This is a genomic window from Campylobacter jejuni (assembly GCF_049221745.1).
GTDB classification, from domain to species: Bacteria; Campylobacterota; Campylobacteria; order Campylobacterales; family Campylobacteraceae; genus Campylobacter_D; species Campylobacter_D jejuni_E.
In genome coordinates this window covers 1-55,311 of sequence record NZ_JBMJAO010000006.1, presented here as the reverse complement: position 1 = coordinate 55,311, position 55,311 = coordinate 1, and the positions used below count along the sequence as shown (strand labels likewise).

68 protein-coding genes and 7 pseudogenes (1 of these 75 only partly in view) are annotated in these 55,311 nt (G+C 29.3%); 30 read left to right on the top strand and 45 right to left on the bottom strand.

All coding sequences use genetic code 11. The features are described from left to right. The 13 genes from ACOTU8_RS05845 to ACOTU8_RS05785 all read right to left on the bottom strand — a co-directional run. Nucleotides 1-988 carry the 5' portion of a hypothetical protein gene (locus tag ACOTU8_RS05845; protein WP_052797577.1) on the bottom strand. Its footprint begins 20 nt before the window's first position, so 988 of the gene's 1,008 nt are visible here — the first part of the coding sequence; the start codon lies at nt 986-988; its stop codon lies off the left edge, out of view. 100 nt (nt 989-1,088) lie between these two features. Further along, on the bottom strand, nt 1,089-1,460 hold the full coding sequence (locus ACOTU8_RS05840; protein WP_052803387.1) for a DUF1353 domain-containing protein: 372 nt from the start codon (nt 1,458-1,460) through the stop codon (nt 1,089-1,091). Next, entirely contained in the window at nt 1,457-1,963 is a 507-nt protein-coding gene (locus ACOTU8_RS05835) for a DUF4376 domain-containing protein (RefSeq protein WP_002924980.1), read from the bottom strand. The genes ACOTU8_RS05840 and ACOTU8_RS05835 overlap by 4 nt, the downstream gene beginning before the upstream one ends. A 24-nt stretch (nt 1,964-1,987) precedes the next feature. Further along, the gene (locus tag ACOTU8_RS05830; protein WP_032593245.1) at nt 1,988-3,019 is read right to left on the bottom strand and encodes a phage tail protein; all 1,032 of its coding nucleotides are present in this window, start codon (nt 3,017-3,019) and stop codon (nt 1,988-1,990) included. 323 nt (nt 3,020-3,342) lie between these two features. Next, a complete protein-coding gene (locus tag ACOTU8_RS05825; protein WP_422342134.1) occupies nt 3,343-3,639 on the bottom strand; it encodes a phage tail protein in 297 nt (98 codons plus the stop codon). Beyond that, entirely contained in the window at nt 3,636-4,802 is a 1,167-nt protein-coding gene (locus ACOTU8_RS05820; protein WP_019108983.1) for a baseplate J/gp47 family protein, read from the bottom strand. Before ACOTU8_RS05820 ends, ACOTU8_RS05825 begins: the two co-directional genes overlap by 4 nt. Continuing rightward, nucleotides 4,799-5,089 (bottom strand): GPW/gp25 family protein, encoded by a 291-nt coding sequence (locus ACOTU8_RS05815; RefSeq protein ID WP_002784483.1) that lies wholly within the window; start codon nt 5,087-5,089, stop codon nt 4,799-4,801. The genes ACOTU8_RS05820 and ACOTU8_RS05815 overlap by 4 nt, the downstream gene beginning before the upstream one ends. Next, entirely contained in the window at nt 5,086-5,277 is a 192-nt protein-coding gene (locus ACOTU8_RS05810) for a hypothetical protein (RefSeq protein ID WP_002795238.1), read from the bottom strand. Before ACOTU8_RS05810 ends, ACOTU8_RS05815 begins: the two co-directional genes overlap by 4 nt. An 8-nt stretch (nt 5,278-5,285) precedes the next feature. Then, nucleotides 5,286-5,918, bottom strand: coding sequence for a phage baseplate assembly protein V (locus ACOTU8_RS05805; RefSeq protein WP_032589430.1), 633 nt, complete (start codon nt 5,916-5,918; stop codon nt 5,286-5,288). Then, a complete protein-coding gene (locus ACOTU8_RS05800) occupies nt 5,918-6,232 on the bottom strand; it encodes a phage holin family protein (protein ID WP_002784492.1) in 315 nt (104 codons plus the stop codon). The genes ACOTU8_RS05805 and ACOTU8_RS05800 overlap by 1 nt, the downstream gene beginning before the upstream one ends. A gap of 111 nt (nt 6,233-6,343) precedes the next feature. Continuing rightward, complete coding sequence (locus tag ACOTU8_RS05795; protein ID WP_002784496.1) at nt 6,344-6,592, bottom strand: hypothetical protein; 249 nt, start codon at nt 6,590-6,592, stop codon at nt 6,344-6,346. Then, on the bottom strand, nt 6,589-6,930 hold the full coding sequence (locus tag ACOTU8_RS05790) for a hypothetical protein (RefSeq protein ID WP_002854893.1): 342 nt from the start codon (nt 6,928-6,930) through the stop codon (nt 6,589-6,591). The genes ACOTU8_RS05795 and ACOTU8_RS05790 overlap by 4 nt, the downstream gene beginning before the upstream one ends. A gap of 10 nt (nt 6,931-6,940) precedes the next feature. Then, nucleotides 6,941-7,330 (bottom strand): YcbK family protein, encoded by a 390-nt coding sequence (locus tag ACOTU8_RS05785; RefSeq protein ID WP_002922136.1) that lies wholly within the window; start codon nt 7,328-7,330, stop codon nt 6,941-6,943. A 147-nt stretch (nt 7,331-7,477) separates the two neighbouring features. Here ACOTU8_RS05785 and ACOTU8_RS05780 point away from each other — a divergent pair, with 147 nt between their 5' ends. The 12 genes from ACOTU8_RS05780 (at nt 7,478) to ACOTU8_RS05725 (ending at nt 17,348) form a co-directional block, all read left to right on the top strand. Further along, nucleotides 7,478-7,912, top strand: a complete 435-nt coding sequence (locus ACOTU8_RS05780) for a hypothetical protein (RefSeq protein ID WP_002784501.1) — start codon at nt 7,478-7,480, stop codon at nt 7,910-7,912. A gap of 1 nt (nt 7,913) precedes the next feature. Then, nucleotides 7,914-8,729, top strand: a complete 816-nt coding sequence (locus tag ACOTU8_RS05775; protein ID WP_002901531.1) for a phage protease — start codon at nt 7,914-7,916, stop codon at nt 8,727-8,729. Between the two features lie 2 nt (nt 8,730-8,731). Then, a complete protein-coding gene (locus tag ACOTU8_RS05770; protein WP_052803391.1) occupies nt 8,732-9,259 on the top strand; it encodes a hypothetical protein in 528 nt (175 codons plus the stop codon). 2 nt (nt 9,260-9,261) lie between these two features. Next, nucleotides 9,262-10,239, top strand: coding sequence for a major capsid protein (locus ACOTU8_RS05765; RefSeq protein WP_002872711.1), 978 nt, complete (start codon nt 9,262-9,264; stop codon nt 10,237-10,239). Nucleotides 10,240-10,352: 113 nt separating this feature from the next. Next, a complete protein-coding gene (locus ACOTU8_RS05760) occupies nt 10,353-10,811 on the top strand; it encodes a phage protein Gp36 family protein (RefSeq protein WP_002855185.1) in 459 nt (152 codons plus the stop codon). Beyond that, nucleotides 10,804-11,403: a DUF1804 family protein gene (locus ACOTU8_RS05755; RefSeq protein WP_002875115.1), complete on the top strand. Its 600-nt coding sequence runs from the start codon at nt 10,804-10,806 to the stop codon at nt 11,401-11,403. Before ACOTU8_RS05760 ends, ACOTU8_RS05755 begins: the two co-directional genes overlap by 8 nt. Continuing rightward, the gene (terL, locus tag ACOTU8_RS05750) at nt 11,403-13,073 is read left to right on the top strand and encodes a phage terminase large subunit (RefSeq protein ID WP_052803392.1); all 1,671 of its coding nucleotides are present in this window, start codon (nt 11,403-11,405) and stop codon (nt 13,071-13,073) included. The genes ACOTU8_RS05755 and terL overlap by 1 nt, the downstream gene beginning before the upstream one ends. Nucleotides 13,074-13,082: 9 nt before the next feature. After that, nucleotides 13,083-14,453, top strand: coding sequence for a phage portal protein family protein (locus ACOTU8_RS05745; RefSeq protein WP_002872709.1), 1,371 nt, complete (start codon nt 13,083-13,085; stop codon nt 14,451-14,453). Between the two features lies 1 nt (nt 14,454). Continuing rightward, complete coding sequence (locus tag ACOTU8_RS05740; protein WP_052803393.1) at nt 14,455-15,693, top strand: phage minor head protein; 1,239 nt, start codon at nt 14,455-14,457, stop codon at nt 15,691-15,693. 125 nt (nt 15,694-15,818) lie between these two features. After that, entirely contained in the window at nt 15,819-16,193 is a 375-nt protein-coding gene (locus ACOTU8_RS05735) for a phage tail protein (protein WP_002784519.1), read from the top strand. Then, a complete protein-coding gene (locus ACOTU8_RS05730) occupies nt 16,186-16,377 on the top strand; it encodes a tail protein X (protein ID WP_002791401.1) in 192 nt (63 codons plus the stop codon). Before ACOTU8_RS05735 ends, ACOTU8_RS05730 begins: the two co-directional genes overlap by 8 nt. Beyond that, complete coding sequence (locus tag ACOTU8_RS05725) at nt 16,371-17,348, top strand: phage late control D family protein (RefSeq protein ID WP_002852060.1); 978 nt, start codon at nt 16,371-16,373, stop codon at nt 17,346-17,348. Before ACOTU8_RS05730 ends, ACOTU8_RS05725 begins: the two co-directional genes overlap by 7 nt. Here ACOTU8_RS05725 and ACOTU8_RS05720 read toward each other — a convergent pair. Continuing rightward, nucleotides 17,345-17,629 carry a Mor transcription activator family protein gene (locus ACOTU8_RS05720; protein WP_002784523.1) on the bottom strand — a complete coding sequence of 95 codons (285 nt, stop codon included), beginning with the start codon at nt 17,627-17,629 and terminating at the stop codon, nt 17,345-17,347. The two genes, ACOTU8_RS05725 and ACOTU8_RS05720, sit on opposite strands and share 4 nt — an antisense overlap. Nucleotides 17,630-17,722: 93 nt before the next feature. Between ACOTU8_RS05720 and ACOTU8_RS05715 the strand changes: the two genes are divergently transcribed. Continuing rightward, nucleotides 17,723-18,394, top strand: a complete 672-nt coding sequence (locus tag ACOTU8_RS05715; protein WP_002876312.1) for an endonuclease — start codon at nt 17,723-17,725, stop codon at nt 18,392-18,394. Here the strand turns inward: ACOTU8_RS05715 and ACOTU8_RS05710 are convergent. The 15 genes from ACOTU8_RS05710 to ACOTU8_RS05640 form a co-directional block, all read right to left on the bottom strand. After that, nucleotides 18,386-18,661 (bottom strand): hypothetical protein, encoded by a 276-nt coding sequence (locus ACOTU8_RS05710; protein WP_002784526.1) that lies wholly within the window; start codon nt 18,659-18,661, stop codon nt 18,386-18,388. The genes ACOTU8_RS05715 and ACOTU8_RS05710 overlap by 9 nt on opposite strands. Nucleotides 18,662-18,707: 46 nt before the next feature. Further along, nucleotides 18,708-19,157, bottom strand: coding sequence for a regulatory protein GemA (locus tag ACOTU8_RS05705; protein WP_002876315.1), 450 nt, complete (start codon nt 19,155-19,157; stop codon nt 18,708-18,710). Then, nucleotides 19,154-19,846, bottom strand: a complete 693-nt coding sequence (locus tag ACOTU8_RS05700; protein WP_002793908.1) for a hypothetical protein — start codon at nt 19,844-19,846, stop codon at nt 19,154-19,156. Before ACOTU8_RS05700 ends, ACOTU8_RS05705 begins: the two co-directional genes overlap by 4 nt. Then, nucleotides 19,846-20,115, bottom strand: coding sequence for a hypothetical protein (locus ACOTU8_RS05695; protein WP_002784531.1), 270 nt, complete (start codon nt 20,113-20,115; stop codon nt 19,846-19,848). The genes ACOTU8_RS05700 and ACOTU8_RS05695 overlap by 1 nt, the downstream gene beginning before the upstream one ends. Continuing rightward, nucleotides 20,112-21,074 (bottom strand): hypothetical protein, encoded by a 963-nt coding sequence (locus ACOTU8_RS05690; protein ID WP_002793909.1) that lies wholly within the window; start codon nt 21,072-21,074, stop codon nt 20,112-20,114. Before ACOTU8_RS05690 ends, ACOTU8_RS05695 begins: the two co-directional genes overlap by 4 nt. Nucleotides 21,075-21,182: 108 nt before the next feature. After that, complete coding sequence (locus tag ACOTU8_RS05685) at nt 21,183-21,569, bottom strand: YopX family protein (RefSeq protein WP_002791413.1); 387 nt, start codon at nt 21,567-21,569, stop codon at nt 21,183-21,185. Beyond that, on the bottom strand, nt 21,566-21,838 hold the full coding sequence (locus ACOTU8_RS05680; RefSeq protein WP_002791414.1) for a hypothetical protein: 273 nt from the start codon (nt 21,836-21,838) through the stop codon (nt 21,566-21,568). The genes ACOTU8_RS05685 and ACOTU8_RS05680 overlap by 4 nt, the downstream gene beginning before the upstream one ends. Nucleotides 21,839-21,901: 63 nt before the next feature. Further along, nucleotides 21,902-22,081 (bottom strand): hypothetical protein, encoded by a 180-nt coding sequence (locus ACOTU8_RS05675; protein ID WP_002791416.1) that lies wholly within the window; start codon nt 22,079-22,081, stop codon nt 21,902-21,904. Continuing rightward, nucleotides 22,078-22,563 carry a host-nuclease inhibitor Gam family protein gene (locus ACOTU8_RS05670; protein ID WP_002806832.1) on the bottom strand — a complete coding sequence of 162 codons (486 nt, stop codon included), beginning with the start codon at nt 22,561-22,563 and terminating at the stop codon, nt 22,078-22,080. The genes ACOTU8_RS05675 and ACOTU8_RS05670 overlap by 4 nt, the downstream gene beginning before the upstream one ends. A 106-nt stretch (nt 22,564-22,669) precedes the next feature. Beyond that, entirely contained in the window at nt 22,670-23,011 is a 342-nt protein-coding gene (locus tag ACOTU8_RS05665) for a DUF4406 domain-containing protein (RefSeq protein ID WP_002791419.1), read from the bottom strand. Between the two features lie 56 nt (nt 23,012-23,067). Continuing rightward, nucleotides 23,068-23,253 (bottom strand): hypothetical protein, encoded by a 186-nt coding sequence (locus ACOTU8_RS05660; protein ID WP_002824157.1) that lies wholly within the window; start codon nt 23,251-23,253, stop codon nt 23,068-23,070. Beyond that, nucleotides 23,250-23,441 (bottom strand): sigma factor-like helix-turn-helix DNA-binding protein, encoded by a 192-nt coding sequence (locus tag ACOTU8_RS05655; protein WP_002795448.1) that lies wholly within the window; start codon nt 23,439-23,441, stop codon nt 23,250-23,252. Before ACOTU8_RS05655 ends, ACOTU8_RS05660 begins: the two co-directional genes overlap by 4 nt. Before the next feature lie 2 nt (nt 23,442-23,443). Beyond that, nucleotides 23,444-24,367 carry an AAA family ATPase gene (locus ACOTU8_RS05650; protein ID WP_002806833.1) on the bottom strand — a complete coding sequence of 308 codons (924 nt, stop codon included), beginning with the start codon at nt 24,365-24,367 and terminating at the stop codon, nt 23,444-23,446. A 170-nt stretch (nt 24,368-24,537) separates the two neighbouring features. Further along, a complete protein-coding gene (locus tag ACOTU8_RS05645) occupies nt 24,538-26,613 on the bottom strand; it encodes a DDE-type integrase/transposase/recombinase (RefSeq protein ID WP_002917947.1) in 2,076 nt (691 codons plus the stop codon). Next, on the bottom strand, nt 26,610-26,810 hold the full coding sequence (locus ACOTU8_RS05640; RefSeq protein WP_002793921.1) for a hypothetical protein: 201 nt from the start codon (nt 26,808-26,810) through the stop codon (nt 26,610-26,612). The genes ACOTU8_RS05645 and ACOTU8_RS05640 overlap by 4 nt, the downstream gene beginning before the upstream one ends. 149 nt (nt 26,811-26,959) lie before the next feature. On the opposite strand from ACOTU8_RS05640, the gene ACOTU8_RS05635 reads away from it, so the two are divergent. Together ACOTU8_RS05635 and ACOTU8_RS05630 are read left to right on the top strand one after the other, a co-directional pair. Next, entirely contained in the window at nt 26,960-27,634 is a 675-nt protein-coding gene (locus ACOTU8_RS05635) for a LexA family transcriptional regulator (protein ID WP_002804144.1), read from the top strand. Further along, entirely contained in the window at nt 27,634-28,332 is a 699-nt protein-coding gene (locus ACOTU8_RS05630; RefSeq protein ID WP_002917944.1) for a hypothetical protein, read from the top strand. Before ACOTU8_RS05635 ends, ACOTU8_RS05630 begins: the two co-directional genes overlap by 1 nt. Before the next feature lie 93 nt (nt 28,333-28,425). On the opposite strand, the pseudogene ACOTU8_RS05625 reads toward ACOTU8_RS05630, so the two are convergent. The 4 genes and pseudogenes from ACOTU8_RS05625 to tupA all read right to left on the bottom strand — a co-directional run. After that, nucleotides 28,426-28,905 (bottom strand): annotated as a pseudogene (locus ACOTU8_RS05625) (allophanate hydrolase); the annotation flags it as partial. Continuing rightward, a complete protein-coding gene (gene pxpB / locus ACOTU8_RS05620; protein ID WP_422342133.1) occupies nt 28,886-29,626 on the bottom strand; it encodes a 5-oxoprolinase subunit PxpB in 741 nt (246 codons plus the stop codon). The pseudogene ACOTU8_RS05625 and the gene pxpB, both read right to left, overlap by 20 nt. Nucleotides 29,627-29,635: 9 nt before the next feature. Further along, nucleotides 29,636-30,401, bottom strand: a pseudogene (locus tag ACOTU8_RS05615) (LamB/YcsF family protein). Nucleotides 30,402-30,541: 140 nt separating this feature from the next. Next, complete coding sequence (tupA, locus tag ACOTU8_RS05610) at nt 30,542-31,351, bottom strand: tungstate ABC transporter substrate-binding protein TupA (RefSeq protein ID WP_422342132.1); 810 nt, start codon at nt 31,349-31,351, stop codon at nt 30,542-30,544. 77 nt (nt 31,352-31,428) lie between these two features. Here tupA and tupB point away from each other — a divergent pair, with 77 nt between their 5' ends. The 7 genes and pseudogenes from tupB (at nt 31,429) to ACOTU8_RS05575 (ending at nt 37,958) form a co-directional block, all read left to right on the top strand. After that, nucleotides 31,429-32,115, top strand: coding sequence for a tungstate ABC transporter permease TupB (gene tupB / locus ACOTU8_RS05605; protein WP_422342131.1), 687 nt, complete (start codon nt 31,429-31,431; stop codon nt 32,113-32,115). Nucleotide 32,116: 1 nt separating this feature from the next. Then, nucleotides 32,117-33,112: a tungstate ABC transporter ATP-binding protein TupC gene (gene tupC / locus ACOTU8_RS05600; RefSeq protein WP_422342130.1), complete on the top strand. Its 996-nt coding sequence runs from the start codon at nt 32,117-32,119 to the stop codon at nt 33,110-33,112. Between the two features lie 137 nt (nt 33,113-33,249). Further along, nucleotides 33,250-34,160 (top strand): annotated as a pseudogene (locus ACOTU8_RS05595) (acetyl-coenzyme A synthetase N-terminal domain-containing protein). A gap of 81 nt (nt 34,161-34,241) precedes the next feature. Beyond that, nucleotides 34,242-35,066, top strand: a complete 825-nt coding sequence (gene galU, locus ACOTU8_RS05590; protein WP_422342129.1) for a UTP--glucose-1-phosphate uridylyltransferase GalU — start codon at nt 34,242-34,244, stop codon at nt 35,064-35,066. Then, nucleotides 35,060-36,280, top strand: coding sequence for a glucose-6-phosphate isomerase (gene pgi, locus ACOTU8_RS05585; protein ID WP_422342128.1), 1,221 nt, complete (start codon nt 35,060-35,062; stop codon nt 36,278-36,280). The genes galU and pgi overlap by 7 nt, the downstream gene beginning before the upstream one ends. Before the next feature lie 126 nt (nt 36,281-36,406). Continuing rightward, on the top strand, nt 36,407-36,856 hold the full coding sequence (locus ACOTU8_RS05580) for a Dps family protein (protein WP_422342127.1): 450 nt from the start codon (nt 36,407-36,409) through the stop codon (nt 36,854-36,856). Nucleotides 36,857-36,920: 64 nt separating this feature from the next. Continuing rightward, nucleotides 36,921-37,958, top strand: a complete 1,038-nt coding sequence (locus tag ACOTU8_RS05575) for a DUF4143 domain-containing protein (RefSeq protein ID WP_422342126.1) — start codon at nt 36,921-36,923, stop codon at nt 37,956-37,958. Here ACOTU8_RS05575 and ACOTU8_RS05570 read toward each other — a convergent pair. Genes ACOTU8_RS05570 through coaE form a run of 3 tightly spaced genes read right to left on the bottom strand, consistent with a single transcriptional unit; the run spans nt 37,955 to nt 40,012 of the window. Then, the gene (locus ACOTU8_RS05570; protein WP_422342125.1) at nt 37,955-38,686 is read right to left on the bottom strand and encodes a glucosaminidase domain-containing protein; all 732 of its coding nucleotides are present in this window, start codon (nt 38,684-38,686) and stop codon (nt 37,955-37,957) included. The two genes, ACOTU8_RS05575 and ACOTU8_RS05570, sit on opposite strands and share 4 nt — an antisense overlap. Next, a complete protein-coding gene (gene dapF, locus ACOTU8_RS05565) occupies nt 38,661-39,410 on the bottom strand; it encodes a diaminopimelate epimerase (RefSeq protein WP_422342124.1) in 750 nt (249 codons plus the stop codon). The genes ACOTU8_RS05570 and dapF overlap by 26 nt, the downstream gene beginning before the upstream one ends. Continuing rightward, nucleotides 39,407-40,012, bottom strand: coding sequence for a dephospho-CoA kinase (gene coaE, locus ACOTU8_RS05560; protein WP_422342123.1), 606 nt, complete (start codon nt 40,010-40,012; stop codon nt 39,407-39,409). The genes dapF and coaE overlap by 4 nt, the downstream gene beginning before the upstream one ends. A gap of 60 nt (nt 40,013-40,072) precedes the next feature. Here coaE and purM point away from each other — a divergent pair, with 60 nt between their 5' ends. Beyond that, complete coding sequence (purM, locus tag ACOTU8_RS05555) at nt 40,073-41,062, top strand: phosphoribosylformylglycinamidine cyclo-ligase (protein ID WP_422342122.1); 990 nt, start codon at nt 40,073-40,075, stop codon at nt 41,060-41,062. Nucleotides 41,063-41,912: 850 nt separating this feature from the next. Here purM and ACOTU8_RS05550 read toward each other — a convergent pair. The 5 genes and pseudogenes from ACOTU8_RS05550 to ACOTU8_RS05530 all read right to left on the bottom strand — a co-directional run bounded on the left by ACOTU8_RS05550 (nt 41,913) and on the right by ACOTU8_RS05530 (nt 48,125). Beyond that, complete coding sequence (locus ACOTU8_RS05550) at nt 41,913-42,068, bottom strand: hypothetical protein (RefSeq protein ID WP_422342121.1); 156 nt, start codon at nt 42,066-42,068, stop codon at nt 41,913-41,915. A gap of 1,487 nt (nt 42,069-43,555) precedes the next feature. Continuing rightward, nucleotides 43,556-43,720: a hypothetical protein gene (locus tag ACOTU8_RS05545; protein ID WP_422342120.1), complete on the bottom strand. Its 165-nt coding sequence runs from the start codon at nt 43,718-43,720 to the stop codon at nt 43,556-43,558. Nucleotides 43,721-43,742: 22 nt separating this feature from the next. After that, a pseudogene (locus ACOTU8_RS05540) lies at nt 43,743-45,026 on the bottom strand (hypothetical protein). 19 nt (nt 45,027-45,045) lie between these two features. Then, a pseudogene (locus ACOTU8_RS05535) lies at nt 45,046-47,921 on the bottom strand (hypothetical protein); the annotation flags it as partial. Between the two features lie 48 nt (nt 47,922-47,969). Further along, on the bottom strand, nt 47,970-48,125 hold the full coding sequence (locus tag ACOTU8_RS05530) for a highly acidic protein (RefSeq protein ID WP_002851965.1): 156 nt from the start codon (nt 48,123-48,125) through the stop codon (nt 47,970-47,972). Nucleotides 48,126-48,217: 92 nt separating this feature from the next. On the opposite strand from ACOTU8_RS05530, the gene moaC reads away from it, so the two are divergent. The 3 genes from moaC to ACOTU8_RS05515 are packed head-to-tail and all read left to right on the top strand — an operon-like array spanning nt 48,218 to nt 50,082. Next, nucleotides 48,218-48,691, top strand: a complete 474-nt coding sequence (gene moaC, locus ACOTU8_RS05525) for a cyclic pyranopterin monophosphate synthase MoaC (protein WP_422342119.1) — start codon at nt 48,218-48,220, stop codon at nt 48,689-48,691. Next, a complete protein-coding gene (locus tag ACOTU8_RS05520) occupies nt 48,669-48,932 on the top strand; it encodes a DUF493 domain-containing protein (protein ID WP_002857480.1) in 264 nt (87 codons plus the stop codon). Before moaC ends, ACOTU8_RS05520 begins: the two co-directional genes overlap by 23 nt. Beyond that, nucleotides 48,922-50,082, top strand: a complete 1,161-nt coding sequence (locus ACOTU8_RS05515; protein ID WP_422342118.1) for a hypothetical protein — start codon at nt 48,922-48,924, stop codon at nt 50,080-50,082. Before ACOTU8_RS05520 ends, ACOTU8_RS05515 begins: the two co-directional genes overlap by 11 nt. A 19-nt stretch (nt 50,083-50,101) precedes the next feature. On the opposite strand, the gene exoA is transcribed toward ACOTU8_RS05515, so the two are convergent. Next, nucleotides 50,102-50,860, bottom strand: coding sequence for an exodeoxyribonuclease III (gene exoA, locus ACOTU8_RS05510; RefSeq protein WP_422342117.1), 759 nt, complete (start codon nt 50,858-50,860; stop codon nt 50,102-50,104). A gap of 118 nt (nt 50,861-50,978) precedes the next feature. Here exoA and eptC point away from each other — a divergent pair, with 118 nt between their 5' ends. Genes eptC through pyrC form a run of 4 tightly spaced genes read left to right on the top strand, consistent with a single transcriptional unit; the run spans nt 50,979 to nt 54,108 of the window. Further along, complete coding sequence (gene eptC / locus ACOTU8_RS05505; RefSeq protein WP_422342116.1) at nt 50,979-52,517, top strand: lipid A/FlgG phosphoethanolamine transferase EptC; 1,539 nt, start codon at nt 50,979-50,981, stop codon at nt 52,515-52,517. Then, complete coding sequence (gene dgkA, locus ACOTU8_RS05500) at nt 52,514-52,876, top strand: diacylglycerol kinase (RefSeq protein ID WP_422342115.1); 363 nt, start codon at nt 52,514-52,516, stop codon at nt 52,874-52,876. Before eptC ends, dgkA begins: the two co-directional genes overlap by 4 nt. After that, nucleotides 52,866-53,111, top strand: coding sequence for a replication/maintenance protein RepL (locus ACOTU8_RS05495; RefSeq protein WP_422342114.1), 246 nt, complete (start codon nt 52,866-52,868; stop codon nt 53,109-53,111). Before dgkA ends, ACOTU8_RS05495 begins: the two co-directional genes overlap by 11 nt. Beyond that, nucleotides 53,101-54,108 carry a dihydroorotase gene (pyrC, locus tag ACOTU8_RS05490; protein ID WP_422342113.1) on the top strand — a complete coding sequence of 336 codons (1,008 nt, stop codon included), beginning with the start codon at nt 53,101-53,103 and terminating at the stop codon, nt 54,106-54,108. Before ACOTU8_RS05495 ends, pyrC begins: the two co-directional genes overlap by 11 nt. A gap of 31 nt (nt 54,109-54,139) precedes the next feature. Here pyrC and ACOTU8_RS05485 read toward each other — a convergent pair. The 3 genes and pseudogenes from ACOTU8_RS05485 to ACOTU8_RS05475 form a co-directional block, all read right to left on the bottom strand. Continuing rightward, a pseudogene (locus tag ACOTU8_RS05485) lies at nt 54,140-54,354 on the bottom strand (hypothetical protein). A 54-nt stretch (nt 54,355-54,408) separates the two neighbouring features. Next, complete coding sequence (locus ACOTU8_RS05480) at nt 54,409-55,128, bottom strand: class I SAM-dependent methyltransferase (RefSeq protein ID WP_422342112.1); 720 nt, start codon at nt 55,126-55,128, stop codon at nt 54,409-54,411. 81 nt (nt 55,129-55,209) lie between these two features. Then, nucleotides 55,210-55,311 (bottom strand): annotated as a pseudogene (locus ACOTU8_RS05475) (methyl-accepting chemotaxis protein); the annotation flags it as partial.

Here is a 55,311-nt window from a genome sequence, read left to right as displayed (position 1 = left end):
TTGTTTTTTTAGGATTTAAATTAAGCTCTTTTTTCATAACAATTTGATCTTGTTTAGAAATTTCAAATAAAAAAGCATAATCTCCATAAGTATCAGAACTAGCTTCTAACTTTTCAACATTAAAATCTTCACTTTGAATTTCTTGCTCACCTATAAAAATGGATTTTTTTACTCTTACATTGGTAATTTCTGTTTGACCATAATATCCATTACCTCTAGCAAAAAGCTTATTAGGCATTGGTGTATTTTCAAGTTCTATGCTTACCTCTCTACTTCCTGAACTAGACCATAAGCAACACTCATCAGCGCCACCATTATATTTTTTAAACACATGGGCGATTTTGTGATAGGTTTCTTGATAAATACCACTTGTCTTAATCGTTCCTAAAATTTGGTTTTCTCCTGCAATAGGATTAGAATCTATAGTAAAATCGCTTCTATTAAGACCATTACCATCTTTGGTCATAGTAAATTTTGCGTTTTCATACTCATCTTGAACTTTATTTGGAGTAGCAAAACCATTTTCAAAACCAAGTCTTAAATCACTCATACAACCCCCATATTGTCCACCTGTGGTAGTGTTATCAAATGTGATAATGATTTTTTCTTTAGGGATAATATCATTGCTACCATCTCCTAGTAAATCAACCCAGCTTGTAAAATCATTATCATTAGCAGTGCAAATAAATAATTGCTTTTTACTTTCTAAAACCGCCCAAATTTCTCCTACTTTAGCTTGTGTATTGTAGTTAGGTGGAGTTTTTGATATTTTTATGTTTGTATTTTGGAAATTTTGATCTTGTAAAATTTCCTCAATGAGACTTTTAAGCTCCTCTTTATTAACAAGCTCTTCTTTAAAAAGCTTTAGTTTTTTATCTATAAGCTCATTAACTTTTTGAGCATTAAGCTTATCACTAACTATAGGTTCACTTGGCTCTTTTGAGCCTTGATTAATATCTGGAATAAAAGAAATTCCATAATCTTTCATTTTAACTCCTTTTTATGCTTTCACTTTGTGCGAATAAAATCCGCCCAAAGTTGCTTTTGCTAAAGCCCCCGTCCCACTGCGTGGGTAGCTCACCTTTTTTTTATTTTCCTTTTAACAAGCATTTTATTGCGTGATAAAGATTGCAAGAATGATAAAATACAAAGATTTTAAGTCTTGAACATCCAAGCAAAGTCATAGCTTCTTTTAATGCTAAATCAGCTGTCCTATAATCAGTTCTTGAATTTGCTTTTTCGCATAAAAAATCATGCACCACACAAGCGCTAAAATACTCACTTTTAAAAGGTGGAAACAAAGACCAAAAAAGGCGTGGGATACTTGCACCATCAGTTTTAAATCCTTTTGGCACAATGCCTTTAAAACTAAGCAAAGCAAACTCATAATCTTGTATCACTTCAAACCTGTCCTTATCGTATGGCTTTACGCATACTCTTTTTAATTCTGCTTTAGTCATTTTTCACTCTCCCAAACAATTAAATCAAGTTCTTCTTTGCTTTGTGCATTTCTAGCTTTTTCTTTTAAAGCACTTGCTTTAAAAATAGTCTCTTGCACAAAATAAGCCATGCTACTTGCAAAGAGTTTAAACTCATCTACGCTAAATCTTGTAGTTGAATTATCAAGTGCAATCCAATCAATATAAGGAATTAAATTAGGATTAACAAGAGCATTGGTTACTGCTCCATTAATTCTTAACTGATCTTCATTAGAACTTTGATAGATTTTACCTTTAAAAGAAAATCCACCATTTAGAATATTTTCTTTTTTTGTATTAATCTCGTTGATTTTTAACTCTTTTGCCTCGTTTAAAAGCTCTTCTTCGCTTTTAGGAGGATTTATTAAAGAGTTAAATTCTTCTTCGCTAATAGGTGTTAAGCCTGTTTTAATTTGCTCATCGCTCACTTCATCCTCATAAGCATAAATTTGATTATTATCGTTTTTGTCTATAAAATATTTCATTTTTTCTCCTTATTTGCTTGATGCTTATCTAAGCTCCATAAAAGATACAATGCTTTTACTTGGATACCATCCGCTGTGTTGTGGTGTATTTAATCTGTATTGCCCATTTGGTGGAATGATTCCAAAACCAAAATAAGTTCGACTTACTCCACCATTGGATAATGAAGTTTGAAACATAGAAACTGCAAATTGCTCACTACAAGAAAAACTGACATCCCCACTTGCACTAGCATTAACTTGAAATTTGGCTGCTATGGGTTTTCCTGTATTATTTGTATAAGCTACATCAAAGGCTCTTGAAACATTTTGCCAAGCTTGATTTACTCCCAATCCTCCTATTAAGCTAGGAGCTTGTTCTTTTAAGGTAGCTAAATTTACAAATTGATTGTCATTTGTAGCTTTTATAGAGCTTGTAGGTAGTTTGGTAAAGTCTTTAGCTCCTGTAATGGTTTGATTAGTAGCTAAAGTAACATATTTGGCAATTTCTGTATTAAATTTATTTTCTAAAAGATATTTAGCAAACTCATCCCATACTTTTTTAAACTCTGCATCATATTTTTGCGTTAAAGCATCAATTTTAAGATTGAGTTCCACTTTAATAGCATCCACATAATCACGACTTGCCATGATTACACTAGGATCTAGTTTTAAAATAACTTCCTCTGCATTAGAAAGCTCCATGACAATTTTTATCATAAGCTCTTTAGCGCTGCCTTCTTTTAAGATAGGTTTATAAGTGCGTGGGACATTTCCTACTGCAAGCAAATCTCCTGCTTCATCATAAATGCCTACTGCATTAACTTCAAACCCGCCCACATCGCTTGGCACATGACACATTAAATTCACATAGTTTGGATTGCTTTCATCCACGCTTTTGCTACTAATATTAGCTTCATAAACAATCTCTTCTAAGCTTTGCATTTCTTCGCTGGGCAAAATAACTTTTGAACTTAATTTAAAGCTTTTTAAATTGATACCATTTCCACTTGCTCTTGCGGCAATAAATTTAGCAATGCCAATTTTTGTTAGTATGGTATAGTATTCACTTTTTGCCATTAATACACTCCTTTAAAATCAATATTAGTTCTTGTTATTTCACACATAAAAACACCCATTGCATTTAAACTTGGTTTCTGATTGTTTTCAATTTGCGTGGTTTGAAAAGGTAAGATTTCTATAGTTTCTCCACTTATTTCTACACTAGCATTAAAACTATCATTTTTACTTTCAATCTCTATTTCAATTGCTTCTAAAACGCTTCTAACATTTTTAAAATCATAAATTAGTCTTTCTAAAGTATTAAGCGTTCTTTCATCAAAGCTAACATTAGTTGTGCTTACTTTAACTTTAAAAAAATAAGGCTTTCCACCATAATTAAACTACTCTTTAACCACTGCAGTAGGAAATACGGCTCTTAAAGCTTCTTTTATAGCCCAAGTTGTGCCGTTGTATCTATCTAAAAGTAAGGCTTTAGATATAAGCTTTCTTGCTTCTTTTGTTTCTAAACCATCTATGCTTACATCATAAGCATTAGCTAAAATTGGCAATAATCTTTCATCGCAATTTAGAGCTAGATTTGTGATACTAGCTAAATTTAAATCTTCAAATCTTGTTTTAGCACTTAAATCAATGGCTTTGCTTTGTTTTGGATGGTGGTTTAGTATTAGTGTATTCATAGCACCGCCTTTTCATAACTAAGTGAAAAGCTAAGGGTTGCAAACTCATCATCAGCTATTATTATATTTTCTAAGGGCAAGTCTTTTAATTCTTGCTCTTCTTCATTTATGATTTTTTCTTTAATGCTTAAAATTTCGCTTTTATAAACTCCGTCCTGATGAAGACATTTGTAAATAAATCCTAGTGCTAAATCTACACTTAAATCAAAGTCCTTTTGTAAAGCATTGATCTTTTCACTTATTTCATTAGCACGGCTTAATTCTAAAAGTAAAAGTTTGGCATCTACGATAAACTCTCTTTTTTTAGCTAACTCAACGCTGACTTCATCAGTTAAAGGTCTTCGCTCATCTGCACTTAAATACTCTTTAACCACATCAACACTTAATTCATCTTCACTTTTAATGATAACTCTTACTTTTCCTGCTCCATTGTTTAAAGCTTTTATGGAAGCTACTTTTGCACTTGCGCTTAAAGCGTGATAGATATAGCCTTTTTCACTTCCTGCGGTTGAAAAGCGATGTACACTCATTACAGCCCTTTCTCTTAAGGCTTCATCACTTTCTTCACTGGCTCCACCTTTGAAAAATTCTAGTTGTTTAATCTTAGCCACAAAAGGCAGTGGGGTTTGTAAAAACTCGGTTTTACTTTCTTTGCTTTGAATAAATTCATCAAGTTCTAAAATACCTTGTGCTTTGTTTTGTCCTTTTTTGATTATTACTTCTTCTTTTAAGGTGGCAAGGTCTGCTTTTTCATTTGAAAAAATCGCACCTTTTGGGATGATGACATCATAAGTAAGCAAAGTATTTAATTCAAACTCTACTTTGGCTGTGGGCTTAACCCCTTTAAGCCTTTGTATCAAATAGCCATTAGCTACTACATTATCTAAATCACTTCCCTTTGCATAATGAAGATAAGTTGCTTTTATACTCTCATTAATTCTTGCTCTAATTATCATTTCTCTATAAGCTAAAGCTTCTAAAATGGCTTTAAAAGGATCAGATTCTAAAAGCTCTACATTATCTTTTAAAAAGCTTTTAAAAAGTTCTTCATAGGCTTTTAAAAGCTTTTCATAGTCTTGCTCTTCTATGATTTGTGGATAAGGGATATCCTTTAAAAAGCTTTGTTTAAAATAGCTATCATTTGCACTTAAAAGCTCACTCATTTGCCTAGCTCCATGGTTAAATCCCCATAATTTTCAAAAAGCAAGGTAATGCTTAATTTATTGTCTTTACACTCATTAAGTCTCACACCTTTTAGCTTTACTCTTTTTTCCCACTTTGAAATAGCCTCTGCTGTATATCTAGTAAGCTTTATCTTAAAATCATCATCGATTTTTCTATCTATGAGTGTATAAAGTAAAGAACCATACTCTGGTCTCATTACTCTTGAGCCTAAAGAAGTGATTAAAATGTCTTTGATACTTTCTTCGATGCTTACCATGTAATTCATTTTAAACCTTTGTAAAATTCAAAAATGTTTTCTAGCATTTGCGAAAATCCTAAAAACATAAAAGCTATAAAAAAGCCTATAAAAATGCTTTTGATAAAAAAGTTTAGGTTTAAAAAAGCATAAAATGCCCCCATGCAAAAGAGCATAAAAAAGACTAATGAAAATAAAAGCAAAAATAATTCTTTCATAGTTTTTCCTATCTTGGCGAAGCTGTGGCACCACAAGTACAAGAATGGGTATGATTTGTTAAATCACCTTTGCTATCGCTTATATTTCCACTAACTTGTAAATTGCCTATTAAGTTTAAATTTCCTTTTATGCTAAAAGTACCACTTGCCCCACCTTCGCCACTTGTAAAAATTGCTCCTGCAATTTGAGTATTACCATTTAAATTAATACTTGGAGCGTTAAGCGTTATGGTATTAGCGTTTGTAGTATGATTTTTAGTATTTAAGGTGTTGTTTTGGTTATGGGTGGTTTTATCTACACAAGTGATATTTATATCTTTAACCACATCAAGTTTTAAAGTACTACTCTTAGAGTTGTATTCTAAATGCGTTCCATCTTCAAAATCTATATTAAAAGTATTTTCATCTGTGTTTTTTGCTCTATGTTTTTCTTGGTAAAGCCCACGCAAAATAACTCCACTATTTAAATCCCCACGCACAGGTATGACTAATACTTGCTCTCCTATTCTTAAAGGAGAAAAGCTCACTGCATAAGAATTAGCTAGACTTTGAAAAACACTTAAAAAATCCGTTACCATATCTCCAATAGCAACCTTAGCTTTATTGTCTTTAATGTCGCAAATGATGCCAAGTTCGTTCATTATAGTTTTTCCATTTTTTTATTAATTAACTTTTCTACAAGTTGCTCAATTTTAAGCAATGCATCTGTCCCCATATAAGCTGCAAAACCACCCACTGCAACGCTAAGCTTTATGCCAAAATTAAGATAATTTACAATTTCAAAAACTAGATATGCTACAAACATAGAACCTAGCATACCTTTTAAAAAGAGTGTAAATTTACCTTTTAAATTAAGAGCTTTGCTTAATTTATTTTTTGTTACAATTCCTACAAGTCCAGCTATAAAGCTTACTATCATTAAAACCATATATACAAATATATCTTCTAATTTCATTGCTAGTTCCTTGTAAAAATTTCAAATAAATATAATAAAGCTAATGCAAAAGTTGAAAACAAAAGAGCTATAAGAAGATCTTTTGCAATGCTTTTTTGATTTATCATTTTATTATTTTCTTTCATCTTTCTCTCCTGTGCAAAGCTTGGCTATATTTTCAACTTCTAAGTAATATTTAGAGATTTCTTTAGCACTTTCTAAGTCTTTTTTGTCTAAAGGCTTTAAAGGAAGTTTTAAAGGGCATTTAATAGGAACTTTAACTTCTTTGATTTCAGTTTTAATCAAAATATCTTTAGAAGCACAAGCGCTTAAAAAAACAAAAGGTATAATTAATAGGAAAATTCTCATTTTATCATTCACTTTTTTGCTCCTAAAATATTAAATAATTCTTTATAAGCTTTAAGTTCACTCTGGCAGCTTTTATCTTTAATAAAAACCTTATCCACTTTTAAAACTTCTTTTAAAGTCTCTTTGGGCTTTAAATCAAGTTTTAATTTATCAATAGCTTTATTTTGCTGGGCTAATTTATCTTTAAAAACATTGATTTCATTGCTAAAATGCAAAGCTTTAAGTTTTAGATTTTCATTTTCTAAAGCTAAAGCATTGTTTTTTAAATATAAAAAACCACAAAGAGCAATTAGAACAAAAAAAGCTATTTTTGAAGGACTTAAAAACCTTGATAAAATAAAACTAAACACAATCTTTTCCTTATGGATAAGTCCATCTTGCTTTTTTGCCTCTAGTGTCTAAATGTACAAACCCAGCATAAGGATCATTAAAATTATGTTTTATAGCAATCCCTAAACCTCTTTCGCCATAGGTGTTTAAAACATATTGATGAACTTCTTCTGTTTTAACTCCTTTAACCACAAAGTCCGCTGCACTTCCTATAGTGTGTTGGCTTTTAGGGGCTCCACCAATCTCTGCATTATGCTCTTTGCAGCGATATCCACTATTTATAATAATAGGAGCATTGTAATGTTCTCTGATTTCACAAAGAATGTCTATAAGCTCATCACTTGGCACATTTTGAGGCAATTCACATTTGCCGCATTTACATTTAAATTCGCTTTCTTTAAAATAAGGGTTATTTTTCATTTTCACTCCTTTAAATGTCGTAAGTTTAGTTAAAAAGCTGACCCAAAAACTAGAAAAATTTTGTGCTAAAACTCTTTGAAAAAATAATTTGCTTGATTAAAAAAAGAACTCATTTTAAAATTGCCGCTAATTTTTAAAGGATGAAAAATGCTTAAAAGTTTTGAAAATGAGCTTTTAGAACTATTAAAAGATTTTAAAGTAAGAATGTATTTAGGCGAGTTTGAAGACACCCAAAACATAGCAAGTTGTATTAATAATTTAGATGCTTCGCTTTTGCTTGATTTTGAAGGAGAAAGTTATAAAGATTTAGAAAATAAAGTGGGAACTTGGAAACTTTATATTTTAACCCATACAAAATCAAAAGCTCCTAAACACAGAATTGATGCTAAGCATAAATTATTTGATGCAATAGAAGCTGTTGATAAAGTGCTTTTAAATGCAGAACCTAGCAATGGTTTTAGAATAGAGCTTAAAGATCTTAAAAAGGTTTACGAAGGAATAAGCGATCATGGCTATTTAAGCATTTATGCAAGAACTTTGCAAAGTAGCTTTTTACCAAAAGATGATTTTTTAAGGATTTAAAATGCTTTTTATCAATAAAGAAAATTTAGTCGAAGTTAGCAATGATAAGCCCATAAAAGTGGCAATTAAGGGTGAGTGGAAAGGGCATAATAATGGCAGGTTTAAGGTTGATGATAAAGATTTAAACTCAATGATTGATAATTTTAATCAAAAAAAGATTGATTTGGTTATTGACTATGAGCATCAAAGCTTAAAAAATGAAAAAGCACCTGCTGCAGGTTGGATTAAAGAGCTTTATTTGGAAAATGATGCCTTAATGGCTAAGGCTGAGTTTAACGAAGAGGCTAAAAAATATATAGCAAATAAGCAATACCGCTATTTATCCCCTGTGTTTGAATTTAATTCAAAAGACAATAAAAGTGGAGAACTAGTAAGAGCTAAGCTTCACTCAGTCGCACTAACTAATACGCCATTTATTGATGAGCTAGGCGAACTCATTGCTAACAAAAATAATATTCATCAAAACAAAGGAGAGAAAATGGATGAAAAAATCAAAGAGCTAGAATCTCAGATTATAGCTTTAAAAAATGAAAACAGTTCACTCGCTTTACAAAATGAAGCTTTAAAAAAGCAAAACGAAGAAAGCGTTAAAAACTTAGCAAGCTCTTTAGTTGATAATGCTTTAAATAGCGGAAAAATTGCTAATTCCCAAAAAGAATGGGCGCTAATGTATGCTTGTAAGGATTTAGAAGGCTTTAAAAGCTTTTTAGATACCAAGAATGATCAAGTGCAAGTTCCAAAAAATAATGTTTTTGCAAATAAAAACACAGCAAAAACTAATGAGTTTGATGTTGTGAAAATGATGTTAGGGGATTAAAAATGGCTAAAGCTAAAAAAGAAACCCAAAACCTAGAAAATGAAGACTTGGAAACTGGAGACTTACCTAAAGCTTTGTCTTTAGAAGATGAGAACCTAGCTAATGAAGAAGCTGTGAGTGAAAATGAAACCGCTAAGGAATTTATAAATGAAGAAGGAGAAGAAATGCCATCAAAGATCACACCAAAAAGCTTAAGCAATGATCCTTTAATTGCTATGCCAAAAAGCCTTGAAAGTTTTATCAATAAAGATTTGTTTTCAATTAATGCGAAAATAGATCTTGAAACTAATGAAAGCTTAGCTCTTGGAACGCTTTTAATCAGCGAAGATTTTGGAGAAAGCTTTAAAAAATGTCCAAATGAAGATATTAGTGCAAAAGAAAATGTTAAATTAGCAATGCTTAAAGATCACGCTTTAAGATCCGGCGTTTATGGGGTTTTATTAGCAGGAGAAATCAATTTAAAAGGCGTTCATGTAAGTGCGGTTAAAAAGGCTTTTATGCAAAATTTAATTATTAATACTAAGGAGTAAAAATGGATTTAGAGCAACTTTTGGAACTTTTTTCAAGTACAAAAATAACTGAAGTTATTAATCAAACCAAAGCTTCACCTCGCTTTGTAAGTGATACTTTTTTTAAGGATAAAATCCCAAGTTTAGAGAGCACCGTAAGGGTTGAAATTATAAAAGGTGCTGGAATTGTTTTAAATAGCATTTCAGATAATGGGGAACATTCTTTAGAAAATACTAAAGACGCTTATATTTTAAATATACCTTTACCACGCTTTGCATTAGCAAAAAGAATCAGTGCGAGTGAGATTAATTCTTTAAGGTCTTTAGCATTGCAAGAAGCTCAGGCTAAAAGCTTAAGTGGAGCTCTTGGGGTTTTGGTTAAAGAAATGAAAGAAAGCTTTAACACTACGCTTGAATATATGGCAAATGGTGCTTTATTTGGCAAGATTTTAGATGGCAAAGGAAATGTGCTTTTTGATTTTGGAAGTGCAAGTAAGAAAGCTATTAGTGTTAAAAAAGATGGGAGTGTGACTTTAGCCAGCGTTTGTGATGCGATTGATTCAGCAATTATTGATGAATTTGGAACAAGTGCTGATTATGAAGTGCTTTGTGGAAATGAACTTTTTGCGGCTATTTCTAACTTGGCATTAAGTGAAGATCTTTATAAAAATCATCTTGCAAGTAGGGATGAAAAAGATAAGTCCTTAATTTTATATGGCACCAAATATCGCCGTTATAGTGCAAAATATAAAAATACAAATGGAAAAAGCGTTGAATTTTTAAAAGGCACTGAGGGTATGGTTGTGCCAAAGGATAATTCTAATCGCATTTATTATACAAGAGCAAATCATACTGATGCTTTAGGAAAAGCACCAAGTTTAATGTTTGTTTCTAAGCCTGAGATTTTACCTCGTGGGGCTGGAATTGAAATTGTAGGCGAAATGAGAGCCATGCCAGTTTGCACCAGACCAAATGGACTTATTAAGCTTGTTTTAGAGTAAAACGCACAATTTTAGCTTTAAAGGCAAAAAATGCTTTTAAAGCTAAAAGATATTAGAAAAAGATTTTAAACGATTTTAACCATATTTTAACCACATTAAAAAAGGTTTTTTAAATGAATTATCAAGACATTTTAGAAGAAAAGCTTATCACAGAAACTAAAACGCATTTTTTTATGATAGATGAAAAGGATTTAATCAAAGAATTAAGCGTTCATGCCATAGCAGAGCTTAGCGATTTAAATGCTGATGGGGTTTGTGATAAAGAAGTGATTGATGATGCCATTAATGATGCACAAAGTTATATTGCAAGTTTTATAAAGATACCTAAAAACCCAACTCCTCTTTTAAAAGATATCTGTGTAAAGCTTACAATTATGGAATTAAAACGCCGAAATGATTTTCCAAAAGAAAGCTTAGAAGAGATTAGAGAGTGGGCTAATGATTTACTTTTAAAAATGGCAAATAAAAAAATTCCAACTGAAATCAATGAAGATAACTTTATCCCACAAAACAAAGTTAGAGCGTTTAAAATTAAAAGAAAAAGAATGGATTTAAGGAGATTAAATGGCTAAAAATTTAACTTCCACCACAAAGCCTAAGATGGCAAAGGTCGGGTGTGGCCTTCAGGTGGGTGCAGAGAGTGAAACTCCTGCTCGTAAGGATAAATTTACTTCATCCGAGAAGTCTCAAAACAACTTAAAAGATTTAGCAAAAGAACTTTATATTGCAGGTTTTGATATATTTAAAATTGCAAAAATTTTAAACCGCAATGAAAAAACGATTAGAAACTACAAAGCCAAAGATGGCGATTGGGATAAGCAAAAAGCTAATCTTTTAACTTCAAAAATAAAAGATAAAGAAAGTGCCTCATTATATGAAAGTTTTACTGAGCAAATGTTTTGTGCGATTGAAAATATAAATACTGATGAAAAAATGAATGCAGAAAAGAAAACTGAAGCCATTGCAAGGATAGGCGATAGCTTTTCAAAAATGAGAAAGGTTGCAAGATTAGAAGATCCAAGTAGCTATCGTTTAAATGTTGCTAAAAAAGTGGTTGAAATTATCATAAGTCATTTAAAAAATGATAAAGATTGCGTAGCAAAACTTGTATCACTTTTAGAAAGTGGAGTGATAGAAAAAGAAATTTTAGCAATGGATATTTAATGCTTTTTTCCAAAGAAGAACTCGATGAGTTTTTAATCTCAAACGAACAAAAGCACGAAAACACTCCAAATGAACTAAAAGGTGCTATGCAAAGAAAAGACTTTTTAGAATGGATGGATGAGCTAAAAAATGAATTAAAAACTCAATTTTTGCATGAAAGCCATTTAGATCCTACTTTAAAAGAAGAAAGAATTAAAAGAGCGAGTGTGGATTTTGATTATTTTGCAAGAACTTATTTTCCGCATTATTTTACCATTAAAGGAGAATGTGGCTTACATTTGCACTTAAATGAAGTTTTTACAAAAATCGCACTTAAAAAAGAAAGCAAAGGTGAAAAACACGCCATAGCTGCACCAAGAGCTCATGGTAAATCCACCTACACTTCACAACTCTTTCCTTTGTGGTGCTTAGTTTTTAATTATAAAAGCTTTATAGTAGAGATTTCAGATGCGGTCGAACTTATGGAAGGAATGCTTGAAGCTATTAAAGCAGAGCTTGAAGATAATCCGCATTTAAAGCTTGATTTTCCCGAAGTAGTAGGAATTGGCAAGACTTGGCGCGTAGGAGAGTTTGTAAGCAATAATGGCGTAAAGATTAAAGCCTTTGGCAGTGGAAAAAGACTTCGTGGGGTTAGATATGGGGTTAAAAGACCTGATTTAGTTATTTTAGATGATTTAGAAAATGATACTAATGTCAGGAGTAAAGATCAAAGGGATAAATTAGAAGATTGGGTGGATGAAGCGGTTTTAAACTTAGGGAGTGCAGATGGAAGTTTAGATGTGCTTTATATTGGAACCATTTTACATAATGATAGTGTTTTATCTAGAAAATTAAAGCTTGGTTTTTGGAATCCTAAAGTCTTCCGTTCCATCGAAGAGTTTCCACAAAGGCTTGATTTATGGGATGAATACGCCACGCTTTATAGAAATACTGATTTTAATACCGCTCATCAATTTTATTTAAAAAATAAAGCTTTAATGGATAAAGGGGCTAAGGTTCTTTGGGAAGAAGCCAAAAGCTTAGAGGATTTAATGAAGTTAAGGGCTGAAAATCTAAAAGCTTTTAATAAAGAGCAACTCAATAATCCAAGAAGTGAAAATCAAATCTTTAGCCTTGATGGCATTAATTTTTATGATGATTTACCCGCCATTAATCAGTATTATATGTATATTGACCCAGCAGGAGAAAAAGCAAAAAGTGACTTTACTGCGATTACCATTATTGGCAAAGGTGCAAAGGGTTTTTATGTAGCAGAAAGCATCGTAAAAATCTTAAAAGCACAAAGCATTATAAAAACCATTTTTAATCTTCAAAAGATTTATAAATGTCGCTTGATTGAAATTGAAACTAATGGCGGTCAATTTTTCTTAAAAAAATGGTTACAAGAAAAAAGCTTAGAAAGTGGAGTTTTTTTGCCTTTGCGTGGTAAAAATAATAGCGTTAGCAAGTTTGAACGCATTGAGAGTTTAAGCCTTGCTTTTGAAAATGAAGAGCTTTTTTTACATAAAAGCCAAACTATGCTTATAAATCAACTTTTAGAATTTCCAGAAGGGAAAAATGATGATGCACCTGATAGCTTAGCAGGAGCATTTTTATTAGCAAGAACTAAAAGTAGCATTAAAAGAAGAAAGCATCATTTTAACTCTGTTTCAAGAATAAGGCGTTTTTAAAGGAAAAATATGAAAAAAGAAATCAAATCCAAAAGAGAAGTGATATTAAAAAACAATAGTCTTATAAACACTCTTATAAACTCAAGCTATTTAAATGTGCTTAAAATCAGCGAGAACGATCAAAAAATGATTTTTAAAGATCTAAGCTTTACTCAAGCTCATCAATCACGAAGGAGTGTGATTTTAGCAAAAGAGCTTCAAATCGTTTGTGAAAACGAAAAAATAAAAGAAAGCTTTGAGTATCTTTTCAATCCTGATTTATTAAGTCAAATCTTAGAAACCTATCTTTATGGGCTTAATGTATTTGAAGTTAATTACAAGTTAAAAGATGGTTTTTACTATCCAATCTTAAAACAAAGAGATTTTAGAAATTTTGGCTTTAATGAAAATGATGAGTTAGTTTATAATGGCAATGGTTGCGAAGAAATTGTGGAAGATAAAAAAGCAATTTATGGACTTTTTGGCTCTAATTTTTTATTTAAAAATGGCGATGCCTTATTAACAAAGCTTTATTTTCCAGTAAAGCTTAAAAATGCAAGTTTAAAGTTTTGGATGGAGTTTTTAGAAAGATTTGGTTCTCCTTGGGCAGTTGCAAAAACAGATAGCGATCCTGATGCACTAGCTTCTGAAATTCATCAAATGTTAAATGGCGATAGTGCGGTCATTGATAAAGAAGAAGAGCTTGATTTAATCCAGCCAAAGGCTAAGGCAAATTATAATGAAATAATAGATTACTTAGATAATCAAATAAGAAGCGTGGTTTTAGGAGCTAATTTAAGTTCTCAAGTGAGTGGGGGTTCTTTAGCAGCGGCTGAGTCACATAATCAAATAAGAAAAGATTTAGCCGCCCAAGATGGACAAATCGTTCTTTTTATTTTAAATCGTGCCATTAAGTTTTTCAAAGAAATCAATCATTTTAAAGATGAACTCTATGTGCAGTTTTTTAGCGAAGCAGAACCAAAAAGTGAGCTTTGCGAAAGGGATTTAAAACTTTTTAACATGGGCTTTTGCTTTGATGAAGAATACATTAAAAGCACTTATAATGTAGAGGGTGAGCTTATAAGAGAGACTTTAGAAAAAAAAGACTTTAAAGATTTAGAAAATGATAAAAAAGTCTTTGAAAACAAAGTAAAGTTAGAGAGCTTTGAAGAAGATTTTATTGACAAAGGATTAGAACAAAAAGAATACTTAAAAGTCGATGAGAGCATGTCAAAGTTTTTTCAAGAGCAATTTGAAAGCATTGTAAAAGATTGTAAAGATTTTAACGAGGCACTCAATAAACTTAAAGAAAATTTTTCTAGTTTAGAGCAAAGCGAGTTTGAAAAACATCTTTTTATAGCTTTAAATAATTCGAGTATTTTAGGATACTTGGAGGATTAAAATGACAGGTGCAAAAATAGGATTTTTTTCAGAACCTACTAAAGCTGTTGATTTTTTAAAAAATAAAAAGCCAGAGCTTAGTTTTGATTATGATGAACTTTCATATTCAACCCATAAAAAAGTCTTTACTATTGCTAAGCTTATGGATGAAAGCTTGTTAAAAGATATGCAAGATACTTTAGTAAATGCTATTAAAAATGGGGATAAATTTAGCACTTGGAGTAAGATTGCAGAGGAGAAATTAAAAGCTAAGGGTTGGTGGGGTTCAAAGGAAGTCATAAACCCTAAAACAGGAGAAGTTAAAAAAACTCATTTTAATAGTGCAAGATTAAAAAAAATCTTTGAGGAAAACTCAAGAAAAGCTAAAGCTAAAGCTATCTATGAAAATCAAATGAAAAGCACTAAACCTTATTTTAAATACTGCACCCAAAAAGATTCTTTGGTTAGGGACAAACACAGAGCCTTTGATGGCATAGTTTTACATAAAGATGATCCTTTTTGGGATAGTCATTATCCGCATGTAACTATGCATGATTATGGTTGTAGGTGTTATGTTTTAGAAGTAGGTGAAAGTGAAGTTAAAGGCCTAAAAATACCACCATCAAATGCCAAAGAAAGCGAATTTAATGGCTTTAATGATGAAGAGCTTTTAGATGAGCTTTATAAACAAAAAAACACTGAAGTCATTCAAAACTTTATAAAGCTTGATATGTTAAGTGCAGCGGCTAAAAAAACAAAAGAAGTTAAAAGCTTCGCTCATCAAAAAGAACTGTACACTTGGCAAAAAAGCTTAGATGATATGGTGGATGAAGTCATCATTAAAGATAATCAAAAATATCCTATCAATTTCATACAAGTAGGTAAAATGGATAAAAGCACCAAAGAGTTTTTAGAAAAACTTAATAAAAAAGACTTAGAAGACTTATACTTTACACTGAGCAAAAACAATCTTTTACACGCAAGTCCTAAAAGAAAGGCAAGTTATAATCAGGCTTTAAGCGCGGATGAAATCAAGCAAATTGTTAAAGTTTTAGATGAAGCAAAAGAAGTTTATTGGGATAATGCAAATAATTCTTTATTGTATTTCTTTGAAGATAAAAAAGATGCTAGTCGTATCAATAAAATTGTAATTACCCCTGATTATAAGCTAAAGAAGTTTGGTAAAACCAATGCAATAGTTACATTAGGAAAAGTAGAAGCGATTAATAAAGATAATAAGACATATATTAAGATCAGATAAGGCGGTGAGACTTGCACTCACAATACATACCCCAATTAATTTGGACTATCCTACTACTACATTTTAGGTATCAACCTTATCTAATTAAGATAATTTTAGCTTGATGAAACTAAAAAGGAGTTTAAATGGTTTTAGCTTTAGGAGAATTTGAGTTTAAAGCTTTAAATTTTGATAATTTAGAAAGAAGCTTAGAATATAACATACAAAGTCAAAATAGGCTTAATAATCATAATGCTTTATTTGCAAGTTCTAAAGAAAGCGAAAAGATTAAAATACAAGGCAAAACTTTACCTTTAAAAGGGGATAGAAATACTTATTTAGATAAGCTTGAGAATATGGCAAAAGAACAAAGATCTTTTATCTTAACAGGAGCTAATGGAAAGTATTATGGTAAATTTGTGATTTTATCCTTAAATGAAAACAGAAGTGCATTTGTAGATGGAAGTGGCTTTGTAGCACAAAGCTTTAGCATGGATTTAGAAAGGGACTTTGATGAGTAAGATTTACATAGCTAAAAACAACGAGAGGCTTGATAGTATAGTCTATAAGCATTATGGGACACTTTTGTATTTTAATCAAGTTTTATTAGCCAATCCAAGATTAGAGCCTCTTTTAAAAACAGGGGATAAAGTGATTTTACCTAGTATTGAAATCAAAGAAAGCAAGGAAAAGGCTTTATGGTAAGAAAACCTAAGTTTAAACTTATTGCCAAAGGTGAGGATATCACAGAAAAACTTTCTAAAAATCTTATTAGCATTAGTTATGAAGATAAAGAAAAAGCTGAAAGTGATGAGATAAGTTTAAGTGTTTTTGGGCTTTATTCCAAGCCACTTTTTGGGGATAGTTTAGAGCTTTGGCTTGGCTTTGAAAAGCTTTATAAATGTGGAAGCTTTAGTGTGAATGTAGTGAGTAAAAACTATACTTCAAATACCACTGAAGTTAGAGCAAGTGCTATTAATTTTAGTGGAAAAGGCAGCGTTAATATAAAAGAGAAAAAGACAAGAAGCTTTGAAAACACTACTCTTTTTACCATAGCAAGAAAAATCGCAAATGAAAACAATCTAAAAATTAAAACAAGTGGAGAGGATCAAAATATAGTAAGCATTTTACAAAATAATCAAAGTAATTTAGAATTCTTGTATAGTATATGTTTTGATTATGGTTTTATTTGCTGTGTAAAAGAAAATACTTTAATCATTACTCCAAAAGATGGTAAGATTGGCGATAATGCTGCTAATATCACAAGCAAGAATGAAAATTTACCCTTATTTGAAATAGCTTTAAAAGAATGTATTTCATTAGAAATTTCAGAAAGTGCTAGAAATGAATATAGTGCCGTAATAGCAGAATGGCAAGATATAAATGAGGCAAAGATAAAAAGCATAAAAGTAGGAAGTGGGGAGAATATATATAAAATGCAAATCTCACAACCAAAAAATGATAATGAAGCTTTTAAAAAAGCACAAGCAAAACTCAATGAGCTTCAAAAAGGTGGATTAAATGGAAGATGTGAGCTTATTGGGCGTGAAATAAGAGCAGGTGGAAAACTTAAGATTAAAGATATTAATATGGATCATTATGAATTTAGTATTAAAAGCGTGAGTCATAGTTTTAATGACCAAGCTTATATAATTAGCGTGGAGTTTGAGAGCTAAAACAAACTTGGTTCTAAATTTTCTCTCAATTCTTTAGTGATTAAATACACCGCATTTAAACTTAAATCGTATTTTTTAGCACATTCCACACTTGCATTTTTAGTGCTTATTCCCTGTTTTATGAGTGTTTTAAAATCCTGTTTTAATTCTTCATCTCTAAGTAAGGTTTTATAGCTTGGTATGTAAATATTTGCACCGCCAAATTCTTTTAAGATTTCTCGTTTGTCGTTATTTTTCACAAAATCAATAAAATATTCAAAGTATTCGTTATTGCTAAGCAATGCTAGTCCTATTTGAGTGTTTTTGCAAATTATAGCAAAAAAGCTAAATTTTATTTAGTAGGGTATAATTTTAAAAAATAAAAAGGAGAATAAATGAAAAAAATAATAAGCGTTTTAATACTTGCTTTAAGCTTATTAAATGCTAAAAGTTTTGAAGAAAGCAAAAAAGAATTAGTAAAATTTTATAATGATCTAGGGAGCTCTTACTGGTATGATTTTTATTGTCAAGCACCTTTTAAGGTTAATAAAAAAGGAAAATATATTAGTTTTGAAGTGATTAAAAGTGATTTATATGCTCCTAGAAACGAATACACCAAAAAAGGAAAAATTAACCAAAGAATCAAACGCATAGAATGGGAGCATATTATGCCCGCCCAAAACTTTGGAAAGCATTTACCTTGCTGGAAAGAAGGTGGCAGAAAAGCTTGTAAAAATGATCCAACTTTTGCAAAAATGGAAGCCGATAAACAAAACCTAGTCCCAGCCATAGGAGAGATAAATGGGGATAGAAGCAATTTTAGATATGCTGAGGCTCCTACTAATTTAAAATATACTCAATATGGAAATTGTAAGGTTTATACTGATTTTAAAGCAAAAAGATTTTATCCTGCAAATTATTCTAAAGGCTGGATTGCAAGAAGCTATTTATATATGAGCAAAACTTATAATATCAGATTATCCGACCAAGAAAGAAAACTTATGGAGGCTTGGGATAAACAATACCCTATGGATGAGAAAGAAAAAAGAATTAGAGCATTACTCTAATTCTTTGCAAACTTTAGCCACAATTTCATCTATATCAATAACCAAGCTTTTATCTTCTTCCTCAAAACTCTCATCAAGTTTTTCTCTGATATTACAAACCACATTAAGCAAAATCCCAAAATCTTTATCAGTTTTAATCTGATGAGTGATTCCATTATGCATTATTTCAAGGCTTGTTCTTTTTGCAGCAAAGGCAATTTGTGAGTGTTTTTCTATGCCTAAGGTTAAAAAAAACTCTGCATCGTAAGAATGTATTTCTAAAATCATTTTAATCTCCTTTTGTTTTGATGAGACAACATTAGCTTCGTTTGGCTTAATGTGTGCTGTTGTTTTCTAAATTTTTAAGCCCTAGGATAACTTTATTAGCATCTTCTATACTTAAATACCAAAGATGCAAAGGTCGCTTTTTTACAATATTATTAATAAACTCTCTTAAAGCCCACTGAGTAGGATTTTTAGCATTTTTACTCCAAATGGCTTGTATCATATTAAGTTGCTTTTTTGTAGCCCTTCCGCTTTTAGTGTTTTCTTTTTTAAAATACCTTGCTTTTTTGGTATTTTGCTTTTTTAAAAACTTTTCATCATAGCCCAAAGTTATAGCAAAGTCCCTAAGTTCATCTATGCTTAAATCCTTACTTGAAGCTTTGCCATATCTTTGATTTAAAACCCAGCGATAGCTTTCATCATCGCTTAAATTAGCATCTTTTCTTAAAGTATGAATGATTTTAATTAAGTGCTTTTTTAAAGTGTTTTGAGTATTCATTTTTTAGCCTTTAAAATTTGCTCTAGTTTTGAAGTGAATTTATCAATATTTGCATTATAAAGCTTATTTTGATTCTTTTTGTATTCTAAATAGTTTTGCTCGTAATCTTTATTTATTTTAGTTTGGCTAGGAATTTGAGTTTTAATAACAGGGCTTATTTCAATTTTATTATCAAAAATAATTTTATCTTGGTTTTTAAACATATATTCAACTAGCTTATTATAAAACTCTCCTACATTCAGTGGTTTTCTTTGCTCATCACAAAGCTCTTTATTAGCATTAATAAAATAAAGATTATCTCCACAATCAACATGCTTTAAAACAGGCTTTCCTAACTCATCATAAACAATGTTACCATCATAATATCTAAGTACAAAAGAATATGAGAAATCTCCTTTTTTTGTTTGAAAAATAAAACGATTTGAAAATGAAATGAAAAGCCATTCTAAAAAAGACTCTATATTTTTGTACCTTAAGTTTAAATCAAGCTCTGCAAAGGCGCACACAAGAGAAAGTTTTTCATAGCTTGTACCAACAAATTGCTTTTTTAACATGGTTAAATCATAGTATTTTTTAAAGCCTAATATATCTTTTGGTGTTTTGGCTTTAAAATAAAGTTTTTCTATAACCACTGCTTGAACTTCACTAATACCAAAAAGCTCTTTTAGTGCCTCTTTTGCATTATCCATTAAAACTCCTCTTCTAGCCAAGAAGCTAAAGCTTTTTGCTTATCTTTATTTTTGTATTTGTTCGCTAACTTTGGAAGCCAAGTTGAATTAAGCGCTCTTTTCCAGCATTTTAAAGGCTTTTTATTAGCCATGAGCCATCTTCCATCGTCTTGCTTATAGTAATTTATAAAGCTATCTGCTATAAAATAAGGGATAGAGCAAGAGTTTTTAGCATTAAACTCATCAATGGCTTTAATTAAATCTTCTTTGCTTGGAGGGTTAAATTTCATAACTCATCCCCAAATAAGCTTAATTCTTTGTCGTTGCTGTTTTTATTGTCAGCTTTTAAACTTTTCCAAACAAAAGTGCGACCATTCTCTCCGCCAAGCTCACTTTCCCAAAAAACACCTTTAAATTTCTCTAAAGTATTCCTTGAAAAATTATCACTCCTACTTACATCAAGAGCCGATAAAATCTCACTTGTGCTTAGGCTTTTTTCGTTTAAAAGCTTTAAAACTTTATCTATAAAAGCTTCTTCTTTATCGCTGATTTTAGCGTTTTGCAAGTCGGTGTTTTTAATATTTAGAGTTTTTGTATTGATAAAAAAGGCTTGATCTTTAATTCCTGCTCTTTCTTTTTGCACACTAAGCAATACTTCAAAGCCTTGTTCTAAGTTAGCCACTTTTTGTAAAAAATACATGCAATCACTTGAGTTTCTAATATGATTTGAGCCTTTAAAAGCTCTGCCATCTTTTGTAGAATGGTGTAAAGCCATAATGGTTGCCCCACATTCTCTTAAATTCATGAGTAAAGACATTAAAGACATCATTTTAGTATCATTATCAATATCTGCAAAATTGCGTAAAGAATCAAGTACAAATAAAACCCCTTCATAGCTTCCTGCTACGCCTTTGCCTTCAATCATTTCTAAAAGCTCATAAGCTGAAGTTTTTAAGCTTGATCTGTGAATATAAGTGAATTTGCTTTCATTTAAAATAAGTTCACCAAAACCTCTTTCATTTAAAACATTTAAAGGATTATCCATGTCAACATAAACGATGCTTTTAACCCTTGTATCTTTGCAAAGTGTTTTAGAAATGGCGGCACTTAAATAACTTTTTCCACTTCCACCATTTGCATAAATAATAGTTATTGCTTTTTTAACTAAAAAATCAGGGATTAAAAACTCTAATTTCTCGTTTAAATCTTTATTTTTTAACTTAAACTCATTTAAAAAATCCAAATTCATCTTTTTTCCTTGCTAAAACTTAATCAAGCCCATTAAATCAATGGACTTTGTTAAATTTTTTGGCTTTTTTAACATATTTCATTTTTATGTTAAAATTTTTAATATTTTTTAACATTTCAAAAGTTCAGGATTCTCGTGGATATTGCCGATAGTTTCAATAGTATATCCTTCATCTTCAACTAAATAAATTAAAGAGCCTATGTAATCTCCATTTTTTCCTTCAAAATAAAAAGTCCCTTCTTTGTGAATGCTGATTTTTGCTAAAAAGTAATCGTATAGACTTTTAACTTTAACAATATCATTCTCGTATACTTTTTTACCTTTCTTGTCATAAAGCCCTGTAAAAAGCTCTATTTCACAATCCTCTTTAAACTCAGATAACCTTGTTTTGGCTTCTTCACCATAAACATATTTTGTTTGGCATTTGCAATCCTTATTACCACAACCCTTGTGATGCTTATCCCAAACTCTAAAATCAAAATCTTGTAGTTTCATTTGTTACCTCCATTTATACTTTTTATAGTTTTTTGCCATTCCTCATCGCTTTTAAACTCATTATTAAGTTCTTTTAAAAGTTTAAGTGCTTCATCATTAGACAAATTAGAAAGAATAGCTCTTATTCTTTCTAATGGCTTGATATCCTTATGGATAATTCCAAAGAATTCCTCTTGCTCTTTTGTGCTTAAATCTTCAAAAAGTTCAGCCAAATCATGAGCATCTATATCTTCTAAATCACTCGCATCTATGCTTACATTGACATACATTTTTTATCCTTTTGTTTTAAATTAAGTTTTAAAAACTTAATCAAATCCGCCTTAGCGGACTTGTTAAATTCTTTTAAGTCTAATTTTTTGCTTTGAAGTCATTTTCTTTTTTCTTTTAAAGCTTTGCTTTTTTAGCTTAGGCTTATTTTTAAAATCAAGTTCTAAAAAGCCATTAAAATGAGCTGTTTTTGTTTTAAAAACACTATTTAAAAGTTTAAAAGTCGCTAAGGAAAGCTCTCTCATTTTTCAATCTCCAAGCTTTCAATCTTTGGCTCTATTCTAAAATTATCTTTTACAACTCTTTTAAGTCCTAGCTTTACTAAGGTGCTATCTTCAAGCTCTGCAATAGCATCTTTATTAAGTTCTTCTTTATAAGTAATGCAATCATTAAGTCCATAGCTTTTTAAAGCTTTGATTAAGTTTTCTAGTTTTTCTTTCACACGTGGTAAAGATACACTTTTACTTAAGCGATAGCCAATCTTGCCAAAGGTAAATTCTTTGCTTCTTTTTTCTGCAAACTCGTGTTTATTATTTTCACAAAAGGTTGTAATGCACTGCTCTATATATTTAAGTTCATCACTTAAAACCTTAATCTCTCCTGCACGAGCTTCTTTAATCTCATTACAAGCTAAAGTCACCTCGCCATTAATCTTTTCTATTTTTACGCTAAGTTCTGCCACTTTTTTAAGTGCTAAGTTAACATCTTCTAAATTATTTATTTGCATCTATTCTCCTTTTAAATTAAATTTATTAATTTGATAATCCCAAAGAATTACGCCATATCTTAAAAGCACTGCGTGTTTAGTTTTTTTCTTGATTATCCTTAAGCCCTTATTGTAAGGGCAACTCCAAAACTAGCTCTTTAATGCCAAGCTTTTTAGCAAGTGCTAATTCTTCTTGCATACCTTGTGAATATTTTGCATCTTTGTGTTTGCTAAGATAAATATAATCACACGCTTTTAAAAGCTCTAATCCCATTTGTAAAGCTTTGTCTCTGTGCTTGTTTTCATCCAAATAACTAAATTGTAGTATGGGTGAAACAGGCACAAAACCTTCACATTCACGCATAATTTTTAAGCATTCTTGCTGAGCTATGCTAATAGCTTGTGCTTTTCTTTGACTTTCTCTTACTACTAAAGCTTTGTAAGGAGAGGCTACATAAACTAATGCCATTGTTAATCCTTTCTAATAAATTTAAGTTTTAAAAAACTTAATCAAAGTGCTTTAATTTAAGCACTTTTGTTAAGCTTTTTACCCAAATGAAAACGAATGATTTTTTTTGCAATATAATCAGGATAAATTCCTTTTAAAACATCTACAAACACTCCACTTTCTTTATAAATAATGCTTACACCCTTTATCTCAAAAAGCGAAGCACTATAATCAGCTTTCTCACCTTTAATCATTGGTATCATTTTTTCTCTCCTTGTATTAAGTTTTCTTTCTTTGCTTTTTCTTTTTTGATTAAGTCAATCGTTTCAAAGATAGCCATCCACTTGTCTTTATTTTTAGGACTCTTTAACTTTCTAAGAGCTTCAGTATAGATTTGATGAACGCGTGTCACGCTAAGATTAAGTTCTTTAGCTATCTCTTCAAAACTCATTTTTAGCCCAGCATTAAAAATGATGCGGCAGCTTCTATGTGTTTAAGCTCAACCGCTTTTCCATCTGCAAATTCACAAGCTCTTTTTAAAAGCTTCTCACTTTTTCTAAAGTTGCCACGAGCGAGGTTAAAAACTAAATCAATAGCCTTTTTCTCCTCCACATCAAAATGATTACAAAGTGTTTTTAAGTCTTCATCTTTTAAACCTTCTTTGTTTTGGTAGCAAAGTCCTTTTAATTCCCATTTTGCACCAATTCTAGAGCTTAGTTGTCCGTACTCGTTGTAATCATTTCTTCCAATGCCTGTAAGATTGTTTTTAAGTTTTCTAGTACCTACTAAGATTAAAGCAGTATTTGAAAAATCATATATGCGTCTTAAGCACTCCAAAGCACGAAACGGCAAATGCTCACTCTCATCTATAATTAAAACCTTTGAAGTTCTTGCTAACTCGCTAGCAATGCCTCTAATCTTATCATCCAAAGAACCTTTAAAACACACATTGAGTTTATTTTCAAGCCCCACCAAAAGCATTCTTTTGCTTGTCTCAGTTGTTGCTTCAAAAAGCACCACTCTTGTTCCATTTTTAGCGGCATATTCTTTAATGGCTCTGCTTTTTCCAGTCCCCGCTTCGCCAATGATTACTCCCATTTCTCTATTGCTCATGGCACTTTCAATGGTTACATTAATCGCCTTTGCATCTTTAGTGGCAATAAAAGGTGTTTGAAGCTCTTTCACGCTTTTTTCTTCCACAAAGCTTTTAATGTATTTTTCAAGTAAAGGCTCTACTTTTGAAGCGTATTTATAGCTACTTCCTTCTTTCATATAGCCCACCATATAGCTTTTATTAATCCCTAAACGATCGGAGAGATTGTTTTGAGAGATGTTTTGGGTGCTTAAAAACTTTTTAGTAAGTTCTACTAATTGCATTTTTTATCCTTTCTCTTAACTTCACAGCGGAAGTAAATTCCGCTTTGTGAGCAGGAGCTTTGCTCCTTGCATCCACCTAAAGCCCCCGTCCCACTGAAGTGGGGGCATCTTTGTTTTAGAGCTTTATAAAAACTCTTTAAAACTTGAATTAATCAAGCTTTAAACAATTTTTAACCAGCAAAATATTTCTTTTCGACAAAAGCTTCCATGTCAAACTCGCTTTCATCGTTATTTATTTCTTTTTTAGCATTTAAAATAAGCTCATCTGCATTAGCATTATTTTTAATCTCTTCTAATTCTCTTTGAGTTTTTAAAGTTTCTTTTGCAAGGGATTTTTGATGCACCTCTTTAGCTTCTACGAGTGAGTTTTCAAAAGCACTTTGTAAATCTTGTAAGTCTTGTTTAATATTAAGTTTAGTAAAGGCGGCAATCTCATCTTTTTTAAGCACTTCTTTAATCGCTTTAACTTCACTTTCATAACCTTTTTTAAGCATTTTATAGCTTTCTTTACTAAGTTTAGCGATACTTTCATCAAGTGCTAGACAAAGAAAGTTTCCGCTTAAATCATAAATGAAAAGTTCTTTAATATTATCGATATTTTGCACACATTTAACCCTTGTGCCAACACTTGGCATTAAAGCACTTTTATAAACTCTACTTTCAAAGTTAATGCCTTTTTTGCCCACGACCCTAAGTTCTTTATTCCCAGCATTAAACAAAAATTCTTCATAAGATATTTTTACAATAGCTCTATCGCACGAGTTCCAAAGTTCAAGTGGAGTTTTAACGCCTTTTTTGCGGCGAACTTTGCTCATGTTCCACTTGATCACTTCAGCTTCCAAAAGCTCACAAGCTTCGCTGAAGGTGTGAAGGAGTTTTTGATTAGTTTTTTTAGCAAAGCCGTATTCATCTTTAGCTTTTCTTTCTTTCTTAGGAGTTTTTTGCTCTATCATTTCTCTTTTAGCTAAGCTATTTCCAATATGTCCATGCATTTTAGAAATTCCTGCATGTTGAAGTGTCCCAAAGCGTCTTTCAACTAAAGCTTTTTGTTCTCCTGCATAAGCAATAGCTGCATCATAGGTAATATTAAGCCCATCAAGCAAGCTTTGAAAATCTTTAGAAAGATAATCTTTTCCATTATCCCCTTTAATCATATCAGGCTTACCAAACTTATCTATGGCTTTCCATAAAAGTCTAGTTAGGCTTAAAGAGTTTGATTTTCCTACCAAAGTAGCTACTCCCATACCGCTAAAGACATCAACGACACTTAAGATATGAGGGCGGAAAGGCTCCAAGGTTTCATCATCTCTTACTATAACATCAGCTGGGGAACTATCGATTTGCCAACACATGTTTTTCATGTCATATAGCTCTCTTTGATTTCCTTGTGCAGGGAGAAACTTAGATTTTGCACGATCTAAGCCTTGAGTGATAATACAATGTTCTAATGGTTTATCTTTATAGTAGTTTTTAATGAAATTTTGTAAGGTTTTTACACTAAAAAGCGGTTTTACCTCTCCTAAATCAAAACCTATAAAATCATAATTTTCTTTAGTGGCTGCTTCTTTATGGATTTGCCACCAAAGTTCAGTGAAATTAAATCCACCTGCTGCAAAGGTGCGATATTCTCTTAAAGCGTATTCTTGCATCCAAGTGCTAAGTTTAGTTTTATCTTTGCGGTGAAGTCCGCGAGTGTCGATAAGACCTAGAATGCCATTTTCTTTATATGCTTTGCGAATTCTAAAAATTTCTATTTTAGAAATACCACATATCTCTAAAGCTCTTTTTTGTTTTAAACCACCTTCAATATATTTTTCTACTTGCTTTAAAGCCTTAAGCTTTTCTCTAGCATTGTTTTTAATCTCATCGCTTAAATTTTCAAATTTTAAATTTAAAACAGCCAAATCATCATTCATTTTTGACTCTGTTAAATTTAAATTACTGGTTTTTAAACTATTATTTGCAGTTTTTAAATTATCGGTAGTAATAATTTCACTCAATTTAACTTTTTGCATTTTTTCATCATAAATTAAAGTATTTTTACTGATTAATTGCTTATTAAAGGCGGTTAAAAGCTCATCTTTACTGATTTTAAATAGTAGTTTTTTACCACCGCGTCCACCTTTTTCGTTATCCACTTTTAACCACTCATATTTATTTGAGTTTCTACTTACTGCAAGCCTCAAAGCTCCTGTGCTTACATTAAAAGTTTGTGCGGCTTCTTTGGTTTCTAAGAAGTAACTCATGAACAAGCCCTAGGCATTTCATCAATGATTTTAAGCTCAAAAAGCTTCTCATAAACAGCTTTTGTGTTAGTTTTTGCTTTGTATTTTTCAGAATAAAGTCCATTAACTACACGAAATAAACTCATATAGTGAAGATTATGTTTTTGAGCAAATTTTTTAAGATTGATACCATTATCTTCAAAGTATTGTTTTAACAAAATATCTCCTTTAATTTGTAATTTTTATTTCAAATTGATATTTTTTAAGATACAATTTGTAAATAATTTTTCAAATTATAAGACAAAATGCGAATTAAGTCAAGTTATTTTATCGCATTTTGTGAATTTTTTAATAAAAAAGGTTCATAATGTATAAAACAACAGACATTTTGAATAGAGTTTATGCTATTTTAAATATTACCGACGACAAGGAATTTTGTGGAATTTATGAGATAAAACCCAATACATTAAGTACTTGGAGAACTAGAAATACCATCCCTTATGAGTTATTATTGAAAATATCAAAAGAACAAAATATATCGCTTGACAGCATCTTTTTTGGCAAAATGCGAATTAATGATGACAATTTGCAATTAAGATACTATACGGATGTTGCTGCCGCTGCTGGATATGGTGCAATAAATAGCAAATTGGAATATACGGAAATAGTAATAAGCAAAAAATTTGCTTGCGAGGCATTGGGATTGCCGCCTTTAACAAGGCTTGATATTATTAAAGTTATAGGGGATAGTATGGAGCCTTTTATTCATAATGGAGATGTTATAGCTGTTGATGTTAGTAAAAATAAACTCGAGCTTGTAAAAAATGGAGATATCGTGGTTATTAATCTTGATGGTGAAATTTACTGCAAAAAGCTCCTCAAGCAACCTTTTGTAAATGAAATTGTATTGAGCTCTATGAATTCTTTTTATAAGGACATTGTTGTTAATATAGATCAAATTAGCTGTGCTGAAATTATAGGCGTTGTTTGTAAAGCAATTTCAATTAAAACTTTTGAAAATGCTATTATAAAATATGAATGATGCTATATTTTATTATTGCAATATTAATTATAATAATTGCTTTATTTATTTATTCTGGTTTTAAAACGGAATTGAAATTAAAAAAAATAGCAGATGGTGCTCTTACTAAACAAGATTTAAAAGAGATAGAAGTAATATCTAAATATTATGAAATTTCTTTAATAGAAGCAGCAAAAATTCATTATGGTAAAGCTATTATTACAGAAGAAATGATCGAAAGATTAGAAAGACCCTATCGAGAATTATATGAACAATATAAAAAACTTTCTATAAATGAGCAAGGAAAATTTTTGCACAATTTGCTTTTAAATAATCAAGATGAATATGCAGAAGCAATAAGATTTATTCAAATTGCAGAAGAAAGCGTTAATATAGCTTTAAAATCAAAAAATAAAGATATTGCAGAAAGCAGAAGAAAACTTGCATTAGAAATAGAACAAAAAATACAGAAAGGATATCCTAAAGCCTATGGCTTAATTATAGATATAATTCAGCTTTTGGAAGATAATTATGATGTAAATCTTTTTGAAAATCAATGCATTAAGTATTATGAAGAAGCTCAAAAGTTAAAAACCATTAAATCCAAGCAAAAAAGAATTGATTATATAAATGATTTAATAAAAGAAGCTGAAATAAATCCTAAAATCGATGAGAAATTTGTTAATTTTTGGAAAAATAAAGTAAAAGAAATACAATAATTACATTTTAAGTTTAAGGTTTGTAGAAAAATAAAATGCAACCAAAAAGTATCATTTTATTTTTCTATGGTTACATTTTATTTTTCCGCCGACAAAAGGTATAAAAGTATCATGAGTTTCTAAAATATCATCTTTTTGCAAAGCTCTTCCTTCAAAAACTCCAACTCCCATTTTAGCATCACTGGATTTAGAGTTTAAAAAACTTTTTACTTCAAAGCCACCTGCTACGCATAAATATCCACGAAAACCTATTTTTGCTAAACCAAGTTCTAAAATATCACCTTTATTTGCTTTATATACCTTGCAAGTTTTGATTTTTTGATTATTAAGCTTTGCCTCAAATTCAGCCCCACTTAAAACAAAATAATTCTCATCTAAAAATTTATATTTTCCACCTTTTAAACAAAGCTCAATTCCTGCTTCATCTTGTTTATTTCCAAGCAAGATATTTGCTATTCTTAAGGCATCTTCATCCATAGCTCCACTTCTTGCTATGCCAAATTTAGCAAATTTTTTTCTACCAAGGTCTTGCAAACTCGAATTTATAGATGCTTCAATAATTTTTATACTCATAAATTTCCTTTTGATAGACTTTTTTAGCAACTTGTTCTTGGATCTCGAAAAATTCATCTTTTGAAATGGCTTTAAATTTTAAAAACATACCCGCTTTTAAAAGAGTAGGATTTTTTTCATCTTCTTTATCAAAAAATTCCAAAGGTGTTCTAGCAATGATTTGCCAACCCCCTGGGCTTGATATGGGATAAACTCCTGTTTGTTTATCGGCTATGCCTACACTTCCAGCTTCTATTTTTGCTCTAGGGCTTGAAAGGCGTGGGGTAAAAAGCCTTTCGTCCAAACCTCCAAGATAAGGAAAACCTGCCATAAAACCTAGCATAAAAACAAGATAATAAGGCTTAGTGTGAAGAGATATAAGCTCTTTTTTTGAAATTTGATTGTGTTTGCACACAAATTCTAAATCTAGTCCAAATTCTTCATCATAACAAAGTGGAACTTCTATACAAAGACTTGAGTTTTGCTCTGTAAGTTTAATATCTTTTTTAATTTTTTCCAAAAAATCAAGCAAAGAATTTAAAGAAAGTACGCAAGGATTAAAATATATAAGCAAGCTTGCATAAGCACTTACTAATTCATCAATACCATAAATTTCACCTTCTTTTAGGGCTTTTTGTATCCTTTGTTCTGTACTTAAAACATAAGCATTAATTTGAGGTGAAATTTCTTGCTTAAAACGCAAAAGCAAAGCTTTACTTCCACTAAAATGCACACTAAACATTGTTAAAACCTATATAAATTTTTCCAAAGCACAAATTTGAATTTGTTCTTTTTCTAAATTTTCTTTGATTTTTTTAACAAATTCTAAAGCTTTTACATTATCCCCATGAACACAAATACTATCCGCTTTTAAATCAATTTCTTTGCCATTTATGCTTGTAACTTTGCTTTCTTTTATCATTTTTATCACGCGTTTTATCGCTAAATTTTCATCGTGTATTAATGCCCCTTCTAATTTTCTTGAAACCAAAGTGCCATCATCATTATAAGCGCGATCTGCAAAAACTTCATTGGCATATCTTAAGCCTTTTTTCTTAGCTGCTTCATTCATAGCAGAATTACTAAGCCCTAGAAAAATAATATTTTCATCAAAACTCGCCACTGCCTCACAAAGTGCTAAGGCTAAATTTTCATCAATAGCAGCCATATTATAAAGTGCACCATGGGCTTTAAAATGCTGTATTTTCATATCTTTTGCCTTGGCAAAGCCAAATAGCTCCTAGTTGATACAAGGCATAGTTTTTAGCTTCTTCAAAGCTTATTTGCATATTGCGTCTTCCAAAACCTAAAAGATCAGGATAAGATGGGTGTGCTCCTATGCAAACACCATTTTGCTTGGCTAAATTTAAGGTTTTATCCATCACACAAGGATCACCCGCATGAAAGCCACAAGCGACATTTACTGAACTTACAAATTTTAAAATTTCTTCATCCATTCCTATTTTATAGGCGCCAAAACTTTCCCCTAAATCACTATTTAAATCCACTTTGAACATTATTTGACCTTGTATATTTAATTATTGATTTTATTATATCTAAAGAAGAATTTTAAATAAGCTAAAAGTTTTGAAAAATAAATAAAAAAGTTACAATAAGTAAAAATAATATTTTAAGCAGGTTAAAACCTGCTTAATTTTTAGTCTTTTCTCGTTTTTGCATCAATCACAAATAAAGGTTTATTAAGAAGTTTAAAATCAGCGATGAAATTTAAAGTCTTATCACTTGTTATCCATTTGATAAATTTGTTAGCTTCTGTATAATTTACATTTTTACAATGCTTAGGATTTGTCGCTATAACAGAATAGAAATTTTTAAGACTATCATCGCCTTCATTTACAATTACTAAATTTGGCTTACCTTTTTCATTGGCTTCATATTTGATATAAGTACCACGATCAGTTAAAATCACACCTTTTTTTTCTTCAGCGATTTTGATACTTGCTAGCATACCTTGTCCGCTTTGCTGATACCAGCTTTGTTTTTCAGGCACACCTCCAAGATCTTTCCAAAGGCTTTTTTCTTTATTATCAGTGCCTGATTTATCGCCTCTTGAGATGAAAGTGAGTTTTTCATTTTTGATAAGTTCTAAGCTTTCTTTTAAATTTTTACCTTTAAATTTAGAAGCTATTGATTTATCTGCGATGATGATAAAATCATTATACATCACAGGGGTTCTATCTACACCAAAACCTTTTTTCATAAATTCTTTTTCAGCCTTTGGAGAATGCACAAAAAGAACATCAGCGTTGCAATCTTCACCCATTTTTAAAGCTGCACCTGTTCCTACCGCAACCCATTTTAAGGTATTGCCACTTTCTTTTTCATAAAGAGGCTTTAGGGCATCTAAAAGTCCTGTATTGTCAGTGCTTGTTGTGGTTGCCATTTTAAGTTCTGCTGCACTTGCACTTAAAGCTAAAGCAAGAGCCAAAGAAATGATTTTTTTCATTTTTTCTCCCTATAAATTTACATAAAAAAATATTTTAACATAATTATGCTAAAATTACTTATTTTAAAAGGATATTTTTGGATTATATTTTTGATGGTTTTAAACAAGCTTTATTTTTACTTTTCAATGCTGATGAAAGCGTAATTTCAGCTATAAAAACTACACTTTTAAGCTCAAGCATTTCTATAGTTTTAGCCTTGCTCATAGGTTTTCCTTTAGGATTTATCTTAGGTTTTTTTGATTTTAAATTCAAACGCTTTATAAAACTTATCATAGATACTAGCCTTTCTTTTCCAACAGTTGCAGTAGGACTTATACTTTATGCACTGATTTCAAGTCGAGGACCTTTAGGAGAATTTGGGCTACTTTTTACTATAAAGGCTTTAATTTTAGGGCAATTTGTTTTAGCGCTTCCTATAGTGATCGCACTTTTTTCAAATTTGATAGAAAATATGAATAAAAAACATTTTTTACTTATAAAATCTTTTCATCTAAGTCCTTTAAAACTTGTTTTAATGATGATTTATGAATTACGCTTTGCTTTGATTAGTGTTATTGCACTAGCTTATGGACGCATTGTGGCAGAAGTAGGAGTAGCGATGATAGTAGGTGGAAATATCAAATACGATACTAGAACCATAACCACAGCTATTTCACTTGAAACCAACAAAGGTGAATTTGCTAGAGGTATAGCTTTAGCTTTAGTTTTAATTCTTATTGCTTTTTGTTTAAATTTCATCACACACAAACTCAAAAGAACATAAAATGATAGAAATTTCTAATCTTTTTTTCAACTATCAAAACAAAGAAGTTTTAAAAATCAAAAATTTAAAACTTGATACAAGTAAAATTAGCATTTTAATGGGGGCTAATGGAAGTGGAAAATCTACATTTTTAAGAATATTAAAATTTTTAGAAGGAGATTTTTCAAAAAATATTTCTTATTTTGGAAATTTTAAACTTAACAATAAACAAAAGCGTGAAATTTATTTGCTTTTTCCAGAACCTATTTTGTTAAATCGTAGCGTAAGGGCAAATTTTTTATTTACTTTAAAAACTTATGAGATTAAAGAAGATATCGAAGAGCGCATAAAAGAAAGTTTAATGTGTCTAAATTTAGATGAAAGTCTTTTAAGTAAATATCCTAATGAACTTTCATCAGGACAAAGTCAAAAAATAGCTTTTGCTATAGCTTTAAGCGTAAGAGCGAAGTATTATTTACTTGATGAACCAAGTGCTTTTTTAGATAAAAATACTACACTTTTATTTAAAAAAGCTATTCTTAAAATGCACAAAAATTTCAATACAGGTTTTTTAATCGCAAGCCACGATAAATATTTTTTAGATTCTTTAGCGCAAAAAAAACTTTATTTACACAGTGGAGAAATTTTAGAATTTGAAAATACTAATGTTTTTGAACTAGAAAATCAAGGTGTGAAATTTGGTAATTTTATAGATTTTAGTAATTGTAAAAAATATAAAGATTTTAAAAAACCTCCAAGTAAAATTGCTATTGATCCGTATAAAATTTCTTTTTTTAATTCTAAAAATATCCCAAAAAATAATTATGAATTTATTTTAAAAAAATGTTATATTATAGCACTTAGAAGTAGGAAAAGTGATGTTTTTATAAGGGTAAGTTGTATGGATAAAATTTTAGAATTTGCCTTGGAAAAACAAGAATTTTTAAAATTCGATTTAAAATTATACGAAGAACTCAGTCTTTATTTTTATGAAGATGCAATATGTTTCTTAAATTAACATACATTATAAATTTTAAATAAAATATTACAAATATTCCCATTTTTTATAAAATTTATCTTAATTATTTTTTAAATTTGTATTTAATACAAATAAACTCTTATATAATGTTTAAAAATAACCATAAAGGAGTTTTTATGCTTAATCAAAATAATCAAGAGCTTTTTAAGCCGAGTAAAGAATTTTCTCGTAATGCTCGTATAAAAAACTTATGTGAATACTATGATTTATGCGATGAAGCCAAGGAAGATTTTGAAGGTTTTTGGAAAAGACAAGCACTTGAGAAGATCGAGTGGTTTTCGCCTTTTTCAAGAGTGCTAAATGAGGATAAAGCTCCATTTTATAAATGGTTTGAAGATGGAACTTTAAATGTAAGCTATCAATGTCTTGATCGTCATATAAAAACAAGACGCAATAAAGCTGCTTTAATTTTTGAAGGTGAAATGGGAGATTATGAAGTTTATACTTATAGAAGATTATTGCATGAAACTTGCAAGGCAGCTAATTTGCTTAAAAAATTTGGAGTAAAAAAAGGCGATAGGGTTGTAATTTATATGCCTATGATTCCAGAAACAGCTATAGTGATGGTGCTTTTTATGATAAAAATGGTTATATTACCATCACAGGAAGAACTGATGATGTGGTTAATATTGCAGGACATCGTATAGGAACAGCTGAGATAGAAAATGCTATTGCAAAGCATCCAAGTGTAGCAGAATCAGCTGTAGTGAGTATTTTGGATACGATTAAGGGCGAGTCACTGTTTACTTTTGTGGTTTTAAGTCCTGCATCCAGTTGTGATCTTGGCGGAGCTATAGAAACTTTAAAAGAACTTAATGACATTTTAAGAGTAGAAATAGGACCTATAGTTAAAATAGAAAAAATTCTTTATACTCCAGGTTTACCAAAAACTAGAAGTGGTAAAATAATGAGAAGAATTTTAAGAACTATAGCAAGAGGCGAAGAAATTAAACAGGATATTTCAACACTTGAAGATTCTGGAGTAGTAGAAACCATTGTTAAATTAGCTAAGGCAGAGTTTGAATAACAAGGCAAAAAGAACTTTGCCTTATTGCATGAAAATTCATAAAAATAAGCTATAATGATAAAAAAATAAAAGGAAATTTTTATGCTTCAAACTTGTATTTTCCCTGCGGCAGGTTATGGGACAAGATTTTTACCTGCAACAAAAACCTTACCTAAGGAAATGTTACCCATTTTAACTAAGCCCTTAATTCACTATGGTGTTGATGAAGCTTTAGAAGCAGGAATGGAAAATATGGGCTTTGTAACAGGGCGTGGAAAAAGAGCTTTGGAGGATTATTTTGATATTTCTTATGAACTTGAACATCAAATTTCAGGTACAAAGAAAGAATATTTACTCGATGAAATTCGTTCTTTGATCGATCGTTGCACCTTTACTTTTACAAGGCAAAATCAAATGAAAGGCTTAGGCGATGCGGTTTTAAAAGGTAGACCTTTAGTGGGTGATGAAGCTTTTGGTGTAATTTTGGCTGATGATTTGTGTGTTAATGAAGAAGGCTTAAACGTTATGGCACAAATGGTAAAAATTTATGAAAAATATCGCTGTACCATCATAGCTGTGATGGAAGTACCAAAAGAGCAAGTTTCAAACTATGGAGTGATTTCTGGAAATTTTGTAGAAGATAATCTTATTATGGTTAATTCCATGATAGAAAAACCAAGTCCTGATGAAGCTCCAAGTAATCTTGCTATCATAGGAAGATATATTTTAACTCCTGATATTTTTGGAATTTTAGAAAACACCAAGGTAGGAAAAAATAGTGAAATTCAACTTACAGATGCACTTTTAACTCAAGCAACCAATGGTATGGTTTTAGCTTATAAATTTCAAGGAAAACGCTTTGATTGTGGAAGTGTAGAAGGTTTTGTAGAAGCGACAAATTATTTTTATGAGAAAAATAAATGTTAAGCAATACACTTTTTTTTAAACAAAGTGAAATTCACACTATAAGATCCTATGCAAATCGTATCAATGATGAGGTAAAAAGTGGGGATATAGGGTATTATCATCTTATTGATACAAGTTTAGCTTTAATCGATGAAAGTTTGACTTTTATCGAAGATAAAGAATATATAAAAAATATTGTTTTAATAGGAATGGGTGGCTCAAGTTGTGGTGTAAAAGCTTTACGTGATATGCTATTTAATGAAAAAAGCAACCAAAGAGAACTTTTTATACTCGATAACACAAGTTCACATTCTTTTAATAAGACTTTAGAAAAAATCAAGCTTGAAGAAAGTTTGTTTTTAATCATCAGTAAAACAGGTAGCACTATAGAAGTTGTATCACTTTTTAAACTTCTTATTGAACATTTTAAACTTGATATGCAAGAATTAAAAAAATACTTTGTTTTTATTACTGATAAGGATTCAAAACTTCATCAAGAAGGTGAAAATTTAGGTATTAAATGCTTTTTTATCCCTGCAAATGTAGGAGGTCGTTTTAGTATACTTTCAGCCGTGGGTATAGTTCCACTTTGTTTTTGTGGCTATAATGCCAAAGCTCTTTTAGAAGGAGCTAAAGCTTGTTTTGAAGATTTTTTTACTCACAAAAAAGATGAAATTTTACAAAAAGCCTATCATTATTGCACACATAAAAATGCTAATATCAATGTTCTTTTTTCTTATAGTGATACTTTTAAAGGCTTTAATGAATGGTATATCCAGCTTATTGCTGAAAGTTTAGGTAAAAAGCAAGGCTATAAACGCATAGGTTTAACTCCTATTGCACTCATTGGTGCAAGAGATCAGCATAGTTTTTTACAACTCATCATGGATGGACCTAAAAATAAAACTGTAACTTTTTTAAAAATCAAAGATACTCAAAAAGCACCCATTATCCCTGATATTCATTTTAAATTTTTAGATTCTTTAAGTAATAAAGTCAATCTTCACGAACTTTTAAACGCTCAATGTGATGCAACTATGCACGCTTTAATCGCTGAAAATTTGAGTGTTGATGTGATAGAACTTGAAAAACTTGACGCTTGGCATGCGGGATATTTGATGTATTATTATGAACTTTTTACTTCAACTTGCGGTGTTATGCTAGGGATTAACACTTATGATCAACCTGGTGTGGAAGTTGGAAAATTGATTTTAAAAAATATATTAAATTCTTAATCAAAATTCATTAAAAAAGAGTATAATGATTTTAAGTTAAAATTATAATAAAAATTTTTAATTAATAATAATTATTATTTAAGAATTTTATGTTATAATTTTAAAAATTAAAAAAAGGAGTCAATCATGTCAGTTACAAAACAATTATTACAAATGCAAGCAGATGCTCATCATCTATGGGTTAAATTTCATAATTATCACTGGAATGTAAAAGGTTTGCAATTTTTTTCTATACACGAATATACAGAAAAAGCTTATGAAGAAATGGCGGAACTTTTTGATAGTTGTGCTGAAAGAGTTTTACAACTTGGCGAAAAAGCCATCACTTGCCAAAAAGTTTTAATGGAAAATGCAAAAAGTCCAAAAGTTGCAAAAGATTGCTTTACTCCACTTGAAGTCATAGAATTGATCAAACAAGATTATGAATATCTTTTAGCGGAATTTAAAAAACTCAATGAAGCAGCAGAAAAAGAAAGTGATACCACAACAGCTGCTTTTGCGCAAGAAAATATCGCAAAATATGAAAAAAATCTTTGGATGATAGGTGCTACTTTACAAGGTGCTTGCAAAATGTAATTTAAGGGGCTTTATGCCCCAATTATACAAACTAGGTTATAATATCCTTTTTTAAAGGATAAAGTTGAAAGTACTTAATTTTTTTTATGAAAATCACCCTAAATTTGAAGCAAGTTATGAAAGAAAAATTCAAATTTTACAACCAAATATTATCATAAAAGGTCCACGATTTTGTGGTAAAAAAACACTTATTTTTAATTTTTTATCTCAATTTAAAGCAAGTGAAATTTTGTTTTTAGATTTATATGATATACGCTTTGGAAAGCAAAGTTTAGAAAGACTTGCTGATTTTTTGAATGAAAATTTACAAATTAAAATTCTTTGCCTTTACAATTTGGATTTTATCCCTAATTTAGAAAAAATTAAAATTCCCATCATCTTAAGTACAAATATAAAAGATTTAAATATAAATGGGTTTGAAGAACTTGAACTCGATTATTTTGATTTTGAAGAATTTATTAGTGTAAGTAAGAAAAATTTACCTATAAATCATTTAGTAGGTCTTTTTTTACAAAGTGGACGGAGTAAATTTGGAGAAAAAAACATTCTTCTAAGACAAAATTTTACTCTTTTGGAATTAGAAATTTTAAAGTATTTAGCTTTAAATTTGGGTCAGCAAATCAGTATTTCTAAGATATTTATAGAACTTAAGAAAAGATTAAAAACTTCAAAAGATAGTGTCTATCAAGCTATAAAAAAATTAGAAAATACTTATGTGATCTATACTTTAAAACATGATGAAAAAAAACTTCAAAAGATTTATTTTAAAGATTTTGGCCTAAGAAATAATCTTTGTATTTCAAAGGATTTTTCACATTTATTTGAAAATTTAGTTTTAAGCGAGTTGTTTAAATTTAAAGAAGAATTTTTTTATAATAAATACTTTAACTTTTATAGCCAAATATCTAAAATTGCTTATATTTCAAGTCCAACTTTAGATATTGATTTGATCAAGCTACGTGCTAAGAAAATTTTACCAAAGGCTTTAGAACTTGGAATTTTTCATGTGATTTTTATCACTCTTTCAAGCGAGGATAGTTTTTTTGAACAAGGGGTTAAATTTGAAGTTATATCTTTTGATAAATTTTCACTTGGATTTTAGGCGTTGTTTGAGTTTGTATCGTATTTTTCAAGGTTGTATCGTTTGATGATTTTTGTAATAAGATTGATATAATATCCCTTGCGTTCAGAATAAGAATCTAAAGTTTTAATAGCTTCTAGTCCTGTTATCTCTTTGCCTTCGCTTTCAAATTTAGCTCTTGCATCACGAAACTTTTCATAAGCAAAATGACGATTTAAATTTAAAATATAAGAGTCAACACTATCTTGCAGACTATCAAAAATTTTAATTTTGTGTTTTTTATCTGGATGTCTTAAATCAGGAATTAAACCTTTCTCACCCCAAGTCCATTCTCCAAAAAGATTGTTTGCTTCTCTTGCGAAGCGACTTGTACCTGTAGCACTTTCAATTAAAGCTTGGGCTATACCCATGGATTTTGGAATTTTTTGAATACGTTTTTTGTATTCTGTAAAATCATAAAGATTTTCAATGCGATATTTGTTTTTTATCGTGATAAGTTTTTCAAGATTTGTTTGGTTTGAAGTCCTAAATCCTGTTTTATAAGCATCTTTAAAAAAGGCTTCGATAAAAGCTCTTTCTTGTTCAATTTTTTTAAAGCTTTGATCAAACATTTCATTCATTTTTATAAAAAAAATTTGTCTTTTTTGATCTATATCAAGTTTGTAATATTCCTCTCCAAATCCACTCTTTAGATCATCAGCAAAAAGTGGGGTTAGAAAAAGACTAAGAAAAATTATAATTGGCTTCAAAACAATACTTTACCTTTCCTTCAAAAAACAATTCTTCATTTTTATATATAAACCCCACTTCTTCACCACTTTTAGGAGTTATTTTAACTTTATTTTGTACTTTTTTATTTAAAAATGCCAGATAAAAACAAGCCCCCATTCCTGTGCCACAAGCTAAGGTTTCATCTTCAACTCCACGTTCATAGGTACGAACTTTTAAATGATTTTCATCTAAAATTTTTACAAAATTAACATTGGCATTATATTTTTGTCTCATTTTTTGACAAAGCATTGTATCAAGTTCATTTAAATTCTCACAAAAATGTACTAGATGTGGAACTCCAGTATCGCAAAGTTGCCAAGTTTTTCCTAATTCTTCAAAAGTATTTTGCACGCTTTTTATTTTGCCTAAAGATACTTCAACTTTATCTTGATTTACCTTTGCTTTTATTACTCCTGCGCCAGTTAAAAAACTCATGTTAGGATTTATTTTGTTATTATGATGTGCAAAATGTGCCGCAGCCCTTGAGCCATTGCCACACATAGCAGCCCTTGAGCCATCGTTATTATAAAATTCCCATTCAAAGTCGTATTTTTCATGAGGCAATATCACGATAAAGCCATCCGCACCTATGCCCTCATAACGATTACAAAGTTCTTTAGCTAAAGCACTTCTATCTTCTTTTCTATCAGCATTTGTTATGACAAAATCATTCCCGCTTGCACAATATTTATAAAATTTCACATTTTTCCTTTAGAAATTTCTTGTATTACTTTAACACATTCTTGCCTAAAATCGGCATAAGAATTAGTATTTTTAATGATAAAATCTGCTTTTTTAAGTTTTTCTTCAATATCTATTTGAGAATAAAGTCTCGCTTTTGCAGTTTCTAAGCTGAGCTTATCTCTTTGCATGATTCTTTTAAGGCTTAATTTTTTAGGTGTGTAAATTACTATGACTTTGCCTAAATTTTCATAAGCACCGCTTTCAAAAAAAAGAGGAATTTCTACAAAAAAAGCTTTATTTTCTTTGTCTAGAATTTGCATTTGTTCTAAAATTTTAGCTCGAATTTTAGGATGAGTGAAATTTTCTAAGATTTTTTTAGCTTCTTTATTGTTAAAAACAATTTCTCCAAGGATTTTTCTGTTAATTTTTTTTTCTTTTGTAAGTAAATTTTTTAAGCTAAAGGGAGAAAAAATCTTTTCAAGTTCCAAAGCATTTTCATCTAAAATTTCATGAGAGATTTTATCTGCACTAATGCTTTTAAAGCCTAAAGAATTTGCTATTTCTATAAAAGTGCTTTTACCACAAGCAATTGAAGCGGTTACAAAAAAAGCATTTTTCATCTTATGCCTTATTAAAACTTTTTTCGTTAAAATACCTTTTTAATTCTTAAAGGAAAATAAATGAAAATTTCGTATGAAGATGCAGGCGTAAGTATAGATAATGGAAATGCCTTTGTAGAAGCTATAAAACCTTTGGTTAAAGAAACTTTTAATGATAATGTTGTAGGTGAAATTGGTTCTTTTGCTGGTGCTTTTAGAATGCCAAGCGGTTTTAAAAAGCCTGTGATTTTAGGTGCAACAGATGGGGTTGGTACCAAGCTTCGCTTGGCAATTGATGCTAAAAAATACGATACTATAGGGCAAGATTTGGTAGCAATGTGTGTGAATGATTTGATTTGTAATTTTGCTACACCTTTGTTTTTTTTGGATTATTATGCTACAGCCAAGCTTGAAGTAGAAGTAGCAAAAGCTGTTGTATCAGGTATTACCAAGGGATGTAAGATGGCAAATTGTGCATTAATCGGCGGAGAAACTGCTGAAATGCCTGGAATGTATGCAAAAGATGATTTTGATCTTGCGGGTTTTGCTGTGGGTATGGCTGAAGAAGATGAGATTGATAGAAGTAAATTTATTAAAAATGGTGATATTTTGTTAGCACTTCCTAGTTCAGGGCTTCATTCAAATGGCTATTCTTTAGCCAGAAAAGTACTTTTTGAAAGTTTAAAATTAAAATTTGATGATAAGATAGAAGGTAGAAATTTAATCGATATTTTATTAGAGCCTACAAGGGTTTATGTGCGTGATTTTCTTGTTCTAAAGCCTTATATCAATGCTTTAGCTCATATTACAGGGGGTGGTTTAGTAGAAAATTTACCACGCGTTTTACCTCGTGGTATGGGTGCAACTATACGCAAACATCATCTTAAAACTCCTGAAATTTTTTATACTATAGGACAGGTTGTAGAAGAAAGCGAAATGTATAGAAGCTTTAACATGGGAGTGGGTTTAGTCATGGTTGTAGATCCTTCTAATGTAAGTAAGGTTTTAGAAAATTCAGATGCCTTTATTATTGGCGAAGTTTGTATTAATGAAGGTATTATTTTGGAGTGAAAATAAAGCGTTAATACGCTTTATTTTATATTTTAAGTTCTGTAGTATTTTTATTTAATTTGGTTTGTGCTAGATAAAAGGCATTTATGTTAAGTAAGGTGCGATTTTTATAGGTAATACTAAGAGTAATAAGGTAGTACCTAGCTTTGTGATAATAGTTAATTTTCCAAAGGCATTTAAATATAATACCACTTTATAATTACAAAAACCATAAACTAAAAAGCCTAAAACAAAAATACTTACAAAATTACCACATTGGCAAATTCTTCTTTTAGGATGGATACGGCTTTAGCTAGAATTCTTATCTCCTTTAAAAAAGCCTTAATATCTTCAACAAAAACATTCACAGCAATGATAATACTTGCAATGCTAGCAAAAATATGTTATATCGATGGAATTTCCATTCTTTAGGCTATAAGATAATAAAAAGCACGTAAATGGCTATTATTGTAAGAGTAGGAAGAGGATCTTGGGTCCATGTTTATGATGGAAATAAACAACTATATACTTTATCAATCCTATACAAACGATAAACTAGTTAGCTTCACAAGTTTGAATGTAAGAATCAAGCATAGGCCGCTTTAAAATAGAAAATAAGAAAAATTGTCAAAGTAAGAATCAAGCTACACACAAACCAAGTAATCTGTCCACTTGTTATATTGTCTATTCCTTTGCTTTCTAGTTTTGCTTTGAGTTTAGAATAAATAGGAATTTGCAAATTTACTCCTAATATAATAAGTTACTCTATTATAGATAATTTATTTAAAAATTTGATTATTTCAGTAAGAAAAAATTTCTTAAAATCATCATTAAATTTACTAAATTCTTTGACTCCATTTATTTTATCTACTTATTCTAAAAATTCTAAGATAGGGGTTGATTGCCTGCTTGTATTTTCAATCTTTTTTGTTTCAAACTTCTTATCTATTAAGTTAAAATATCCATAAGCTGCCCAAGCTAGTTCTGCAATGTCTCGTAATTTAGTGATTAATCCTTTATTGTCCATTTTACTCCTTTGTATTGAAGCACAAACTGCAATATTCTTCTATCTCCATCCACTCAATATTATAACTAGCCATAGATTCTTGCTCTAAATTGTAACGTCTTGTATTCCAAGTATTAAGAAAATTATTGATGTAATGTTATCTTTAGAGATAAGTTTTTTATTGCTATACAGAATTGCCATCATATCTAGTCTTTTTTATTTCTCCTATATATGCTGCATATTCTCTAGAATTTTGTAAATAAAATTGCTGTTCTTTGCTCATTTTATAAGCTCTTCCATTCAACCCCTCCCAATCTAATGTATACAAACTTAATCTAAAATAACCTAGAATCTTGTTATATTTCTCTTTGTTATTAGGAAGTTCATTTAATTTGTTCTTTATTATTCATTTTATTTCCTTTTTAAAATAAGCACAATTTTCATATTATTTTTTTTATCAATATTAAAAGGTTTAAAGACAAGCTTTAAAAATAAATATACCAATATAATAGAAGTGCAAAAAACAAGTACAAAGGAATAAAAAGTAAAATCTTTTCATGAATTGTTTAAAGAAGTTAAAGAGTTTGTTTAGTATAATCATAAAAGGGTGCAACGCCAAAGGGCTGCAACCCTTTAGCGTTAATTTACCGCCCAGAATGGAGGTGATTAAATTGCTAAACATTGTTCTAATAATTATACTCTTAATGCTTTGCTATGTCAAGGTATATTGAGTATCCCTGCTTTTGCAGGGTTTAGAACAATCCCTTTGGCTTACCAAACAAACTTTTAACTAAGCTTCTCTTTTTGCTATTGAATTTCTATATTTTTTTATATTTTTTATTTGAACTAAATAATAAACTTAATAAGATTTAAATTTACCAAATCTCCTATCTTTTTATTTCAACCTCACATTCATAATTACATTGGATAAAAAGATACCATCTTTATCAAAGTCTTTTGAGTTATATTCATTTTTTGATTGTATATTTTACATAGTTTGTGTTAAAGTTGAAAGGTTATGCAAACTTAAACTTGAGTTCTATCTTGCTTAAAGTATTAAAATCATTTAATAATCTAAGATAATTACTTACAATAAAAGAAGAATTTATATTATGAAATACAATTTTATTTTTTATATCTTTTTTAATAAAAAATTGATTATTTTTTATATAAAAATAATTTCTAAAATGGTTATTATTTATTATTTGATTATAAAAACTTAAAAGACTTTCTTTGCTGTTTAAATCTATAAAATTAAGATAAAAATTCTTTTCTTCTAAGGCTAATTTTAAAGCATTAAGATTTACAAAAGAAATATTAAGATTTTCATTATTCTTTAAAGCATAAACGATATTTTCTTGTTCTTGTTTTTGGGTAATAGAGTATTGTAATAAAGGATTTTTATAATGTGTATCGCTATTGATTAAAACATTGATATAAAAAGCTTCTTTGCTTTTCTTAGTTAATTAAAGCAAAGATAAAAGTGTAGAAGGGATATAAATTTAAATTTAATACTTATCATAAGTATTTATATAAGTTAATTCTTGATTAAAATCCAAAGCTTGTTCTTTTAAATTTAAAAGCATTATTCCACCTAATCCTAATAAAGCTAGATTTTTGAAATTCTCTAAAGCTTTTCTTTTTTCTAAATCGATTTGAAGTATTTTTTGCATTGTTTTTCCTTTCTTTTGTGGTTTAATCTTTGATATTATGCTCTTTAGTATAAGCTCTTATCTTAGCTCTAAGTTCTTCTGGAAAATTATATCTATATATAGCAGGAATTCTTGGATCAAGGAGTTTGTCAAGCTTATGTCTTTTATAAATAATTTAGTCTTTCAGGGCTATAGTATCTTGGTGCATTAGGATAACCTTGTGGAGAAGTTAGGGCTGCTAGTTTGGCCTCTAATACCAAAAAATCCATAAATAATTTAGCTGATTCTTCGCTTCTATAATTATTTATATCTACATGGTAATTGATTGTCATACCATTTTGATATCCATCCATATAATGATCAAATTCTTTTCTGCTTTCATAAGTAGAATCTACATCCCTTGGATCTTTTAATTTACCCTCAAGCACATCACTTCTTAAAGCTTTATATATTTTTCCCATGCATCAAAATTAAATTGATAAACATTTAAATCAATCACCCAATCTACTCCCATAATCTCATCTATAAAAGGAAGCATACCAAATTCATCAGGTTTTAAAATCTTAGCTAAGGTTTAATTTGTTGTTCTCTTAAAGGATTTTTATGCACTCCTACTAAACCACTTCCTACTGCAATATCTGCATAACCATAAATAGCACCTAATAAATTAGGTTTATCTAATATACTACTTCCTCCACTTAATTGTATATAAAGTATAGTAGCTTGGATAAATCTTGCATTAAAACCATTTTGAGACATATCATTAGCTAGGTATTTATAATCACCTAATATTCCTGCTGCCATACCCCATTCATTATGAAATAAACTTGATCTTAGATTATGTTTATTATCATCTATTATATCTATATAATTTTTCATATTTAGGATCTACATTTCCTTTTTCATCTACAGCTCCTATAGCTTCATAAGGTATATCTATAACAACACTTCTTATACCACTTCTAATGACTAAATATTTATATCTTTCTTTTTTGGTTTTTAAAGATTTATAATAAGCCTTTTCTGCTTTAGTCCAAGGAGCTATGCTTCCTTTTATAGGATCTTTTAAATATATGCTTTGCCATTCTTTAAATTCAAGTAAAGTAGATTTCTCTCCTGTATAAAGATTAGAATCTAAATATCTAGGTTGATAATTAATATAAGGAGAAGTTCTTAATATACGATCAGCTTCAAACAAAGCTTTGGAATATTCTTGGGTGTATTTGCCTACCTTAGCTCCCCCATCACTTAATAAAATTTTATTTGTTTTCTTTTCTATATCTAATATAAGTCCATTAGAAGTATAGATCTCGTAAGTTTCACTCATTATTTATCCTTTCTTTAATTTAACCCATATATAAACCATCTTCCATGATTATAATAGCAACTAATCTGCCTATAAATCGATTAGAATAATCTTGTTATTTTACTAATATCATCCTATCTTCCTCATTATCTCTATTTTTTCTTTCATCATTCGTCTTTTCTCCCTCTATCCCCTTATACATCACTTCTAAATTATGTTGTCCTATGGCTTCTAAATTTTCCATTAATCTTCTTGCCTTTTGCCTATCTTCTATGAACTTACCCTTTTCATCTTGTATAGTATTATAAATTCCATTTGCATATTCATATAAAATTTGTATAGTATCATTATAGGCTAAGATAGGGTGTTGTTTTATCATAGGATTTTGTGTTTTATACTCTTCTTTTCTTTGAAAATGTTCTAGCTTATATATATATTACAATTTCTAAGTTCTATATTGTTTTTTTCAAAAAATTCCTTATCATTTAAGATGTATTTGCCCTCATTGATTTTATCTTCCATAAAAGCACTTCTTTTCTCATCTAAAATGATATAAGATAAAAGTCTTTTTAAGGCAAATTCTCTAGCCTCATTTGAAGTTGTAGCACAAGCAATACTAGGATAATAATTAAGCCACCCGTGCATAATAAAGAACCAAAAATAAACTCAGATAAATCAAAACTCATAAATCTAGAATTTATCAATAAAGGATAGGTTATATATTCTTCTTTTTACAGCTAAAGGAAAATCATAATTATAAGTAAATTTTTCATACATTAGTTTTTCATATAAAATTTTTAATCTTTCATAATTTGTAGGCAAAAGTGTATCAATAAAAGATCCTGCTAAATTTTTTAATATATCCACGCTCAAGTCTTTACTCATTTTAATAGAAAAATCAATGGCTAATTGTTTTCTTGCTTTTGGTATTAAATGAATTTGCTTAGCTTTATCTAATCTTGAAAAACTCTTTGACTTTTTTAACTTACTTGCATATTCTAATTGATTAAAATAATAATTTGTTCCTATTTGATATAAAAAAAGCTTATTGAGTGGTTTTTTACTTTTTGGATTGATTTTTATAAAATGCCCCTTAGGATTAAGTACATAAAATATCCCTAGTTCTTTAAAAAAATGTGCTTTAAAACTAGAAAATAATTTATTACCATAATACTTTTTATCTAAGCTTGAATCTATAAAAAATAAAATCATTTTTTTAAAAAAATCAGGCTGACTCATAAAAAATTCTGTAAAAGGAAAAAGTTGCTTAATGATATTAAAAAAGTAATATCTATAGATAATTTTGCAAGTTCATTATCAAGCATAATTTCTTGAATGCTTTTATCTAAATCTTTTTTTGAAGGAAGAGTTTTATCTGTTTGTATATTTTCTTCAAATTCAATCTCCTCATCAAAGCTTTCATTTAAGGTATTTAAAAAATTCGATCTTCTTCTTCAAAATCATTTTCAAACATAGCTTTAGCTAATTCATCTAAATAGATGACTTCATTTATTCTATTTTTTCATCTGCTTGTATATCCAATTCTTTATTTATGAAAATATATCTTTTTTCATTGTCAAGCATAGTATAAGATTTTGAAAAAATGACTTTTAGCTTATTAATGTGATTAAGATTAAGTGCCTGATAATAATATAATCCTCCATCGGCGTATATTTCATATTTATGTTTTTCAAATTCTTTTTGAAAAACATATAAAGCGCAAGTCGCTAAAAACAAATGTAAAACAGAATAAGGAGTCAAACTTTTATTCATCTTATCCAAATAATCATTAAAAAGCTCGACATATTCTTCTGCTTTTTCTTTTTCTTTTTCGCTAATTTTCTCAAGCTCTTTAGGCAATTTAAAAAAGCTATCAATATAAGCAAAATCTTGCTTAACTTTTTCATATTCTAATCGTTCGTTTATATATTCTAATAAATAAAGCTTCATCCAAGAATATGTTTGATTATAAAAATTAAAATACCCTTTATATTTTTGATAAATCTGTTCATCAAGTTTCACAAAAGGACAAAGTTGCAATACAAAATCATCTTCTTTTTTAACATCTCTTTCTATAAAATAAGAACCATAATCTCTTTTACTAGGAAATTGCTCTTTTAACCCAAGTTTTTCATTTTTTGTAAGAGCTTTAGGACGATTTTTTATTATTGCTCCTAATTTTTTTGATACAAGTCCTCACAAAGCCCTACATTATTAAGCTGTGGTGGATTGGTAATAAACAAATAATTTTTGCCCATTTTAGTTGTATTGATTTGACCAGTATTTTTTTATCTAATATCATTTCTACTAGCATAGAAGAATTTAAATCAGGATATTCTGCATAAAAGAAATGATTGAGTTTAGAGATATTTAAATTTATCGCTTTTTTTAATGTTGTATCAAAATTTTTTAAACTAGAATTCACTAAAAGTGTATTATCTAACTTTTCATTTTTAAATTTTAGATTATTTTCTAAAAAATTATCAAAAATGCCTTGGAATTCTTCATCTAAAATAACTTTATAAAAACTATTTTTATAAAGACTAATAGAAGGTATATTAGAATAAGATAAAAAATCTAATAATACTTTATCATCTATAATTAATACATCAGATAAAATCTCTTCATTGCATAAAGCGATATAGGATAAAGTTTACTAGTAATAAGCTCTAAAAGTGGATAAGCAAAATCATAATAATATTTTTGTTCCTTATGCTCTTGATATTCAGAGTAAGAATTATAAGCTTCAAATAATGTATTTACAACAAAAACATAAGGATTTTTTTGACTAAAGAGATAGGTTTTTTAGATTGGTTATAGAATCTAATATATTGATAAAAATTTTGCTATAGCTCTAATAATTTACTTATATTCATCATCATTAGATTGAGTAATATTTTTTAATAGTGTATTAAAAAACCTTTAAAGACATTACCTGTAATTTAAAGATGAAAATTTTGTAGCTTAATCCATCTCATAAAAATCATCATCATTGTTATCATCATCGTATTCATAATCATCATCATCGTAATTATAATTTTTATGGTGATTTTGTGGATATTCTTCATCTTCATTTTCATAATCATCGTAATTTAAATCTTCTTCATCTTCATAAGCCATTGTTTTCTCCTTAAATAAAAATACAAAGCTTATTTTATCTTAAATTTGTTTGGTTTTGCTATAATTTTTATAATTTTTTAAAAGGTGAATTTATGAAATTAAGTCATTTAGATGAAAAAAATCATCCTAAAATGGTAGATGTAAGCGATAAAAATATTACTTCAAGAATAGCCACAGCTAGCGGTATGATATATATGAGTCAAGAAGCTTTTGATGCAATTAAAAACAATACCGCAAAAAAAGGTCCTGTTCTTCAAACAGCTATTATTGCGGCTATAATGGGGGCTAAAAAAACAAGTGAAATTATTCCTATGTGCCATCCTTTGATGCTTTCTAAAGTCGAAGCTGATATTGTGGAATTTGTTAAAGAATGTGCATTTAAGCTTATTATAACAGTTAAGTGTGAAGGTAAAACAGGGGTTGAAATGGAAGCTTTAAGTGGGGTTACTATAGGACTTTTAACCATATATGATATGATCAAGGCTATAGATAAATCAATGAGGATTGCGGATATAGTGCTTGAAAGCAAAGAAGGAGGTAAAAGTGGTAAATTTGTGCGATCTTAAAAAAGAACCTCAGATCAATTATCCTACTTTTTGGGATTATAAGGTGATTTTTGAGGTACATGTTAAGGCAAGTGAAATTTTTCAAGAAATTTTAGGTCAAAGAGAATATAAATTTGAACATTCGAATTCAAGTGCGAGTGGAAAATATCAAAGTTATTTATTAAATGTTTATGTGGATAGCAAAAAAGATCGTTTGGATATATTTGATAAATTAAAAGCTAAAGCAAAATTTGTACTTTAAGAAAGAAGGAAAAATGAAAAATACTTTAATTATTTTTGAAAATTCTTTATCAAATCTCGGTAAAGATGAAGCAAGTGATTTGCTTGAAGACTTGAGTTTTAATCTTGCATATAAGCAAATTTCACATAATCCTCATGAAACAAAAAAAGTTTTAAATTCTCTTTTGGTTGAATTTTTAACTATTTTGAAAAAACTTGATTTTTTTGATGATGAAAATGTTGCAAAGGTTATCAAAGCTTTGGTTAAGGCGAGTATTGTAGATGCTCAAAATTCGCTTTATGAGTATATTAGTGAAGCTGAATTATTAAACAAACAGATTGAAAATCAAAAGAATTTGATTAAAAATCAAATTAGCGATAATTTTTTTGAATTCGAGAGTATTTTACAAGAATGTTCTTTTTGTGATGAATTTAGCGGTGGTTTAAATGATGCTATTTTATTTGATATAGAAATGCTTGGAATTTTAAAAGAAACCGCTGAAAGTGCTTTTTTAACCACATTAGAAAAGGCTGAAGATATAGAACTTACAAGTAGCGAAATAGCTAAAAATCTCGTATATAATGCTATTTGTGAAGCTCATTTTGAAAAAGAAAGAATTTTAAAAATTTCAAGTATTATTTTAAATACCGCTTTTGAAATAGCTAATGAATCTATGGCTTATGCAAAAGATCTTTGTTTAGGTGTGATTAAAGGTGCAAGAGATGGTATTGTTTTGGCTATGGAAAAATTTAAAGCTTCATTAACTTATGCAAATTTTGAAGAAGATGTTAGTTTAAAAAGTAAAGAACTAATAGGTATAGAAGATGATTTTATTGCTCTTTTAAAAAAAGAGATTCAACTACAAAATGATCCTTGTAAGAGTATAGTTGAGAATTTGCTAGAACATGAACTTGATAATCTTTTTGCTAAATTTAGACGTCTTGCAGGTGAAAGTAGAGAGCAACTAATATTAGTTTTAAATGATATTAAGAAAAATCCAAAGATTAATGATTTTAACAAACTTACTCAAAGGAAATTAAATCGTTTTAAACAAGAAATTTTTGAATTAGAAAAAATTGCTAGTGAAAAATACAAAGATTTAAATTCCAAAAAAGCCAAAAAGCTCGGTGTAAGACTTTGGGAAAAAGCAAAAAAATTTGTTAAAAAATAATATCCCATTTTTTGGGATATTAAATATCTATTTCTATACCTACAGGTGCGTGATCAGAGCCAAAAATATCATCTCTTATGAAAGCGTTTTTAAGTTTATCTTTTAAACCCTTTGAAATGAAAAAATAATCAATTCTCCAGCCTACATTTCTTTCTCTTGCTTTCATTCTATAGCTCCACCACGAGTATTTTTCTTTGATTTCACCATTAATTTCTCTAAAGGTATCTATAAAACCAAGTTGCAATAAATCATCAATCCAAGCTCTTTCTATAGGTAAAAAACCTGAAGTATTGGCATTAGCTTTTGGATGAGTTAGATCGATTTCTTTGTGAGCGGTATTAACATCACCACAAATAATAATTTCAAACCCATCCTTTAAAAGCTTATCTAAATACACTAAAAAATCTGCATAAAATTTCATCTTAAAATTTAAACGCTCTTCATCTTTTTGACCATTTGGAAAATAGATATTAAAAAGAGCGATATTTTTGAAGCGGTGTTCTAAAACTCTACCTTCTTCATCATCAAAAAATTCACATTTTTTTACTTCACTATCAAAATTACAAAGACTCATTACTCCAGAATACCCCGCTCTTTTAGCAGAATTAAAATACATGTGTTTAAAAGGATATTCATAAATTTTTTTAGGAAATTTATCTTCATGTGCTTTGATTTCTTGAAAACCTATAAAATCAATTTTTTCTTGTGCTATCCAATCAAGTGCATTTTTATCACAAATAGCTCTTAAGCCATTGACATTCCATGAAAGTAGTTTCATTATTTTCCTTAAAATTTTCATTAAAAGCGTAAATCATAACATAAAAAGATTTAAAACTACAATCCATTTAAAAAAATTCAATAAAATTAAAGCCTTAAATTTGAAGGTGGGGATTTATATGTTTAGATTAACTTGGTTTTGGTTTACTTTTTTAAATTCTTTAATGATTGCAATATTAAATTTTAATTTATTTGAGTTTGTGTATGAAAAAAATAATCAAAATTGGTTTATAACTTTTGTTTTCATTGTAGCTTATTTTGCATTGGTTCATGCAATTTGTTCTTTACTTTTTGTAAAATTTTTTACTAAATTTTTTTCTATATTATTTATAATATCATCTTTTTTAAGTGTTTACTTTATTAGTTTTTATGGTGTGCTTATAGATTCTGATATGATACAAAATGTTGTTCAAACAGATATTAAAGAAATAAAAGATTTGTTAAATTTAAAATTGATCTTATTTGTTGTTTTGGCTTTATTATTGGTTTTTTATATTGTTAAAGTAAAAATTGATTATTATGGTAGTTTTAAATCCCATATAAAAATTAAAATTATCAATATAATATCAGGTTTGATTATTGTTTGTGCAGTTTTAATCCCTTTAAGTAAAACTTTCTTGCCTTTTTTTAGAAACTATAGTGAAATAAGAATATATAATACTCCTTTTTATCAAATTTATGCTGTATATCGTTACTATGTTCGTTTTGTAAAAGCTAAACCAGAATTTAAAACTATAGCTAATGATGCTTATAAAGAAGATAATCATACTAAAAAACTTTTAGTTTTGGTAGTGGGCGAAACCGCTAGAGCAGCAAATTATTCTTTAAGTGGATATACCAAAAATGATACTAATTTTTATACAAAAAAAGATAATGTAGTTTTTTTTGATAATTTCTCATCATGTGGAACGGCTACAGCAGTAAGTTTACCTTGCATGTTTTCACTTTCAAAACGTAAAGATTATTCAAGTAGTGAATTTCAAGAAAATGTTATAGATATACTTCATAAAACAGGTGTAAATACTGCATGGTTTGATAATAATTCTGGAGGTTGTAAAGGGGTTTGTGATAGATTACCCTATAAACAAAAACTTTCTAGCGATTTGGATGAAAATTTACTTATTCCTTTTAAAGAAAAATTAAATCATTTAAGTAATCAAAATATAATAGTTCTCCATTTACAAGGTTCTCATGGGCCAACTTATTATAAACGCTATCCAAGTGAGTTTAAGAAATTTACTCCAACTTGCGATACTAATGAACTTTCAAAATGTGATAATGAAGCTTTAATCAACACTTATGACAATACTTTACTTTATACGGATTATCTTTTAAATGAGATTATAAAATTATTAAAAAAACAAAAAGATTATGAAAGTTCTTTATTTTATCTTTCAGATCATGGAGAAAGTTTAGGTGAAAATGGAATTTATTTACATGGTATGCCTTATGCTATAGCGCCAAGTTATCAAACTCATATTCCTGCTATTTTTTGGAGTAATAATGAAAATTTAATGAATTTAGCTAAAGAGCATAAAGATTTAAAACTTTCGCAAGATAATCTTTTTAGCACACTTTTAGGATATTTTGATATAAAAACTAGTGTTTATGAGCCAGAATATGATTTATTAAATCCTAAACTTAAGGCAAATCCATGAAACCTAAATATCATTTCTTAAATAACGCAAGATATGCTTTAGAAGGGATTTTTGCTTTATTTAAAAATGAAATGGCGTTTAGAATTGAACTTTGCATTATTATCCCTGCGATAGTTTTTAGTTTTTTTTTGAAAGTTAGTTTTTTGGAACATTTGTTATTGGTAAGTGTTTTGATGCTTATCTTAATTACAGAAGCTTTAAATTCAGCCATTGAAGCTTGTGTGGATTTAATCACTAATGAATGGCATGAAAAGGCAAAAATCGCTAAAGATTGTGCAAGTGCAGCAGTTTTTTTTAGCGTAATTTTAGCTCTTTTTGTTTGGGGTTTTGTTTTGTATAATATTGTTTATGAAATTTGAAAATTTAATACGAGAAATTTTAGGAAAAAAGCGTTTTGAATTGTTAAAATTTTTATGTGAAAATGCTGATGAAAATGGTTTTATTATGGTTAAAATCAGTGAGCTTGAAGAAAAGCTAGATCAAAGTAAGCCCACTATTATTGCTACCTTTAAATTTTTAGAAGAAAAAAAGCTTTTTAAGCGTCTTAAAAATGGATTTTATCGGCTAAATATAGGAGATAAAGATGATACTTAAAAATCCTTTGGATATGCATTTACATTTACGCGATGAAAGTATGCTTGAGCTTGTAGCTCCATTTAGTGCAAAAGACTTTAAGGCTGGGATTATCATGCCAAATTTAATCACCCCACTTACTGAAATAGATGCATTAAAAGCTTATAAAGAACGCATTTTAAAAGCATGTAAAAATGAAGATTTTACGCCTTTGATGACTTTATTTTTCAAAGACTATGATGAGCAATTTTTAGAAAAAGTTAAAGATGAGCTTTTTGCTATCAAACTTTATCCTGCAGGTATCACTACCAACTCAGATAATGGAATTTCAAGTTTTGATATAGAAAAGTTAAAACCTACATTAAATACTATGAGTGAATTAAACATACCCTTACTTGTGCATGGAGAAACCAATGATTTTGTCATGGATAGGGAAGCAAATTTTGCTAAAATCTATGAAAAATTAGCAAAAAACTTTCCAAAATTAAAAATTGTAATGGAGCATATTACCACTAAGGTTTTGTGTGATTTGCTAAAAGATTATGAAAATTTATACGCAACTATTACTTTGCATCATTTGATGATAACGCTTGATGATGTAGTAGGGGGTAAGATGGATCCACATTTATTTTGCAAGCCTATTGCAAAACGCTATGAAGATAAAGACGCTTTATGTGAGCTTGCTTTTAGTGGTTATGAAAAAGTTATGTTTGGAAGCGATAGTGCGCCTCATCCATTGCACACTAAAGAATGTTGTGGTTGTGCGGCTGGAGTTTTTAGCGCACCGGTGATTTTACCTGTATTAGTTGAACTTTTTGAAAAACATTCAAATGAAACAAATTTACAAAAATTTATTTCAGATAATGCTTATAAAATCCATAATCTTAAATTTAAAAATAACAAAATCATTACTTTAGAAAAACAAGAATGGCAAGTGCCAAATGTTTATGAAGACAAATATAACCAAGTTGTGCCTTATATGGCCGGAGAAATTTTAAAATTTCAATTAAAACATTGATTTTCCACCTTAAAAGTAGAAAATTTAAGCTTTATTTACAAGAGCATCTCTGATATCTATAACAAGATAAATCACAAAAAAACTTAAAAATAAAGCAATAAAACTAACTATCAGCGACAACAAACCAGCTAAAAATCCAATGCTAAACATCATAAAAAGAGAATAAAGCAAAGCTACAACAAAACTTATCGTTGCAATCGTATCAAGAATCAAGCGTCCAAATTTGATGATTAAATTTTTAACCATTAAAACTCCTTTGAAATAATCGATAAAATTGTAATAAATATAAGCTTAATATTTTTATAAGTTATTTATAATTAAAAGTTTTATTTTGGATTCTATAGTTTCGATAATATCATTTTCAACAAAAGAACTTACAGTTTCTTTAGAAGCTGTGATTTTGTTCATGCTTAAATGCCATAGGGCATTTTCTATAGCTTCTTCTTTTGTTCTTTGGACTTTGCGTGTTTCATCAAAAATAATCTTATGAAAAAATATATTTTTTTCTATTAAATAATTTTCTAAATCTTTTTTATAAAAACCTTTGAATTCGGTATTAAAATATTTAAAAATCGGATCTAAAAAATCACTTTTTCTATAATCAGCCCAACCAAGATAAATTTTTATTTTAGCAAGATTTAAAAAATTTTTATAATCTTTTTCATCTTTTAAAGCAGGAGACATACTTAAAAATGCGAAATCAAATTTAACTTTTGGATTATTTTGAATCCAAGTTTCAAAGCTCAAATTTTCGCATTTTATATTGTTAAGATTTAGTTTTTTAGTATCTTCTTGTAAAATTTCAAGCATAGCATTTGCACTATCTAGGGCTAAAATTTCTTTAGCTTCTTTAGCTAAATGTAAAGTCCAAACTCCAGTTCCACATCCTATATCTATAATGCTTTTATTTTGAAAAGAAATCTTTAAATTTTGTAAATATTCAAAAGTTTGCTTTTGTATGGTGTTTAAAGTGTTTTGATATCTTGTGTAAGTTTTGGCTTTTTTATCCCATAAATTCATATATTTTCCTTGATAAAATATATAAAATCATAGCATAAATTTTTAAAATTCAAGCCCTTTTTTTTGGGCTTGAATGATTAATTAAAACCTCTTCTTCTTAACATCTTCTAAGATATTATTAGCTATATCACTTACTGTACTAGAAATAATAGCTGATTCATTAGCAATTTCAACATTATCTTT

Coding starts and splice junctions, on each gene's coding strand:
- ACOTU8_RS05675 (WP_002791416.1), bottom strand. CDS start 22,081: ATGAGAGAGCTTTCCTTAGCGACTTTTAAACTTTTAAATAGTGTTTTT.
- tupC (WP_422342130.1), top strand. CDS start 32,117: ATGATAGAAATTTCTAATCTTTTTTTCAACTATCAAAACAAAGAAGTT.
- ACOTU8_RS05775 (WP_002901531.1), top strand. CDS start 7,914: ATGCTTTTTATCAATAAAGAAAATTTAGTCGAAGTTAGCAATGATAAG.
- ACOTU8_RS05725 (WP_002852060.1), top strand. CDS start 16,371: ATGGTAAGAAAACCTAAGTTTAAACTTATTGCCAAAGGTGAGGATATC.
- purM (WP_422342122.1), top strand. CDS start 40,073: ATGAAAATTTCGTATGAAGATGCAGGCGTAAGTATAGATAATGGAAAT.
- ACOTU8_RS05745 (WP_002872709.1), top strand. CDS start 13,083: ATGAAAAAAGAAATCAAATCCAAAAGAGAAGTGATATTAAAAAACAAT.
- ACOTU8_RS05830 (WP_032593245.1), bottom strand. CDS start 3,019: ATGGCAAAAAGTGAATACTATACCATACTAACAAAAATTGGCATTGCT.
- tupA (WP_422342132.1), bottom strand. CDS start 31,351: ATGAAAAAAATCATTTCTTTGGCTCTTGCTTTAGCTTTAAGTGCAAGT.
- ACOTU8_RS05755 (WP_002875115.1), top strand. CDS start 10,804: ATGGCTAAAAATTTAACTTCCACCACAAAGCCTAAGATGGCAAAGGTC.
- ACOTU8_RS05680 (WP_002791414.1), bottom strand. CDS start 21,838: ATGTATGTCAATGTAAGCATAGATGCGAGTGATTTAGAAGATATAGAT.
- ACOTU8_RS05710 (WP_002784526.1), bottom strand. CDS start 18,661: ATGATTTTAGAAATACATTCTTACGATGCAGAGTTTTTTTTAACCTTA.
- ACOTU8_RS05645 (WP_002917947.1), bottom strand. CDS start 26,613: ATGAGTTACTTCTTAGAAACCAAAGAAGCCGCACAAACTTTTAATGTA.
- ACOTU8_RS05825 (WP_422342134.1), bottom strand. CDS start 3,639: ATGAATACACTAATACTAAACCACCATCCAAAACAAAGCAAAGCCATT.
- eptC (WP_422342116.1), top strand. CDS start 50,979: ATGTTTAGATTAACTTGGTTTTGGTTTACTTTTTTAAATTCTTTAATG.
- dgkA (WP_422342115.1), top strand. CDS start 52,514: ATGAAACCTAAATATCATTTCTTAAATAACGCAAGATATGCTTTAGAA.
- ACOTU8_RS05655 (WP_002795448.1), bottom strand. CDS start 23,441: ATGAGTTTTGAAGAGATAGCTAAAGAACTTAATCTTAGCGTGACACGC.
- terL (WP_052803392.1), top strand. CDS start 11,403: ATGCTTTTTTCCAAAGAAGAACTCGATGAGTTTTTAATCTCAAACGAA.
- ACOTU8_RS05670 (WP_002806832.1), bottom strand. CDS start 22,563: ATGCAAATAAATAATTTAGAAGATGTTAACTTAGCACTTAAAAAAGTG.
- ACOTU8_RS05580 (WP_422342127.1), top strand. CDS start 36,407: ATGTCAGTTACAAAACAATTATTACAAATGCAAGCAGATGCTCATCAT.
- exoA (WP_422342117.1), bottom strand. CDS start 50,860: ATGAAACTACTTTCATGGAATGTCAATGGCTTAAGAGCTATTTGTGAT.
- ACOTU8_RS05785 (WP_002922136.1), bottom strand. CDS start 7,330: ATGAAAAATAACCCTTATTTTAAAGAAAGCGAATTTAAATGTAAATGC.
- ACOTU8_RS05815 (WP_002784483.1), bottom strand. CDS start 5,089: ATGAATTACATGGTAAGCATCGAAGAAAGTATCAAAGACATTTTAATC.
- ACOTU8_RS05495 (WP_422342114.1), top strand. CDS start 52,866: ATGAAATTTGAAAATTTAATACGAGAAATTTTAGGAAAAAAGCGTTTT.
- ACOTU8_RS05715 (WP_002876312.1), top strand. CDS start 17,723: ATGAAAAAAATAATAAGCGTTTTAATACTTGCTTTAAGCTTATTAAAT.
- ACOTU8_RS05705 (WP_002876315.1), bottom strand. CDS start 19,157: ATGAATACTCAAAACACTTTAAAAAAGCACTTAATTAAAATCATTCAT.
- ACOTU8_RS05630 (WP_002917944.1), top strand. CDS start 27,634: ATGCTATATTTTATTATTGCAATATTAATTATAATAATTGCTTTATTT.
- ACOTU8_RS05800 (WP_002784492.1), bottom strand. CDS start 6,232: ATGAAATTAGAAGATATATTTGTATATATGGTTTTAATGATAGTAAGC.
- ACOTU8_RS05695 (WP_002784531.1), bottom strand. CDS start 20,115: ATGAAATTTAACCCTCCAAGCAAAGAAGATTTAATTAAAGCCATTGAT.
- ACOTU8_RS05770 (WP_052803391.1), top strand. CDS start 8,732: ATGGCTAAAGCTAAAAAAGAAACCCAAAACCTAGAAAATGAAGACTTG.
- ACOTU8_RS05660 (WP_002824157.1), bottom strand. CDS start 23,253: ATGATACCAATGATTAAAGGTGAGAAAGCTGATTATAGTGCTTCGCTT.
- ACOTU8_RS05835 (WP_002924980.1), bottom strand. CDS start 1,963: ATGAAATATTTTATAGACAAAAACGATAATAATCAAATTTATGCTTAT.
- ACOTU8_RS05820 (WP_019108983.1), bottom strand. CDS start 4,802: ATGAGTGAGCTTTTAAGTGCAAATGATAGCTATTTTAAACAAAGCTTT.
- moaC (WP_422342119.1), top strand. CDS start 48,218: ATGAAATTAAGTCATTTAGATGAAAAAAATCATCCTAAAATGGTAGAT.
- ACOTU8_RS05740 (WP_052803393.1), top strand. CDS start 14,455: ATGACAGGTGCAAAAATAGGATTTTTTTCAGAACCTACTAAAGCTGTT.
- ACOTU8_RS05650 (WP_002806833.1), bottom strand. CDS start 24,367: ATGCAATTAGTAGAACTTACTAAAAAGTTTTTAAGCACCCAAAACATC.
- pgi (WP_422342128.1), top strand. CDS start 35,060: ATGTTAAGCAATACACTTTTTTTTAAACAAAGTGAAATTCACACTATA.
- ACOTU8_RS05810 (WP_002795238.1), bottom strand. CDS start 5,277: ATGAAAGAATTATTTTTGCTTTTATTTTCATTAGTCTTTTTTATGCTC.
- ACOTU8_RS05635 (WP_002804144.1), top strand. CDS start 26,960: ATGTATAAAACAACAGACATTTTGAATAGAGTTTATGCTATTTTAAAT.
- ACOTU8_RS05665 (WP_002791419.1), bottom strand. CDS start 23,011: ATGGCATTAGTTTATGTAGCCTCTCCTTACAAAGCTTTAGTAGTAAGA.
- ACOTU8_RS05735 (WP_002784519.1), top strand. CDS start 15,819: ATGGTTTTAGCTTTAGGAGAATTTGAGTTTAAAGCTTTAAATTTTGAT.
- ACOTU8_RS05530 (WP_002851965.1), bottom strand. CDS start 48,125: ATGGCTTATGAAGATGAAGAAGATTTAAATTACGATGATTATGAAAAT.
- galU (WP_422342129.1), top strand. CDS start 34,242: ATGCTTCAAACTTGTATTTTCCCTGCGGCAGGTTATGGGACAAGATTT.
- pyrC (WP_422342113.1), top strand. CDS start 53,101: ATGATACTTAAAAATCCTTTGGATATGCATTTACATTTACGCGATGAA.
- ACOTU8_RS05685 (WP_002791413.1), bottom strand. CDS start 21,569: ATGAAACTACAAGATTTTGATTTTAGAGTTTGGGATAAGCATCACAAG.
- ACOTU8_RS05730 (WP_002791401.1), top strand. CDS start 16,186: ATGAGTAAGATTTACATAGCTAAAAACAACGAGAGGCTTGATAGTATA.
- ACOTU8_RS05840 (WP_052803387.1), bottom strand. CDS start 1,460: ATGACTAAAGCAGAATTAAAAAGAGTATGCGTAAAGCCATACGATAAG.
- coaE (WP_422342123.1), bottom strand. CDS start 40,012: ATGAAAAATGCTTTTTTTGTAACCGCTTCAATTGCTTGTGGTAAAAGC.
- ACOTU8_RS05765 (WP_002872711.1), top strand. CDS start 9,262: ATGGATTTAGAGCAACTTTTGGAACTTTTTTCAAGTACAAAAATAACT.
- ACOTU8_RS05700 (WP_002793908.1), bottom strand. CDS start 19,846: ATGGATAATGCAAAAGAGGCACTAAAAGAGCTTTTTGGTATTAGTGAA.
- ACOTU8_RS05545 (WP_422342120.1), bottom strand. CDS start 43,720: ATGCAAAAAATACTTCAAATCGATTTAGAAAAAAGAAAAGCTTTAGAG.
- ACOTU8_RS05805 (WP_032589430.1), bottom strand. CDS start 5,918: ATGAACGAACTTGGCATCATTTGCGACATTAAAGACAATAAAGCTAAG.
- pxpB (WP_422342133.1), bottom strand. CDS start 29,626: ATGTTTAGTGTGCATTTTAGTGGAAGTAAAGCTTTGCTTTTGCGTTTT.
- ACOTU8_RS05780 (WP_002784501.1), top strand. CDS start 7,478: ATGCTTAAAAGTTTTGAAAATGAGCTTTTAGAACTATTAAAAGATTTT.
- ACOTU8_RS05480 (WP_422342112.1), bottom strand. CDS start 55,128: ATGAATTTATGGGATAAAAAAGCCAAAACTTACACAAGATATCAAAAC.
- ACOTU8_RS05690 (WP_002793909.1), bottom strand. CDS start 21,074: ATGAATTTGGATTTTTTAAATGAGTTTAAGTTAAAAAATAAAGATTTA.
- ACOTU8_RS05760 (WP_002855185.1), top strand. CDS start 10,353: ATGAATTATCAAGACATTTTAGAAGAAAAGCTTATCACAGAAACTAAA.
- ACOTU8_RS05550 (WP_422342121.1), bottom strand. CDS start 42,068: ATGGACAATAAAGGATTAATCACTAAATTACGAGACATTGCAGAACTA.